The 55,389-nt window shown below is 69.4% G+C and carries 52 protein-coding genes (1 of these 52 only partly in view); 22 read left to right on the plus strand and 30 right to left on the minus strand.

The window, feature by feature from the left end; translation table 11 throughout:
* Positions 1 to 247 precede the first annotated feature (247 nt).
* From FGL94_RS04620 to FGL94_RS04630, 3 genes are all read left to right on the plus strand, one after another.
* On the plus strand, positions 248 to 1,036 hold the full coding sequence (locus FGL94_RS04620; protein WP_144921453.1) for a hypothetical protein: 789 nt from the start codon (positions 248 to 250) through the stop codon (positions 1,034 to 1,036).
* A gap of 187 nt (positions 1,037 to 1,223) precedes the next feature.
* Positions 1,224 to 2,567 (plus strand): hydroxymethylglutaryl-CoA synthase, encoded by a 1,344-nt coding sequence (gene hmgB / locus FGL94_RS04625; protein WP_144921455.1) that lies wholly within the window; start codon positions 1,224 to 1,226, stop codon positions 2,565 to 2,567.
* A gap of 134 nt (positions 2,568 to 2,701) precedes the next feature.
* The gene (locus tag FGL94_RS04630; RefSeq protein WP_144921457.1) at positions 2,702 to 3,157 is read left to right on the plus strand and encodes a 30S ribosomal protein S19e; all 456 of its coding nucleotides are present in this window, start codon (positions 2,702 to 2,704) and stop codon (positions 3,155 to 3,157) included.
* A gap of 309 nt (positions 3,158 to 3,466) precedes the next feature.
* Here the strand turns inward: FGL94_RS04630 and ppc are convergent, their stop codons facing one another.
* Complete coding sequence (gene ppc, locus FGL94_RS04635) at positions 3,467 to 6,169, minus strand: phosphoenolpyruvate carboxylase (protein ID WP_144921459.1); 2,703 nt, start codon at positions 6,167 to 6,169, stop codon at positions 3,467 to 3,469.
* A 147-nt stretch (positions 6,170 to 6,316) separates the two neighbouring features.
* On the opposite strand from ppc, the gene FGL94_RS04640 reads away from it, so the two are divergent.
* Together FGL94_RS04640 and FGL94_RS04645 are read left to right on the plus strand one after the other, a co-directional pair.
* Positions 6,317 to 7,153, plus strand: a complete 837-nt coding sequence (locus FGL94_RS04640; protein WP_144921461.1) for a ubiquinol-cytochrome c reductase iron-sulfur subunit — start codon at positions 6,317 to 6,319, stop codon at positions 7,151 to 7,153.
* Between the two features lie 95 nt (positions 7,154 to 7,248).
* Positions 7,249 to 7,587, plus strand: coding sequence for a hypothetical protein (locus FGL94_RS04645; RefSeq protein ID WP_144921463.1), 339 nt, complete (start codon positions 7,249 to 7,251; stop codon positions 7,585 to 7,587).
* A gap of 23 nt (positions 7,588 to 7,610) precedes the next feature.
* On the opposite strand, the gene FGL94_RS04650 is transcribed toward FGL94_RS04645, so the two are convergent.
* From FGL94_RS04650 to FGL94_RS04660, 3 genes are all read right to left on the minus strand, one after another.
* A complete protein-coding gene (locus FGL94_RS04650; RefSeq protein ID WP_144921464.1) occupies positions 7,611 to 8,072 on the minus strand; it encodes a hypothetical protein in 462 nt (153 codons plus the stop codon).
* A complete protein-coding gene (locus tag FGL94_RS04655) occupies positions 8,069 to 9,094 on the minus strand; it encodes a DUF7490 domain-containing protein (RefSeq protein ID WP_144921466.1) in 1,026 nt (341 codons plus the stop codon). The genes FGL94_RS04650 and FGL94_RS04655 overlap by 4 nt, the downstream gene beginning before the upstream one ends.
* Before the next feature lie 75 nt (positions 9,095 to 9,169).
* A complete protein-coding gene (locus tag FGL94_RS04660) occupies positions 9,170 to 9,700 on the minus strand; it encodes a DUF5817 domain-containing protein (RefSeq protein WP_144921468.1) in 531 nt (176 codons plus the stop codon).
* Between the two features lie 138 nt (positions 9,701 to 9,838).
* On the opposite strand from FGL94_RS04660, the gene trxA reads away from it, so the two are divergent.
* The 3 genes from trxA to FGL94_RS04675 are packed head-to-tail and all read left to right on the plus strand — an operon-like array spanning position 9,839 to position 11,938.
* Positions 9,839 to 10,180 carry a thioredoxin gene (gene trxA, locus FGL94_RS04665; protein ID WP_144921469.1) on the plus strand — a complete coding sequence of 114 codons (342 nt, stop codon included), beginning with the start codon at positions 9,839 to 9,841 and terminating at the stop codon, positions 10,178 to 10,180.
* A complete protein-coding gene (locus tag FGL94_RS04670; RefSeq protein ID WP_144921471.1) occupies positions 10,181 to 11,320 on the plus strand; it encodes an aminotransferase class V-fold PLP-dependent enzyme in 1,140 nt (379 codons plus the stop codon).
* A 45-nt stretch (positions 11,321 to 11,365) separates the two neighbouring features.
* Complete coding sequence (locus tag FGL94_RS04675) at positions 11,366 to 11,938, plus strand: class I SAM-dependent methyltransferase (RefSeq protein ID WP_144921473.1); 573 nt, start codon at positions 11,366 to 11,368, stop codon at positions 11,936 to 11,938.
* A gap of 194 nt (positions 11,939 to 12,132) precedes the next feature.
* On the opposite strand, the gene FGL94_RS04680 is transcribed toward FGL94_RS04675, so the two are convergent.
* A complete protein-coding gene (locus FGL94_RS04680; protein WP_144921475.1) occupies positions 12,133 to 13,014 on the minus strand; it encodes a homoserine kinase in 882 nt (293 codons plus the stop codon).
* Between the two features lie 175 nt (positions 13,015 to 13,189).
* Positions 13,190 to 13,441, minus strand: a complete 252-nt coding sequence (locus tag FGL94_RS04685) for a hypothetical protein (RefSeq protein ID WP_144921477.1) — start codon at positions 13,439 to 13,441, stop codon at positions 13,190 to 13,192.
* A gap of 182 nt (positions 13,442 to 13,623) precedes the next feature.
* Here FGL94_RS04685 and FGL94_RS04690 point away from each other — a divergent pair, with 182 nt between their 5' ends.
* From FGL94_RS04690 to FGL94_RS04700, 3 genes are all read left to right on the plus strand, one after another.
* Positions 13,624 to 14,898: a TIGR00341 family protein gene (locus FGL94_RS04690; protein ID WP_144923682.1), complete on the plus strand. Its 1,275-nt coding sequence runs from the start codon at positions 13,624 to 13,626 to the stop codon at positions 14,896 to 14,898.
* A 199-nt stretch (positions 14,899 to 15,097) separates the two neighbouring features.
* A complete protein-coding gene (locus FGL94_RS04695; protein ID WP_144921479.1) occupies positions 15,098 to 17,350 on the plus strand; it encodes a formate/nitrite transporter family protein in 2,253 nt (750 codons plus the stop codon).
* Positions 17,351 to 17,440: 90 nt separating this feature from the next.
* Positions 17,441 to 18,202 (plus strand): SIMPL domain-containing protein, encoded by a 762-nt coding sequence (locus FGL94_RS04700; RefSeq protein ID WP_144921481.1) that lies wholly within the window; start codon positions 17,441 to 17,443, stop codon positions 18,200 to 18,202.
* A gap of 118 nt (positions 18,203 to 18,320) precedes the next feature.
* Here FGL94_RS04700 and FGL94_RS04705 read toward each other — a convergent pair whose 3' ends face one another.
* Positions 18,321 to 19,307 (minus strand): NOG1 family protein, encoded by a 987-nt coding sequence (locus tag FGL94_RS04705; protein WP_144921483.1) that lies wholly within the window; start codon positions 19,305 to 19,307, stop codon positions 18,321 to 18,323.
* A 193-nt stretch (positions 19,308 to 19,500) separates the two neighbouring features.
* Here FGL94_RS04705 and arcD point away from each other — a divergent pair, with 193 nt between their 5' ends.
* Both arcD and FGL94_RS04715 read left to right on the plus strand, forming a co-directional pair.
* A complete protein-coding gene (arcD, locus tag FGL94_RS04710) occupies positions 19,501 to 20,964 on the plus strand; it encodes an arginine/ornithine antiporter ArcD (protein WP_144921485.1) in 1,464 nt (487 codons plus the stop codon).
* A 502-nt stretch (positions 20,965 to 21,466) separates the two neighbouring features.
* Positions 21,467 to 21,649 carry a hypothetical protein gene (locus tag FGL94_RS04715; RefSeq protein WP_144921487.1) on the plus strand — a complete coding sequence of 61 codons (183 nt, stop codon included), beginning with the start codon at positions 21,467 to 21,469 and terminating at the stop codon, positions 21,647 to 21,649.
* 88 nt (positions 21,650 to 21,737) lie between these two features.
* Here FGL94_RS04715 and FGL94_RS04720 read toward each other — a convergent pair whose 3' ends face one another.
* Complete coding sequence (locus tag FGL94_RS04720; protein WP_144921489.1) at positions 21,738 to 22,499, minus strand: class I SAM-dependent methyltransferase; 762 nt, start codon at positions 22,497 to 22,499, stop codon at positions 21,738 to 21,740.
* 8 nt (positions 22,500 to 22,507) lie between these two features.
* Entirely contained in the window at positions 22,508 to 23,392 is an 885-nt protein-coding gene (locus FGL94_RS04725; protein ID WP_144921491.1) for an aldo/keto reductase, read from the minus strand.
* Between the two features lie 141 nt (positions 23,393 to 23,533).
* On the opposite strand from FGL94_RS04725, the gene FGL94_RS04730 reads away from it, so the two are divergent.
* Both FGL94_RS04730 and FGL94_RS04735 read left to right on the plus strand, forming a co-directional pair.
* Complete coding sequence (locus FGL94_RS04730) at positions 23,534 to 24,052, plus strand: DUF2240 family protein (protein ID WP_144921493.1); 519 nt, start codon at positions 23,534 to 23,536, stop codon at positions 24,050 to 24,052.
* Positions 24,052 to 24,507, plus strand: coding sequence for a hypothetical protein (locus FGL94_RS04735; protein ID WP_144921495.1), 456 nt, complete (start codon positions 24,052 to 24,054; stop codon positions 24,505 to 24,507). Before FGL94_RS04730 ends, FGL94_RS04735 begins: the two co-directional genes overlap by 1 nt.
* Positions 24,508 to 24,523: 16 nt before the next feature.
* On the opposite strand, the gene FGL94_RS04740 is transcribed toward FGL94_RS04735, so the two are convergent.
* Positions 24,524 to 26,464, minus strand: a complete 1,941-nt coding sequence (locus FGL94_RS04740) for a methyl-accepting chemotaxis protein (RefSeq protein ID WP_241659132.1) — start codon at positions 26,462 to 26,464, stop codon at positions 24,524 to 24,526.
* Positions 26,465 to 26,746: 282 nt separating this feature from the next.
* On the opposite strand from FGL94_RS04740, the gene FGL94_RS04745 reads away from it, so the two are divergent.
* Together FGL94_RS04745 and FGL94_RS04750 are read left to right on the plus strand one after the other, a co-directional pair.
* Entirely contained in the window at positions 26,747 to 27,022 is a 276-nt protein-coding gene (locus FGL94_RS04745) for a hypothetical protein (protein WP_144921497.1), read from the plus strand.
* A 57-nt stretch (positions 27,023 to 27,079) separates the two neighbouring features.
* The gene (locus tag FGL94_RS04750) at positions 27,080 to 28,372 is read left to right on the plus strand and encodes a DNA double-strand break repair nuclease NurA (protein WP_144921499.1); all 1,293 of its coding nucleotides are present in this window, start codon (positions 27,080 to 27,082) and stop codon (positions 28,370 to 28,372) included.
* A 24-nt stretch (positions 28,373 to 28,396) separates the two neighbouring features.
* Here the strand turns inward: FGL94_RS04750 and FGL94_RS04755 are convergent, their stop codons facing one another.
* The 3 genes from FGL94_RS04755 to FGL94_RS04765 form a co-directional block, all read right to left on the minus strand.
* A complete protein-coding gene (locus tag FGL94_RS04755; RefSeq protein ID WP_144921501.1) occupies positions 28,397 to 29,122 on the minus strand; it encodes a CPBP family intramembrane glutamic endopeptidase in 726 nt (241 codons plus the stop codon).
* Between the two features lie 125 nt (positions 29,123 to 29,247).
* Entirely contained in the window at positions 29,248 to 30,540 is a 1,293-nt protein-coding gene (locus FGL94_RS04760; protein WP_144921503.1) for a glucose-6-phosphate isomerase, read from the minus strand.
* Positions 30,541 to 30,587: 47 nt separating this feature from the next.
* A complete protein-coding gene (locus FGL94_RS04765; protein WP_144921506.1) occupies positions 30,588 to 31,499 on the minus strand; it encodes an acyltransferase in 912 nt (303 codons plus the stop codon).
* A gap of 265 nt (positions 31,500 to 31,764) precedes the next feature.
* On the opposite strand from FGL94_RS04765, the gene fmdA reads away from it, so the two are divergent.
* From fmdA to FGL94_RS04780, 3 genes are all read left to right on the plus strand, one after another.
* On the plus strand, positions 31,765 to 33,036 hold the full coding sequence (fmdA, locus tag FGL94_RS04770; protein ID WP_144921508.1) for a formamidase: 1,272 nt from the start codon (positions 31,765 to 31,767) through the stop codon (positions 33,034 to 33,036).
* Between the two features lie 136 nt (positions 33,037 to 33,172).
* Positions 33,173 to 34,885, plus strand: a complete 1,713-nt coding sequence (locus FGL94_RS04775; RefSeq protein ID WP_144921511.1) for a TCP-1/cpn60 chaperonin family protein — start codon at positions 33,173 to 33,175, stop codon at positions 34,883 to 34,885.
* A 102-nt stretch (positions 34,886 to 34,987) separates the two neighbouring features.
* Positions 34,988 to 36,061: an aldo/keto reductase gene (locus tag FGL94_RS04780; RefSeq protein ID WP_144921514.1), complete on the plus strand. Its 1,074-nt coding sequence runs from the start codon at positions 34,988 to 34,990 to the stop codon at positions 36,059 to 36,061.
* Positions 36,062 to 36,436: 375 nt separating this feature from the next.
* Here FGL94_RS04780 and FGL94_RS04785 read toward each other — a convergent pair whose 3' ends face one another.
* From FGL94_RS04785 to FGL94_RS04805, 5 genes are all read right to left on the minus strand, one after another.
* A complete protein-coding gene (locus tag FGL94_RS04785; protein ID WP_144921517.1) occupies positions 36,437 to 37,378 on the minus strand; it encodes a TIGR03571 family LLM class oxidoreductase in 942 nt (313 codons plus the stop codon).
* 174 nt (positions 37,379 to 37,552) lie between these two features.
* Complete coding sequence (locus FGL94_RS04790; RefSeq protein ID WP_144921520.1) at positions 37,553 to 38,518, minus strand: DUF7260 family protein; 966 nt, start codon at positions 38,516 to 38,518, stop codon at positions 37,553 to 37,555.
* A gap of 140 nt (positions 38,519 to 38,658) precedes the next feature.
* Entirely contained in the window at positions 38,659 to 39,501 is an 843-nt protein-coding gene (locus tag FGL94_RS04795; RefSeq protein WP_144921524.1) for a translation initiation factor eIF-2B, read from the minus strand.
* 371 nt (positions 39,502 to 39,872) lie between these two features.
* A complete protein-coding gene (locus tag FGL94_RS04800) occupies positions 39,873 to 40,229 on the minus strand; it encodes an RNA polymerase Rpb4 family protein (RefSeq protein WP_144921527.1) in 357 nt (118 codons plus the stop codon).
* A 6-nt stretch (positions 40,230 to 40,235) separates the two neighbouring features.
* Complete coding sequence (locus tag FGL94_RS04805; protein WP_144921530.1) at positions 40,236 to 40,529, minus strand: 50S ribosomal protein L21e; 294 nt, start codon at positions 40,527 to 40,529, stop codon at positions 40,236 to 40,238.
* A 208-nt stretch (positions 40,530 to 40,737) separates the two neighbouring features.
* Here FGL94_RS04805 and mptA point away from each other — a divergent pair, with 208 nt between their 5' ends.
* Entirely contained in the window at positions 40,738 to 41,667 is a 930-nt protein-coding gene (mptA, locus tag FGL94_RS04810) for a GTP cyclohydrolase MptA (RefSeq protein ID WP_144921533.1), read from the plus strand.
* A gap of 34 nt (positions 41,668 to 41,701) precedes the next feature.
* Here the strand turns inward: mptA and FGL94_RS04815 are convergent, their stop codons facing one another.
* The 3 genes from FGL94_RS04815 to FGL94_RS04825 all read right to left on the minus strand — a co-directional run bounded on the left by FGL94_RS04815 (position 41,702) and on the right by FGL94_RS04825 (position 44,687).
* Positions 41,702 to 42,508: a TrmB family transcriptional regulator gene (locus FGL94_RS04815; protein WP_144921536.1), complete on the minus strand. Its 807-nt coding sequence runs from the start codon at positions 42,506 to 42,508 to the stop codon at positions 41,702 to 41,704.
* Positions 42,509 to 42,653: 145 nt separating this feature from the next.
* Positions 42,654 to 44,312 carry a DUF255 domain-containing protein gene (locus tag FGL94_RS04820; protein WP_144921539.1) on the minus strand — a complete coding sequence of 553 codons (1,659 nt, stop codon included), beginning with the start codon at positions 44,310 to 44,312 and terminating at the stop codon, positions 42,654 to 42,656.
* 153 nt (positions 44,313 to 44,465) lie between these two features.
* On the minus strand, positions 44,466 to 44,687 hold the full coding sequence (locus FGL94_RS04825) for a hypothetical protein (RefSeq protein ID WP_144921542.1): 222 nt from the start codon (positions 44,685 to 44,687) through the stop codon (positions 44,466 to 44,468).
* Positions 44,688 to 44,948: 261 nt separating this feature from the next.
* Between FGL94_RS04825 and FGL94_RS04830 the strand changes: the two genes are divergently transcribed.
* Positions 44,949 to 46,127, plus strand: a complete 1,179-nt coding sequence (locus FGL94_RS04830; RefSeq protein WP_144921544.1) for a hypothetical protein — start codon at positions 44,949 to 44,951, stop codon at positions 46,125 to 46,127.
* 48 nt (positions 46,128 to 46,175) lie between these two features.
* On the opposite strand, the gene FGL94_RS04835 is transcribed toward FGL94_RS04830, so the two are convergent.
* The 9 genes from FGL94_RS04835 to cheB all read right to left on the minus strand — a co-directional run.
* Positions 46,176 to 47,264, minus strand: a complete 1,089-nt coding sequence (locus FGL94_RS04835) for a carbohydrate kinase family protein (protein WP_144921546.1) — start codon at positions 47,262 to 47,264, stop codon at positions 46,176 to 46,178.
* On the minus strand, positions 47,261 to 48,232 hold the full coding sequence (locus FGL94_RS04840) for a ribose 1,5-bisphosphate isomerase (RefSeq protein ID WP_144921549.1): 972 nt from the start codon (positions 48,230 to 48,232) through the stop codon (positions 47,261 to 47,263). The genes FGL94_RS04835 and FGL94_RS04840 overlap by 4 nt, the downstream gene beginning before the upstream one ends.
* Before the next feature lie 53 nt (positions 48,233 to 48,285).
* On the minus strand, positions 48,286 to 48,984 hold the full coding sequence (locus tag FGL94_RS04845) for a class II aldolase/adducin family protein (RefSeq protein WP_144921552.1): 699 nt from the start codon (positions 48,982 to 48,984) through the stop codon (positions 48,286 to 48,288).
* Positions 48,981 to 49,694, minus strand: coding sequence for an HAD family hydrolase (locus tag FGL94_RS04850; protein ID WP_144921554.1), 714 nt, complete (start codon positions 49,692 to 49,694; stop codon positions 48,981 to 48,983). Before FGL94_RS04850 ends, FGL94_RS04845 begins: the two co-directional genes overlap by 4 nt.
* A gap of 220 nt (positions 49,695 to 49,914) precedes the next feature.
* Positions 49,915 to 50,787, minus strand: a complete 873-nt coding sequence (locus tag FGL94_RS04855) for a CheF family chemotaxis protein (protein ID WP_144921557.1) — start codon at positions 50,785 to 50,787, stop codon at positions 49,915 to 49,917.
* Complete coding sequence (locus FGL94_RS04860) at positions 50,788 to 51,996, minus strand: HEAT repeat domain-containing protein (RefSeq protein ID WP_144921560.1); 1,209 nt, start codon at positions 51,994 to 51,996, stop codon at positions 50,788 to 50,790.
* Positions 51,996 to 52,805, minus strand: a complete 810-nt coding sequence (locus FGL94_RS04865) for a CheR family methyltransferase (protein ID WP_144921563.1) — start codon at positions 52,803 to 52,805, stop codon at positions 51,996 to 51,998. Before FGL94_RS04865 ends, FGL94_RS04860 begins: the two co-directional genes overlap by 1 nt.
* Positions 52,802 to 55,024: a chemotaxis protein CheA gene (locus FGL94_RS04870; RefSeq protein ID WP_144921566.1), complete on the minus strand. Its 2,223-nt coding sequence runs from the start codon at positions 55,022 to 55,024 to the stop codon at positions 52,802 to 52,804. Before FGL94_RS04870 ends, FGL94_RS04865 begins: the two co-directional genes overlap by 4 nt.
* Positions 55,024 to 55,389, minus strand: the final stretch of a protein-coding gene (gene cheB, locus FGL94_RS04875; protein ID WP_186313331.1) for a chemotaxis-specific protein-glutamate methyltransferase CheB. It continues 747 nt past the right edge of the window; only the last 366 of its 1,113 coding nucleotides appear in the window; its start codon lies beyond the right edge, outside the window; the stop codon is at positions 55,024 to 55,026. Before cheB ends, FGL94_RS04870 begins: the two co-directional genes overlap by 1 nt.

Raw genomic sequence — 55,389 nt, forward strand, 5'->3', positions numbered from 1 at the left:
CATTGCAATCACCAACTACGAGCGAGGAAACGAACCGGGCTGTGAGATGCTATGAGTTGGATTCTATGACACGCTCTTTACGATTAATCCGCCATCGCCAGCGGGAACGATCCAGACGAGTGATTCATATCCGATCGTAATCTCGAATGGAACTCCCGAGGGGACCGTAACTGTCCCAACGAGGTTCCTCCAGTACCGGCCGGGCTACAACGAACTCGATCCGTCGTCGACGTGGTACGACGCTTCCGTGCTCTACGTCGACGCTCGCGATGACGGTGGCGGGATCGCGGTGATCGAAGACCAAGAGCTCGTCACCGACGACGGGGAGGTGAAAATCGTAGCCCTCCAGAACGAGTTCCGCCGGAGCGGGACCGGTCAGGTGACGCTCGAACTCCGCCCGACAGAGAACGTTACTGAGACGCTTCCTGAGGGGGATCTCACCGTCACCCTTCCGACGCGGTTGAGTGGGGATAACTGGAGGGACAAGACCGACCTCCCGACCGATAACGGTATCTACGGCGGCGTTACGGACGACACGAACGACGACGGCGTCTACAACCTGACGCTCAACACGACCGCCGACAACCTGACCGTGGACACGGTTGGCGTGCAAGAAACGCCGGAGGACCCGACTCAGAATGACGACGGGGCAGCCGGAGGAGGTCTAGGTAATGAGGACCCCAATCTTGGGGGACAAGCCCCACCGGAGTTCTCCTCGATCGATGTTAGTTCGAGTGGGGATAGCAATAAAAACAATAAACTCACCTTCACTTACAGTACGACAGATGATGCAACTGGAGTAACTCTGTTTGCCCAAACTGACAAGCAGAATGAGTTAGTTAACGATAACGCGGCGCCGACGGACGGCAGTGCGGGCGAGACATATACGTTCAGTGATATCAACATGAAGTCCAGAGATATAGATATCGAAATGACCGTCCGCAACGCGGAAGGAGATTCTAGAACCTGTACTGGTACGATCACAACTCAAGGGGGTAGTGTTGAAAAGAACGAGATGCAGTGTAGTATTGATTAAAACACACGAATTCTGAGAGTCTGATCTACGGGACGCGTAGCATTCTACGAATTTTACTAAACATAATCTATTCCGGGACCATCCAATCGGCTATGGAGAGTACAGATATTGATTCTCCGATATATTTCCACGATCGACGTAAACGACCATCGACAAAGCCATATGCCGGCCGGATGAACGACCGTGTATGACCGAAGTCGGCATCGACGCCGTCGAAATCTGGACCGGGAAGCTCAAGCTCGACTTGCCGGGCACGTTCGCGCCGGAGAAGGGCGATGACCCGGAGAAGTACACGAAAGGGCTCGGACTCAACAACTCCTCGTTCCCGGACGTGTACGAGGACATCGTCACGATGGGCGCGAACGCCGCGAAGGGGCTGATGGACCGGAAGGGGCTCGAACCGTCGGACATCGGCCGGATCGACGTGGCGACGGAGTCGGCGTTCGACCACTCGAAGCCGGTGTCGACGTACATCGCCGGCTGTCTCGAACAGGTGTACGACGGCGACTTCACCCACGCTAACAAGGGTGAGCGAAAGTTCGCCTGTCTGGCGGGCACGCAAGCCATCGACGACGCGTACAACTGGATCCGAGCGGGGCGGAACCGGGACCGTCCGGCGATCGTCATCACGACGGACACCGCGCTCTACGCCCGCGGCGACCCCGGGGAGGCGACGCAGGGCGCCGGGGCCGTCGCGATGCTGATCGACGAGAACCCCTCGATCGTCGCGCTCTCGACGGATCAGGGGTACGGCTCGAAGGACGAGACGGACTTCCTGAAGCCGAACCAGCAGTTCCCGAGCGTGGACGGGAAACGCTCCGTACAGGTGTATCTCTCTCGGATGCGTGAGGCCTTGGAGGACTACGAGTCCGTCACCGACGACATCGAACTCGACGACTTCGCCTACGCCCCGTTCCACACGCCGTTCCCCGGCATGGTCCGGAAAGCGGCGCTACTGGCGTACCGCCACGTCATCCGCGACACGAAGTACGAAGACCAGCTCGCCGACGAGATCGGCCGGCAGCCCCGCGAGGACGACTACGCGGACCGCGAGGCCTACGAAGAGGCCATTCGCGACTACATGGACGAACTGAAGACGACCGAGCAGTACCAGACGTGGTACGACACCGCCGTGGAGCCGACGCTCGGGCTCTCACGGGAGGTCGGTAACTGGTACACCAGCTCGGTCCACATCGCCCGCGTCAGCGCGCTGCGAGACGCCCTGACCCGCGACCGGTCGTTCGTCGACGACACGCTGCTCGTCGCCTCCTACGGCTCCGGCGCGCAGGCGGAGATCCACGCGGAGACGATCCGCGAGGGGTGGCGCGCGGAGATCGAGGAACTCGACATCGACGACCGGCTCGCCGCGCGCTACGACCTCACGTGGGAGGAGTACGAGGACGTACACGACGTTCACGAGTACGACATGGACGTCGAACGCGAGATCGAGGAGTTCACCCAACCGGAGTCGGAGTTCGTCTTCACCGGCTGGGGCCGGATGAACGAGCGGAAGTACGAGTACGTCGAGTAGCTGTTCTGGGAGTCGACGGCGAGATTGTGCCTTCGCGATTCCGTTTCTGTGACTCCGCTGTCCCGTGAAAACGGGTCACACGACGCTTCTCGAATACGATGGGTTTAAACGACGTTAGGCTGAAATTCACCTCAATGGTAACCATCTACGACGTGCCGGCCGACGCCCTCATCGAGGAGGTCGCCGCACGACTCGAGGACCGGATCGACGAGCCCGACTGGGTCGAGTTCGCCAAGAGCGGCGCCGGCAAGGAACTCCCGCCGGAGCAGGAGGACTTCTGGTACGTGCGTTCCGCCAGCCTCCTCCGGAAGGTCGCCCAGAACGAGCCGATCGGCATCGAGCGGCTCGCCACCGAGTACGGCTCGAAGAAGCGCGGTTCGAACCGCTACTCCGTCCGCCCCGGCGAGCACGAGGGCGGCTCCCGAAAGCTCATCCGCACGTCGCTGCAGGCCCTCGAAGAGGAGGGGCTCGTGACGACCGCCGCCGGCGAGGGCCGTCGCGTCTCCGACGAGGGCGAGGCCTTCCTCTCCGAGGTCGCCGCCGACGTCTTCGAGGACCTCGACCGGCCGGAACTCGAACGCTACGCGTAGATAGCGATTCGTTTTTTACGGCATCGCTCGCTTCTGAGCCGCGGCTCTCGCACCAGATATCCGTCTACTCCCGAAAAGCGGCGTCTGAGAGGCCGCTTCCTCGTGTCGCTGTTCGGTGACGATCGTCTCGCGCCCGCCGATATATATCCGATACCGCTATATCGAATTCGGTAGACGGCCGATCGGCGTCGGATCGATCGTCGGAAGCCCGGTGATCGAATCGTCGGCGTCCCGGTTGTCGATGCGGACGACGAAAAACGGTGTCCGGCGGTGTTTAGACGGGTCGGTTCGAGCGGATCGGCGGTCGAGCTACCCCGTGTTCTTCATCCCGGCGGCGATGCCGTTGACGGTGAGCCGGAGGGTCCGTTCCTCCTCTTCGGTGCGGTGGGTCCGTCCGAGGAGGTTCGCCTGCAGCAGGTTCAGCGGATCGACGTAGGGGTTCCGCCGGTCGAGGCTCTCTTCGAGCCACTCGCGCCGGATCAGGTCGTCGCGGCCGCTGATCTCCAAGACGAGTTCGCGGCCGCGCTCGTACTCGCCGATCAGCTCCGGGAAGAAGCGCTCGCGGAGTTCGTCGTCCGCGAGATCGGCGTACTCGGCGGCGATCTCCGGTTCGGTGCGGGCGAGCGCGAGCGCGGCGTTGTCGAGGGTCGTGCGGAAGAACGGCCACTCCGCGTACATCTCTCGGAGGGTCTCGAGCCCCTCCTCTTCGCCGACCTCGTCGAGGTAGGCGTCGAGCCCGGACGCGAGCGAGTACCAGCCCGGGAGGATGAGCCGGGTCTGGGTCCACGAGAACACCCACGGGATCGCGCGCAGGTCCTCGACGGTGCGCTCGCCGGAGCGCGAGGCGGGCCGCGAGCCGAGGTTGAGGTTCTCGACGACCGAGATCGGCGTCGCCTGCCCGAAGTAGGAGACGAATCCGTCGGTGTTCAGGAGGTCGCGGTACGTCTCGCGGGCCGCGGGCGCCATCGTCTCCATCGCGTCGACCCAGCTCTCGGGCACGTCCTCGGTGGGCTCCTCGTTGGCCTCCTTGCGCGCGCGGATCTGCGCGTCGAGCATCTGTTCGAGCTCTCGCTCGGCGATCCGCGGGTTGGCGTACTTCTCGGCGATCGCCTCGCCCTGCTCGGTGAACTTCACCTGTCCCGTGACGGTCTCGTTGGGGAGCGCGAGCAGCGCCTCGTTCATCGGACCGCCGCCCCGCGAGATGGAGCCGCCGCGACCGTGGAACAGCCGGAGGGTGACGTCCTCCTCGCGACAGAACCGCGCGATCTGACGCTGGTTCTCGTAGAGGTCCCAGTTCGCTGCGAGGAACCCGTTCTCCTTGTTGGAGTCGGAGTAGCCGAGCATCACTTCCTGAATCTCGCCGCGGACCTCGAGGGCCGTCGCGTATGCCTCGTTGTCGAACAGCGTCCCGAGGATGCGCTCGGCGCCGTTGAGCGCGGACTCGGTCTCCAGCAGGGGAACGACGTCGAGCCCGCAGTGGTCCGGCAGCGAGACGACGCCGACCTGATCGGCCAAGAAGAGCACTTCGAGCACGTGGCTCGGCTCCTCCGTCATCGAGATGCAGTAGGTGTCGATCGCCTGCGCGCCGTACTCGTCCTGCCAGTTCGCGAGCTCCTGGAACCGGCGGAGCACCCGCTCGGTGGTGTCGGAGACGTCGCCGGGCTCGTCGGCGTCGACGACCGGGTCCTCTTGGAGGACCGCCTCGGTGAGAAACTCCTGCCGGGCGTCCTCGTCCATCTCGCGGTAGTCGACGCCCTCGGTCGCGACCGCCTCGGCGACGGCCTCGGTGTGGTTCTCGCGGTGGTCGCGGACGTCCAGCGACGCGAGGGTGAACCCGAACGTGTCGACCTGTCGGCGCAGCGGCTCGACGAACGACTCGCGGACCGCGTCCTGCCCGTCGGCCGCCAGCGAGTCGGCGATCACGTCGAGGTCGGCGAGGAACGCGTCGCCGTCGGGGTACTCGCCGGGTCGCACGTCGTCGACGCGGTCGAGCCGCTCGCGCATCAGGCGGAGCTTCTGGCGGTACGGCTCGTCGGGGTAGCGTTCGCGCGCCTCCTCGACGACCGTCGGGAACCGCTCGGCGTCGGCCGCCAGCGACTCGGCGAGCCGGTCGTCGACCGCGTAGCGCTCGCCGTCCTGGCTCAACACGGCCGAGAGCCGTTTACACCGGTCCCGGTACTTCTCGACGGCGACCTCGCGCTGGCGCCCCAGCGTCTCGTCGGTGACTTCCGGCGTGACGAACGGGTTGCCGTCGCGGTCGGAGCCCGCCCACGAGCGGAACTCGAAGAGCTTCGGGCAGTCCACGTCGTCGTACTCCTTCGAGATGGTCTCCTCGAACTCCTCGTAGGCGTCGCCTACGACGTCGAAGAGGGTGTTCTCGAGATACCACTGGACGTTGCGCGCCTCGTCCTCCGGCTCCGGGCTACGCTGGCGCACCTGACGGGTCCCCCAGAGGCTGGTCACCTCGGCGGTGACGTCGCGCCAGATCCCGTTGCGCTCGCGCTCGGTGAGGTTGCGCTCGTCGAGCGCCTCTAGGTGGTTGGCGATCGACCGGAGCTTCGCCTTCACGGTGGCTCGCCGGGCCTCGGTGGGGTGTGCGGTGAACGTCGGCTCGATGAGCACGTCCTGTAACAGCTCCCGGAGCTCGTCGGGCTCGACGCCGGCCTCGGAGAACTCGGCGATCGTCGCGTCGAAGGAGTCGTGGAGCGATCCGTCCTCGTCGGCGTCCCGGATGGCGCGGACTCGCTCGCGCTCTTCGGCGAGGTTGATGAGTTCGAAGTAGGTCGTGAACGCGCGGGCGACGATCTCCTCTCGGCCCGTCGACAGCCCCTCGACCGACTCGTGGAGGGCGTCCCGGCTCGCCGCGTCGCCGCGCCGGTAGTCGATCGCCGCGTTTCGGAGGTCCTCGACGGTCTCGTACGCCTCGGTGGAGGCCTGTGCGGCGAGGACGTCTCCCACGAGCGCGCCGAGCTCGCGCACGTCCGTCCGCACGTCTCGATTGTGCAACACCATACCACAGGTACACCCGTCGTGGTGGGTTAAAAGCGATGTCCGAACGAAAGTTTGCCTCAGTTTCGAGTAAACGTATCGACCGACCGCTCGACACCCTCGGGTGGAGGGTTCGTCACCCTTTTTACCGGCCCAACCCGAACGACGGGTATGAGTCAGTCCGACAAGTATCCGGCCGAGTCCGGTCGGCGCCGCTTCGTCAAGGGCGTCGTCGGCGGCGCGGCCCTCTCGGGGGTCGGTGCGATGGGGTCGGCGACGGTGAACACCCTGACGACCTCGGGCGGCGTCGGCGGCGGGTCGACCGTCGCGATGTCGATCGCCCAGACCGGCGGCCCGGCGCCGCGCGGCCTCCCGCAGATTCCGGTGGAGGTCACCGACGACGGCTACATCCGCGGGATCTGGCCTGAGACGCAGACCGTCACGCAGGAGGGGCAAGAGATCGAGGTCGCACAGGAGCAGCTCGGCGGCCGGACCTACTCCGGCGCGTGGTTCCAGTACTGCGGCGTCGAGTCACAGGAGAACATCGCCCCGAACTTCGAGTCGGACAACCTGTTCCGGGCGGCCCCCGGCAAGTACGAGTGGCAGGACGAGACGTACGAGGACGGCGACCAGATCCACATCGACGACTTCGACGACTACGCCGAGTGGGGCAACGGGATCGGCGACGACGGCGTCGGGAAGCCGGCATCGGTCACGTGGCGCTCCCAGGACGCCGACGCCGACCTCAACGCCATCGTCATCCGCTCGCCGCGGATCGAGGAGGCCGCACAGAACGACGAGTGGGTCTCCGCCTCGACGGACCAGGGGTTCATCGCGTACCTCAACGTCTGTACGCACTTCTGCTGTATCCCCGATTACAAGGTACTCGAAGAGTCCGCCCGGTACGACGCCGCCAACGGGACCTACTGCGTCTGTCACCAGTCGACGTACGACCCGTTCACCCTCGAGGAGTCGCTGTTCATCGCCCGGCCCCGTCCGGACGAGTAACCGACGAAACCGACGAAACCGACGGAACGACGGGATCTTCGGACCCGTCCCCGACGGGCGCCGCGCTTTTCTCCCCGCTTCGCGTAGGCGTTTTCATGAGCGACGACGAGGTTCCCGCAGACGGAGCGACGGCCGACGACGATCCGTTCGCCGCGGAGATCGACCGCGCCCGCGACCTCCTCGACGGTGAAGGGATCGAGGCGGTCCACGTCGGCGTCGTCCGCGACGGCGAGGTCGACACCACCTTCGCCCAGCGGAGCGACGGCGACACGGAGAACGAGGGCCTTCGTGCGCTCGCGCTCTTAGCCGCACACGTCCGACTGGTGTCGAACGAGGCGGGCGCCGACGCCTCCACCGTCGCGGGCGACGCGGCGACGCTCGCGGGGCGGGTCGAGCGGATTCCGGCCAGCACCGACGACCTCCCCGAGGAGTAGGCGCCGTCGGGGGAGCCCGACCGCTACTCGGCCGCGTCGCCGTCCCGCTGCTCGCTCCGGCGGATCCGGTAGAGCTGGTGGGCGACACCGGCGAGCGCGACGAGCAGCACCGCGAGGTTGAACGCCGCGAGGGCGATCGGATGGTACGCCGGGTCGAGCCACGTCCGGATCGCCCGCCCCGCCTGACTGTAGAAGCTCCAGCCGGCGATCAGCGCGAGCAGTATCAGCGCCGCCAGCCCGATCCGGTCGATGAGCCCGCGGAGGTCGTCGGTCGAGAGCCGACCGAAGCGGCCGTCGTCGCCGGTCGCGTCCCCTTCCGTGTCGCTCTCGTGATCGGTCGTACGCGGTGCGCGATTCGTGTCGGAACTGTCGTCGGTGTCGGTGTCGGTCATGGGTCCGGGGGGTGAGTCGGTGGTGTCGCTGTGGTCGGTGTCGTCGAGGCGGTCCGGGTCGTTCCAGTCGCCGCGGTCGCGCTCGTCGGTCACGGTCGCCTCCGCGCGACGAGGGCCGCGGCGACGAGCGCGACGAGCGCGACGAGGGGACCGAAGCCGGGCGTCGAGTCTCCGGCGCCGTCGGCGTCTCGTTCGGGCCTGTCGGCACCGTCGGCACCCTCGCCCGCGTCGTCGCCACCACCTCCTCGCGTGAAGTCCTCGACGGCGAACTCCACCTCTTCGGTCGTCTGGTTCGCGCTGATCGTCTCTCGGGGGTTCAGGTTGGCGACGCCCTGCGTCTCGTCGATGAGCACGTCGTCGCTCCACAGCGCGGCGTCGATGTAGTAGTTGTAGTTCGCGGGCACCTCGACGGTCGTCGTCACGGTGTCGGTCCGGCCGGGTCGGACCTCGCCGACCGTCTCGCTCGCCTCGTCGGCGATCACGTTCGACTCCGACTGCCGGAGCAGCACCCGGAGGTCGAGCGGCTCCGAGACGGCGTCGCCACGGTTCGTCACCGAGAGCGACACCGACAGCGTCGCGGTCTCGTTGTCCGCCTCGCTCACGCTGACCGCGACGGTCGGCCAGACGTTCCCCTCGGTGAAGCCGACGCGCGAGTCGGCGTAGTCGGGAGTGAGCGCGGCGACGCCGCCGACTCGGGTCGTCTGGCTCGCGCGTCGCTCGCCGTCGGCGAAGACGACGGTCTCGATCCGATAGCCGCCAACGCGGTCCACGTCGACGGACCCGTTCACGGTACGCTCGCCGCCGCCGTCGACGTCGCCGACGTCGACCGTCGTCTCGTCGACGAGCAGCCCCGAGTCGGCGCCGATCGCGCGGTGGCGGACCGTGACGTTCTCGACCGTCGAGCCCCGGTGTCGGAGGTCGACTCCGAGCCGGAGCTCCGCGGTCTCGCCGCGCACTTCACCCGGCGAGACGACCGTGTCGACGATGTGTACGTCGCCGGGGCGCTCGTTGGCCTCTCGCGGGTCGGTGATCGCATCCGGCGTGGCGACGGCGCCGATCGCGCCCGCGAGCAGGAGCGCGGCGGCGGCCGCCAGGAGGGCAGTTCGAGTGTCCATACCCGACACGTCTGAACGACAACATAAGTGCTTTGTCAGAGACCGGGGAGCGATTCACCCCGCTGGCGGCCCCCTTCAGAGCACTCGGTAGCGACCGCCCGACTCGGAGAGCTCCCCGCGGCGCGCGAGCCGCGTCAGGATCTCTCGAGCCGCCTCGGTGGGGATACCGTGGTCACCGGCGCGCGCCACGACGTTCTCTTCGGTGGGATCGTCGACGGTCTCCACTGCGTCGCGGACGATCTCGGTCCGGCTCCGCGAGTTCGATCCGCCGCCCTCGGCGCGGACGCCCGCCTCGCCGACGGCGTCGGCGTCGATCCCGGACGCTTCGAGGTACTCGCGGTCGTCGATCCCCGCCTCGTCGACGGCGCGTTCGAGCTCCGAGACGTGGTCGAGTTCGGCGAACGCCGCGCTCTCGTCGCGCTTCTTCGCGAGCAGCGCGGCCCGGGCCTCGCGGGCCGCCTCGCGGTCCTCCGACTCGAAGAACCGTTTGAGCTTCGCCGTCTGATGCGTCTTCCCGCAGCGGGGACACCCCGCGCTGTCACTCGTCCGCGGGTCCGTGAGGAGCCACATCTCCGCGCACTCGTTGCAGCCGACGACCGCGTACATACCGCGCGGTTCGCCGGCCTCGGATTTGAACCCTCGGACCCGCGTCCTCGTATCGGTCGGGACTCGCTCCGATTCGATGCGCGGTATTGTGTCTTCTATCCAAAACCATTATCCGCGTGGAGCGCGTAGGATGAGGTGATGAGTTCAACTAACGCCGTCCCCACGGAACCGATTCAGCTGGCCGCCCCCGACGAGTTCGACGACTACGTCGCCGACCACGACGTCGTCCTCGTCGACTTCTACGCGGACTGGTGCGGCCCGTGTCAGATGATGGAGCCGGCCGTCGAAGCGATCGCGAACGACACCGACGCGGCCGTCCTGAAGGTCGACGTCGACCAGCACCAGGCGCTCGCCAGCGAGTACGGCGTGCAGGGTATCCCGACGCTGCTCGTATTCGCCGGCGGCGAGCTCGCGGAACGGATGGTCGGGGCGCAGACGGAAGCGGCGCTCACCGGTGCGATCGAGGAGCACACCGCCTGAATGACGGTGTCCGAGGCCGACTCTAGGATGACTCCGCGCGAGCTGCGCGCGGACGTGCCCGCGCTCGGCGAGGCCGCGTACTTCAACTTCGGCGCGCACGGGCCGAGCCCCGAGTACGTCGTCGAAGCCGCGTCGGACTACCTCGCTGACCACGAGTACGGCTCGGCGACGACGGACCCGTACGGCCGCGCCTTCGAGACGTACGAGACGGTGCGAGAACGCGTCGCCGACTTCGTCGGCGCCGAGCCCGCCGAGATCGCCCTGACCGAGAGCACGACCGACGGGATCAACCGGATCGCGGGTGCGATCGACTGGGAGCCGGACGACGTGGTCGTCCGAACCGACCTGGAACACCCCGCCGGTATCCTCCCGTGGAAGCGGCTCGAACGCGAGGGCGTCGAGGTGCGCGTCGTCGAGACCGAGGGCGGTCGGATCGACCGCGAGGCGTACGCGGAGGCCGTGGCGGACGCGCGGCTCGTCTGCTTCAGCGCGATCACGTGGACCCACGGGACGCGACTCCCGGTCGCCGATCTCGTCGAGATCGCGGACGAGGCGGGCGCGTTCACGCTCGTCGACGCGGTCCAGTCGCCCGGGCAGGTCGCGATGGACGTGTCGGCGTGGGGCGCCGACGCCGTGGCGGCGGCGGGCCACAAGTGGTTGCTCGGCCCGTGGGGGGCCGGGTTCCTCTACGTCGACCGCGAGGCCGCGGCCGAGCTGGCGCCGCGCGCGGTCGGCTACCGTAGCGTCGAGGACCCGAACGGCGACGAGATCGAGTTCAAACCGGGCGCGAAGCGGTTCGAGGTCGGGTCGACGACCCCGGCCGCACACGTCGGGCTGATCGAGGCGCTCGACGCGATCGACGCGGTCGGGATCTCGACGATCGAAGACCGGGTCGCGTCGCTCACGGACCGGCTCAAGGACGGCGTCCCCGACGACCGCCTGCTGAGCCCGCGCGAGTACGAGTCCGGGCTCGTCACGGTCGACGTCGACGACCCCGAGGCGACGGTCGAGCGGCTCGCCGACGAGGGGATCGTCGTCCGTTCGCTGCCCCACCCCGACGGGGTCCGGGCGTCGGTCCACGCCGTCTCCACCGAGGCCGAGATCGATCGGTTGGTCGATGCGCTCGCCGCCGAGTGGTGAGCGCTCGATCGGACGCGTTTTAGTGCTCCACGTGCAAGACCGCGTATGGGATATCACACGTTCGACGCCGACAAGGCGGAGCGACTGGAGCGTCCCGAGGTCCGGTATCGCTGGGTCTCCGCCGAGGAGATCATCGGCGCGCTGACGGCCGAGCGCGCCGATCGCGCCGCGGCCACCGTCGCCGACCTCGGAAGCGGAACCGGCTTCTACACCGACGCGGTCGCCGCTCACGTCGAGGGCGTCTACGGCGTCGACGTGCAGGCCGAGATGCACGCGTTCTACCGCGAGAAGGGCGTCCCCGAGAACGTCGACCTCGTCGAGAGCGACGTGGCGACGCTCCCGTTCGACGACGGCGAGCTCGACGCCGCGTTCTCGACGATGACGTACCACGAGTTCGCGAGCGACGCCGCCATCCAGGAACTGGCCCGCGTGATCCGGTCCGACGGCCGGCTCGCGCTCTTCGACTGGTCGGCCGGGGGCGACGGCGAACACGGACCCCCGACCGACGAGCGATTCGACGCGAGCGACGCGGTCGAGGCGCTGGAGGCGGCGGGGTTCGAGGTCCTCTCCGCCTCGGAGCGCACCGAGACGTTCGCCGTCGTCGCTCGGGCTCCGTAGACGACTTATAAACCCGAACCGGAATTCGTTCTCGAAGGTCCGACGTCGTCGATTCGTTCTCAATCAGTTATAGGTGAGCAGCCGGAGCCTTGGAGCCCACCGGTGATAATCGGCCGTCGACGACTTATAAATAAACGACCGAATCACGTCATCGCCGACTCGAACTCTCCCCCGAACTCCCCGCCCTCATCGCCTCACTCCTCGAGTACCGTCGATCCCCGTCCGATTCGGGTCTGGTAGGCGCGGGCGTCGATGTCGGCGTCGGAGAAGGCGTCGAGCATCGCGGCGGCGACCCCCCGTCGCCGTCCGTCGCGGCAGACCGCGAGGATCGCGGGACCGGCCCCGCTGACGGTGACCCCCGTCGCGCCGGCGTCGAAGGCGGCCGCGCGCACGTCGTCGTAGCCCGTGATCAGGCGGGCGCGTTCGGGGGTGACGACGGGGTCGCTCATGCCGGCGCCCACGAGGGTGGGGTCGGAACGGCACATCCCGACCGCGAGGGTGGCGGCGTTGCCGACCGTCTCGACGAGGTCTTCCATCGAGGCCGTCTCGGGGACGACCCGGCGCGCGTCTCGCGTGGAGACGGCGATGTCAGGGAGGCACACCACGAGGGGGATCGAGGCGTCGACGGCGTGGGTCCCGTCGCTCGTCGTTACCGTGAACCCGCCGAGGATCGAGGGGGCGACGTTGTCCGAGTGGGCGACGCCGGAGACGACCGCCTCGCCCTCGGCGGCGATCGGGACCAGCTCCGAGCGGGAGAGCCCGCGGTCGTACAGCCGGTTGAGCGCGACCGCGGCGCCGGCGGCGCTGGCGGCCGAGGAGCCGAGCCCGGACGCCGGGCGGACCCCCTTGTCGATGTGGATCCGCGCGGGCGCGTCGAGCGCCTCCACGACGGCGCCGACCGTGTTCTTCTCGGGGTCCTCGGGGATGTACTGGGCCCCGACGCCGGTGACCTCGATCGTCGTCTCCGCCGCTTTCTCGACGGTGACGACGTCCGCCGGCCGTGTGAGGGCCGCTCCGAACACGTCGAACCCGCTACCGAGATTCGCGCTTGTAGCGGGTGCCCGTACCGTGACCATGGCGGGGAGTGTCGCCCGGAGTGCAAAAAGAGGCGGGATCGAACAACGGCACGGCGAGGCGAAACGGCGGTGCGGAGAGACGGAGCGCCGGCGCTATCGGGAAGGGAAGGGGCGGAAGAGGGCAGAAACGGGGCGGGAGACCGCGAGAAAACGGGAGTCGGAACCGCGAACCGCCTCAGCTCCCGGCCATCGTCCACAGCAGTGCGCCGATCAGGATCATCGGAATGCCCGCGAGGACGTACGTCTGCGGCATCGTCGTGTACGGGGCGACCAGGAAGATCGTCCCGAAGCCGGCGACGACGGACGCAATTACCTTCTGGGACTTCAGGGGCACGGTCGCCAGGAGCGAGACGATGAACCCGAGCAGTATGACGTGCCCGAGGTGATAATCGAGCAGGAACGTGTCGATGAACAGCGGCGAGAGCATTCTTGTCTGAACGTGCGAGGGATTCGCGCATTAAAGTTCCGTTTCGCGCGGGGCGGACGAGGGTCTCACCCCCCGGTCGACCGATCGCCCGCCCCGACACTCCCGCCGAAATCGCCGCTCGCGGCCACCGTCCCTTATAAGTCGCGCCGGCGAGACGGTCGATCGTGCGACTCGTTCAGGTCATGATCCCGGCGGGGAAGCGCGCCGCCGTGATCCGCGCGCTCGACGACGAGGGCGTCGACTACGTCGTCACCGACGAGACGAGCGGCCGCGAGTACACCGCGGTCGCGACGTTCCCGCTTCCGACCGCCGCCGTCGAGCCGGTGCTCGAACGGCTCCGGGAGGCGGGGATCGACGAGAGCACCTACACCGTCATCATCGCGGCCGAGACGGTTATCTCCCGGCGGTTCGAGGCGCTCGAAGACGAGTACGAGGAGGAGGCCGATCACGCGGGCAACTACATCTCTCGGGAGGAGCTGCAGGCGAAGGCCGACGACCTCGCGTCGGGGCTCCGGACGTACGTGCTGATGACCGTCATCTCCGCCGTGATCGCGACCGCCGGGCTCCTGCTCGACTCCCCGGCGACCGTGGTCGGCTCGATGGTGATCGCTCCCCTGATCGGCCCGGCGATGTCGGCCGCGATCGGAACCGTCGTGGACGACGAGGAGATGTTCCGGCGCGGGGTGCGGATGCAGGTTCTCGGCGTCGCGGTCGCGATCGCGGCCGCGACGCTGTTCGCGTTCGTCTTGCGAACGCTCGCGTTGGTGCCGCCGGGGACCGACCCGCTCGCGCTCGCCGAGGTGTCCGAACGGCTCGCCCCGAACGTCCTGGTGCTCGTCGTGGCGATCGGCGCCGGCGTCGCCGGGATCCTCTCGCTGATGACCGGCGTCTCCGCGACGCTGGTCGGCGTGATGATCGCGGTGGCGCTCATTCCGCCCGCGGCCGCCGTCGGCATCGGGATCGCCTTTCGGATCCCGCGGCTCGTGGTCGGCGCGGGCGTGATCGTCGCGGTGAACGTCCTCTCGATCAACCTCTCCGCGCTGGTGATGCTGTGGTACGAGGAGTACCGACCCCAGCGGTGGTTTCGCGAGGACAACGCGCGCGCGGCCTTCGTGAAGCGCGTCGCGGTCCTCGTCGCCGCCATCGCCGTGCTGTCGGTGTTCCTCGGCGGTGTCACCTACGATTCGTACGTCGCCTCGACCACCGAGGCCGACATCCGGACGGCCGCCGGCGACGAGCTCGCCGCGCTCGACTCCGAGTTCGAACTGCTGGAGCTGGAGGTCGAACGCAGCGGGACGGTCCCGCCCCTCTCCACCGAGCGCGTGATCGTCACCGTGGGGGCGCCGCCCGGCGGCGGCGTCGAGGGCGTGGCCGACGCGCTCGACCGCCGGATCGAGGCGACGATCGGGACCGACGTGCGCGTCGAGGTGCGTCTCGTGACGATCGACCGGGCCTGAGACGCGATCGACCGAGTCGGAGACGCGATCGACTGACCCCGAGACGCCGCTTCGAGGGAGCGACGTGACGGACGTTGCGATCTGCTCCGGTCTTTTCGACGTGTGGTCCGGTTTCCGCGAAATCCCTGTGGTAGCCGGTTTTTCTGACCCACATGCCGAAAGAGGAACTACTTTTTACCGCGCCGACAGTGATCCGGCAGTGACCGACTCACAGCGACCCGACGACGATTCGATGCGCGAAGTCGTCGAGCGCTCCCGCAGCGGCGCCCCGGCGGTCGGCGAGGCCGTCCGGGACCGCTTCTCGTCCGACGAGGTGTTCCAGCGGATCATCGCGGCCGCGGACGAGGAGGTGACCTCCGGGAGCCGCGAACTCTTCTTCAGCGGGCTCGCGGCGGGGCTGGCGATCACGATCACCTTCATGCTGTACGCCTCCCTGACCGCCGCGACCGACTCCCATCCGATCTTGAGCGTGCTCCTCTACCCGCTCGGGTTCATCTACATCATCATCGGGGGCTACCAGCTGTACACCGAGAACACGCTGCCGCCGGTCGCGCTGACCTTGGAGCGGCTCGCGAGCCTCCCCACGCTCCTCCGTCACTGGAGTATCGTGCTCACGGGCAACTTCGTCGGCGGGGGGTTCGGCGCGCTCGTGCTCTCGTACGGCGGCGTCTTCACGGGGGACACCGTCGACGCGGCGCGGTACATCTCCGAGGGCGGGTTCGGCGTCGGCGCCGTCCCGCTGTTCTTCAAGGCCGCGATGGCGGGGCTGATCGTCGCCGGCGTCGTCTGGGTCGGCTTCGCCTCCACCGACTCCGTGAGCCGGATGCTCGTCGTCTACCTCGCGTTCCTCGCGATCCCGCTCGGCGACCTGTTCCACGTGGTCGTCTCCTTCACCGAGGTCCTCTACCTGTTCTTCGAGTACAACATCCCGCTGTACGGCGCGGAGATCAGCCTCTACTCCGGGGTCGTCGGATTCGTGATCCCCGTGCTGCTCGGGAACACCATCGGCGGGGTGGTCCTAGTCACGCTGGTGAACTACTTCCAGACCAGCGAGGAGCGCTTGGAGGAGGCGCGCTTCGAGGGGATGACCCGCCGGCTGACGGTGCCGGAGTGGGTGCTCGGCCGCGCCGCGGGGCGCTCGTACGTCCCGATCCTCGACGCCACGGAGGCGACGCTGTTCGCCAACGAGGGCCACCGGATCATGGTCCCGATCACGAACCCCCGAACCGACGGCCCCGTCGTCGAGCTCGCGAGCCGGCTCGCCAGCGACCACGAGGACGGGCTCGTCCACATCGTCCACGTCGTGCAGGCGCCGGAGCGGATGTCGCTGTCGGCGGGCGCCGGGCGGATCGCCGACGTCTCCGAGGAGGGAATGGCCGGGCTCCGCGAGACCGCCGAGGAGTACGACATCGACGTCTCCACCTCCACGGTCGTCTCGCACCGCTCCTTCGAGGAGGTGTTCAACATGGCCCGTCGGACCCGCCCCGACGCCGTGTTGATGGGATGGGGCGAAGACCAGCTCTGGAGCGCGGCGCGCGCCGAGCGGCCGATCGACGAGCTGACCAACCAGCTCCCCTGCGACTTCCTCATCCTGAGCGAGAGCGACCTCGACACCTCGCGGGTCCTGCTCCCGACCTCGGGCGGTCCGGACTCGGCGCTGGGCGCGGAGGTCGCGAGCGTGCTCTCCCGGACCGCGGGCGCCGAGGTGAGCCTGCTCCACGTCGTCGACGGTCCCGAGAACCGCGCCGAGGGTGAGGGGTTCCTCACCGCCTGGGCCGCGGAGAACGGGCTCTCGGACGCCGAGCGGATCGTCGACGACTCCGGCGACGTGGAGGGGGCCATCGCCCGGGAGGCCGCGGACAGCACCCTCGTCATCATCGGCGCGACGGAGAAGGGGCTGCTCTCGCGGCTCGTCTCGGACTCCCTCCACCTCGACGTGGTCCACGACGTGGACTGCTCGCTGCTGCTCGCCGAGCGCCCCAGCCGCCGCTCGTTCCGCGAGCGGCTCTTCGGCTCCGGGCGGCGGGTGTCCGGACCGCCCGACGGCGGTGTCGAGCGCGACCCGGAGGCGTCGACCGGGGCGGAGATCGGCGAGTCTCGCCCGGGGGACGACGAGGGGTCCGATATCGACGCTCTCGCGTCGGAAGACGGCGATGGCGGCGACGGGCGGAACGCCGGCGGTGCTGGCAGCGTCGACGATATCGGTGGGGACGGCGACGGGGACCGCGACGAGAGCGACGGCGACGCGGATCGGACGGTGATCACGGATCACGAGGACCCCGACGGGGAGGACGAAGGCGAGGAAGCTGACGACGACCGCTCGCCGGAGCCCGCGGTGATCACGGATCACGACGAATCGGACGACGACGGGGACGAGAGCGGGGCGAAGGACGGCGGCGAGACTGACGAGGAGGAAGCGGACGGGACGGACGACGAGACCGGCTCCGCCTGATCGCGGCCGTCGGATCGCCCCGTCCGATAGCGCAAACGGCTCTTTGTCCTTTCGGCGACTTATTTGACGGCTCCCGACGACGGGTCGGGTATGAACAGGAAACTGGTGACCGCAATCGGCGTCATGCTGCTCGTCGGGCTCGCGGGCTGTTCGGGGCTCGTCGGCTCGACCGGAAGCGCGGGCGTCGACGCGGGAGACGAATCGGCGCTCGACAGGAACATCGAGGTGACCGCGGACGGGGAGGCCACGGCCGAGCCCGACCGCGCGACGATCAGCGTCGCGGTGACCGCGACCGGCAACGACTCCGCGGCCGTCCGCGACGAGCTCGCGGCCGGCGGCGAGGATCTCGAAGCCGCGCTCACCGACTGGGGGCTCAGCGAGGACGACATCCGGACCGAGCGGTACGACGTGCGCGAGTCCTACGAGACGCGCGAGAACCCCGATCGGACGCGGTATCAGGGCGTCCACCGCTACACGATCGCGCTCGACGACGTGGACGCGGTCGGCGAGGTCATCGACGTCGCGGTCGACGCCGGCGCCGACGAGGTCCAGCGGATCGAGTTCGGGCTGAGCGAGGAGCGCGAGGCCGAGGTCCGCGAGACCGCCATCGAGAACGCGATGGCGAACGCCGAGGACGACGCCACCGTGCTCGCGGACTCCAGCGGGCTGGAGATCACCGGTGCCTACAGGGTCTCCACCGCGAACGCGGGCGTGACGCCGTACCGCGTGTCCGACGCCGCCATGATGGCCGAGAGCGACGGCGCGGACGCCGGCGCCGCCACCGGCGTCGAGACCGGTGACGTGAGCGTACAGGTCAGCGTCAACGTCGTCTACGCCGCCGAGCAGATCTGACGCGGCGACTTCTCGGAACGTTCCTGAACGGCGAGCCGGTCGTCGAGCCGCGCCGCTGGCCCTTATAACTGTCCACCTTCACCTTATAAACGACCGCTCACGGCTTATAACTGACCGCTCACTCCTCGCCGTCGCGGGTCGGGAGATCGGGCTCGAACGCGGCCGCCTCGACGGCCATGTCGAGCACGCGCTCGACGTTCTCGTCGTCGGTGACGCTCATCGTCGCGTCGACGGACTCCGCCTGCACCGCGTCGAAGCGGTCGTGTTTGTTCGCCACCGTGAGGAACGGGACCTCCTCGCCGAACAGCGCCCGGACCTCCTCGCGGAGTTCGAGCTGGACATTGAGGGGGTACCCGCAGTCGCCGGAGGGATCGAGCACGAACACGACCACGTCCGCGAGGTGTTCGAGGGCGCCGACCGCCTGCCGCTCGATGTCGTTGCGCTCGTCGGCCGGGCGATCGAGCAGGCCGGGAGTGTCGACGATCTGGTACCGGACGTGGTCGCGCTCGAAGTGGCCGATCTGGACGCCCTTCGTGGTGAACGGGTACTCCGCGATCTGGTTCGAGGCGCGGGTGACCCGGTTGACGAACGACGACTTGCCGACGTTGGGGTAGCCGGCGATCACGATGGCGGGCTCGTCCGGTTTGACGTCCGGCAGCACCTTCAGCTGGTCCCGCGAGTCGCCGACGTACCGCAGGTCGTCTTCGATCTGGTCCATCACGTCGGCCATGCGCGCGAACGCCTGCTTCCGGTGTTTCCGCGCGGTGTCGACGTCCGAGTTGCGGATCTTCGTCGTGTACTCGTCGCGGAGGTCCTCGATCTGCCGGCTGGCCCACATCACCTGCGAGAGCGCCTGCCGGAGCCGGTCGACGTCGACGATGGCGTCGGCCATCTCGTAGTAGAACGGCTCCACGTCGAAGCCGAAGTCGGGCCACGACACCACGACGTTCTCGAGGTTGTCCGAGAGCACGTTGCCGGCCGTCCGCAGCATCGACTCCTGCGCCTCGTGCCCGTGTTTGGCGCGCCCCGCGCGCGCCGCCCGCGAGAACGCCTTGTCGACGAGTTCCTCCGAGCGGGGGGTCGTCGGGAGGCCCTCAAATATCATGTTGCCCCGACTTGGCCGCCGACCCGTATAAGACCGTCCGTTCGGCGACCCCCGCGACACGGCGGCACACGGCCGGAGGCGCGCCACATCTCCGGAGGGCGTCGCCGCTCCACGGGAAACGGCGATGAACGATCGTTATACTTTTCGCTCATATTCCGAGATATATTTATGCTTCAAAGGAATATACCCGGTCATGGCACGCTCGTTCACGCCCACGACCTACGAGGACCTCGATCCGGACCGTCGCCCGAGCCTGGCGCTGGCGCTGATCCCGGTTCTCGCCGTCGTGGCGTTCCTCGGCGTCGGCTCGGCCGTCCTCGGTCTCGATCCACACCCGCCGCTCCTCTGGAGCATCGCCTTCGTCGGGGGATTCGGCCTGTGGCTCGGCTACGACTGGGAGGAGCTGTTCGACGGGATCGCGAACGGCCTCGTGATGGGGCTCCAGGCGCTCCTCATCATCTTCACCATCTACGGCCTGATCGCGACGTGGGTCAGCGCCGGCACGATTCCCGGACTGATGTACTACGGCCTCGAGATCCTCTCGCCGACGACGTTCCTCCCGGCGGCCGCGGTCGTCGCCGCCGTCGTCGCGTTCGCCATCGGCTCCTCGTGGACCACGGTGGGGACGCTCGGCGTCGCCTTCGTCGGCATCGGGGCGGGGCTCGGCGTCCCCGCCCCGATGACGGTCGGGGCCGTCCTCTCGGGCGCGTACGCCGGCGACAAGCAGTCGCCGCTCTCGGACACGACCAACCTCGCCGCCGGCGTCACCAACACCGACCTGTACGCGCACATCCGCCGGATGCGGACCGGCACCGCCGTCGCCTTCGGGCTCGCGGTGCTCGGCTTCGCCGCGCTCGGCCTCCGCGCGAGCGGCGAGATCCCGACGGGCCGGATCGCCGAGATCCAGGGCGCGCTCGGCGAGACGTACGCGATCACGCTGCTCGCCTTCGTTCCGCTCGTCGTCACCTTCGGGCTGGCGCTGCGCGGGTACGCCGCGCTCCCGACCCTCGTCGCCGGGGTGTTCGCGGGCGTGGCCACGACGCTTCTCGTACAGGGGGTCGGCTTCGTCCCCGCGTGGGAGACGTTCATGTACGGCACCGCGCCGGAGTCGGGCTCCGATCTGGTAAACGAACTGCTCGCGACGGGCGGGCTCACCGGCTCCGCGTGGACGATCACGGTCGTCGTCGCCGCGCTCGCGCTCGGCGGTATCTTAGAGCGCACGGGCGTCCTCGCGGTGATCGCCCACGCGTTCACGTCGTCCGTGAAGAGCCCGGGCGTGCTCGTCGCCGGGACCGGCGTCTCGGCGATTGTCATCAACGCGCTCACCGCCCAGCAGTACATGAGCATCGTCCTCCCGAGCGTCACGCTCCGGAACACCTACGACGAGTTCGGGCTCGACACCGACCAGCTCTCTCGCGCCGTCGAGGCCGCCGGGACGCCGACGGGCGCGCTGTTCCCGTGGCACGCGGGCGCCGTCTACATGGCGGGCGTCACCGGCGTCCCGACGCTGGAGTACGCGCCGTACTACCTGTTCGCGTTCCTGTCGCCGCTCGTGCTGTTCGCCATGGCCGCGACCGGCTACTCGCTGAACGTGACGCCGGCGCCGGCCGACGCGCCCGCCGCGGCCGACGCGGCCGCGCCGACCGACGACGACTGACGGGCCGACGCGGTTTCGGCAAGTCCATTCGGTGAACCACCCAGTCGGAGACGGGGTTCAGAGACTGCCACGGAACCCGATCGACGAGTGTCGGATGAAAGCAACGGCGGCCGAGTGACGGTCCAGATTCCGAGGACTTCAACGGACACCGGGGTATGACGGGACAACATCATCCGCGATAGACATTTTTGTGTCCGTTGTGTGGCTCCGCTATGTCCTCATGCGATAACTGCGGTAGCGATCCAAGTGAGACTGTTGCTGTTGGTCTCCAGTCAAGGACGATAATCAATATCTCTCATCTACTTCCGATGATTGTCGGCGGAGTCGTCGCTTGGAAAATGTAAGCGGGTCGCTATCGAACTCCTCACCCAAGATAGGTTTCAGCGGCCGTACCGAATGCGACGCGTGGATTCATCACGACGCGAGATCGCGGGACCCGATCGGAGTGAGGCGGACGTGTCGTCGGGGAAAGAATTAATCCGACTTCTGTCGAGTTCCCCCTATGGACATCCGCCGCGACCTCTACATCGCCGCGTTCGTCGGGGCGTCGTTATCCTACATTTTCAACGTCCTCGCCTTCACGGGGACGTTCGACGTCTTCCGGTGGTTCGTGTTCGCCGCTATCTTCCTCGGATTCACATACGGGTTCGAGAAACTCATCGGGTGGCAAACCGGCTCGGTCTGATTCCCTCTGCCGCCGACGTCCTCGATATCCTGCACGGCTCTTCTCTCAGCCACGTGGGAGTTCGACTGAGCCGGCGTTCTCGGTGTCGTCACTCCGGAAACCGGAACGCGAGCCCGTACATCCGCCCGACGGACTCCGACCCGATATCGGTCGCCAGCCGGCGAGCGGTCGCCGCCAGCGCGTCGCACGGTTCACCGGGATGCTCCTTGGCCATGGAGACCGCTCGGTCGCCGTGTGCGGAGACGTGGCTCTCGGTCCAGGGGACCGGCTCCAGCAGCGTCCGCTCCCGCTCGAACTCCCAGCCGTGGCCCGCGAAGAACCGCCGCAGAAACGCCGCCGGGTAGAAGGTGAGCGCCGGGCGGCCGCGGGCCAGCTCCGACGCGGCGTTCTCGACGGCGAACAGCCCGCCGATCGCGGCGCCGTCGGGCAGCGGGTCGTAGTCGTCGACGACGAGCTGCGCGCCGGGGGACGCGACCCGCGAGAACTCCTCGGCGACCGCAGAGAGCGACGCGGGATCGAGGACGTTACAGAGCCCGTGCGCGGTTATCACGCCGACGGAGTCGTCGGGAAGCGGGACCGCTCGGAGGTCCGCTTCCAGCACCGCCAGTCGGTCGCCGTCGCTCTCGTCGACTCCGTCGTCGCCGTCGCTGCCGTCCCCGTCGTCGCGGCCGACCCGCCGACGTGTCGTCCGTGCGTGGTCCCGGTCGTTCGTCACGGCGTACACCCGGGCGGCGCCGTTCGCGAGCAGTCCGGCGGTCGCGTTCCCGGCGCCCGCGCCGGCCTCCAGACAGCGCCTCCCGGCCACCGGTCGATCGTCGAGCGCGACCGTGACGGTCTGCGGAACGTCCATCCGCTCTCTCAGTGGTGCAGCTGTTCGGGAACCGGGCTGTCGTCGTGGCGCACCCGTTCGATCAGCGACCGCTGCGCGGCCTCGTCCATCCCGTCGTAGTCGGCGGCGGCCTCGAGGATCATGGTGACGAGCTTCGGGTCGCCGGCGCTGACGACGCTGGTGAGTCCCTGTGCCGCGGCGAAGTCGAACCGCTCGCGGACCTCGTCCGGCGCGGTGACCGGTCGGTACCAGTTCGCGAACGGTCGGTCGGACTCGGGGAGCTCGTCGGTCGGCGGCCACGACCCGCCGGCGAACGCCTTGATCCCCAGCGTGCCGACGTTCTTTTCGTCGGCGCGAGCGAGCACCGCCTCGTAGTCGTACTCGTCGTCGTCCTTCCCGGCGACGACGGGATTCAGGGGGAACATCAGCGACTCGAGGTCGTCGACGCGGTCGAGCGCGTCGAGGATGAGCCCCGGGTCGCCGTGGCTCGTCAGGCCGATGTGGTCGATCAGTCCCTGCTCTTTCGCCTCGCGGAACGCCGCGAGCGCCCCGTCGTCGCCCGTGATCGCGTCCAGTTCCTCGTCGTACTCGAGCCCGTGCACCTGATACAGGTCGATCGCGTCGACACCCAGGCGGTTCAGCGATCGCTCGAGCTTGCGCCACGCGCCCTCGTAGGTCCGCTCTTGGGTCTTACAGCCGAGGAAGATCTCCTCGCGGTGCTGGCGGAGCTTCGGGCCGAGCTTCAGCTCCGCGTCGCCGTACTCCGGTGCCACGTCGAAGTGGTTGACCCCGTAGTCGAGGACGTGTTCGACCAGCTGGTTCGCGCCCTCCTGTTCGAGCCAGTTGAGCGCGATCGCCCCGAACGTCATGACGGTGCTGTCGTGACCGGTGTCGCCGAGCGGGCGGGTCTGCATACGTACGCCATCGCGCCGGCGCGGCATAACGGTTGGCGGCCGCGAACCGCAGTCGTCGACCGCGGTCCGGGCCTCGCGACCGTCCCGGATCCGGCTCCCACTCCGGTAGGTTTACCGCCGTCGACGCCCCCCGGTTCGCACATGAGCCTCGAGGTCGCCGTCGCCGTGCCCTTCAGACAGCGAGCGACGGAGCGGTTGGGCGAGGGGGAGTTCGTCGTCGCGCTGTCGCTCGATCGGGACTGGTTCTCTCCGGATCAGGCGAAGCGGCTCGTCGACGTCGCGGTCGGGCGCGGGCTGGTCGCCGAGGAGGACGGCGACCTCGTCGCCCGGTTCGACCCGGCCGACGTGACCGTCCCGGAAGGGTTCGCGCCCGACGAGTCGATCCTCCGCGAGCAGTCCACCTTCGAGACGGCGCTCGACGCGATCGTCGCCGCCGGCGTCGAGAAGCAGCGCGCGGTCGCCGGTATCAACGAGCGACAGCGCTCGCTCGCGATCAGCATCGAGGCGGCCGCGGTCCTCGTCGCGAAGGAACACGGCGCCGCCGTCGACCACCTCGCTGCGGACGTTCGCGAGGGGCTGGCCGCCGCCGGCGACGCGGACGGAGAGGGCGACGGAGACGCGGGGGCCGGCGCGGCGACCGACGCCACGGAGGCCGAGTGATGGTCGACGAGCGTCTGACCGACGGCGTCCGGATCGGCCAGCTGCTCGCCTCGGAGATCTCCGGCGACGAGGGCCGCCTGCGGGACCTCACGCTGAGCGACGCCGACCCCGACGTCGAGCCGACCGCCGACGGCGCGCTCGCGTACGGGGTGGTTCGCGGCGGCGAGGGAAGCGAGGCGGAGGACAGGGGACCCGAGGACCTCGTCGCCGAGGTCTACGTCCAGCCGGACCGAGTCCGGATCGAGTTCGTCGCGGGATCCGGGGAGGCCGACGCGGACGGCGCCTCCGACCGCCCGAAAAACGCCGCCGACGCCGCCGACGACGCGGGTCTCCGCGTCAGGCCGAAGGCGGTCAGCCCGCCGCGGACGCTGGTGTTCGTCGAGGACGGCGCGCAGGTGAAGCGAGCGCTCTCGGCCTTCGAAGCCGTCGTCGACGCGATCGGAAAAAGCGAGTAGCCCGCGGATCGCCGCCTCAGTTCGTTCGTCCGCCGTCGCCCACGGCGACGTTGCGCGCTCCCGACGCCGGCGGGTCGTCGATCGACTCCCCGCGGACCTCGAACTTCCGGAGCAGCGACCGGAGCCGCTCGGCCTGCTCGGCGAGCGACCCGGCCTCGTCGGTCGCCTGCGACATCGCGGCGAGCTGCTCGTCGGCCGCCGCGCCGACCGCGTCGGCCTCGTCGGCGGTCGACCGGCTGATCCCCGCGACCTCCTCCACCATCGACACCGTCTCCTCCGTGCTCGCGGCCTGATCGTCGGTCGCCTTGCTGATCTCGCGGATCCCGTCGTCGGTCTCCCCGGCGTTGGCCGCCACCTCGGCGAACGCGTCGGCGGCGTCCCCGACGGCGTCGGCCCCCTCCTGCATGTGCTCTTCGGCGGTCCGGACCTCCTCGACGGTCGCCTGCGTCTGCGCCTGCGTGCCGGCGATGAGCTCCTCGATCTCTCCGGCCGCCTCCTGCGTCTCCTCGGCCAGTTGCTTGACCTCGTCGGCGACGACCGCGAACCCGTCGCTCCCGCCGCCAGCGCCGCCGGCCCGCGCGGCCTCGATGTTGGCGTTCAATGCGAGCAGGTTCGTCTGCTCGGCGATGTCGCCGATGAGGTCGACGATCTCGCCGATGTCCTCCATCCGCTCGTCGAGGACCCGCACCTTCTCCGCCGTCTCGCCGATCGCGTCCCGCGACTCCCGGACGCTGTCGATCGCCTCGCTCGCGGTGTCCTGTCCCTCGTCGGCGATCGACGCCGTCTCCTGGGCCGCGTCGGCGACGGTCTCCGTCGAGGAGGCGACCTCCTCGATCGTCGCCGAGAGGTTGTTCATCTCGCCGGAGACCTGTTCCAGCATCTCGCGCTGGTCGTCGGCGCCCTCGGCGATCTCCTCGATGGACCGGCGCACGTCCTCGCTGCGCGCCTCGGCGGCGTCGACGCCCTCGACCGTCTTCCCGCCGGCCGCGGACACCTCGCCGGCGAACGACTGCACGTCCCGCATCGTCGCCTCCATCTCGTCCATCATCTCGTTGAACGCGGCGCCGATCTGCTCCATCGCCTCGCTCTCGCTGTCGGCGTCCAGCCGGACCGTGAGGTCGCCGTCGGCCGCGCGGTCCATCGTCGCGCTGTAGTCGTCGGCCTTCGTCTCGAGGTGTCGGTTCAGCCGTTCGACCTCCTCGCGGCGCCGTTCGACCTCCGCCTTCGCCGCCTCGACGTCTTGGATCTCCGCCTTCTGCTCGGCGACGAGGTCGAGCTGACGCTGCGCCTCCTCGCGGGACTTCTCGATGGAGTACCAGTTGACCATCAGCGCCGCCGCGAGCGCCGTGATGAAGACCGCGTGGATCCCGCCCCAGACGATCGGGTTCGCGATCGCGGCGGGGTGGTTGTAGACGAGGCTGGAGTCGATCAGGCTGAACGCGCCGTGTCCGATCGCCACGTACAGCATCCCCACGGCGAACGGGAGCCAGTCCTCGTACAGGGCGAGGACGGCGACGAACACGAAGAAGTGGAAGTGCGCCTCGATGTAGCCGCCGGAGAGCTTGACGAGCGCCATCGACACCGTCATCGCGCTGAACGCCGCCAGTACCGTCCGCTGGCGACGGCCGAGCCGAGACCAGTTCGCCAGCGCCGCGGTGCCGAGGACGAGGGCAGTGAACCCGCCGAGCATCCACGCCGGCGCCGCGGGGATCTCCGCGCCCGTGAACGGTTCGGTCCCCTCGTACAGCCCAAGCGCGATCAACAGCGGCACCTGCACCGCGATCGCGATCAGGACGTTTCGGTGTCGACCGCCCCACATCTCCTCCGGCATCGACGTCCCGTCCGGCACGTATCTGAGTACCTCTCGAACCTTCTCTATCGGTCCCGACGGACCGCTCCGCTCCGCTTTCGACGGGTCGTAGTTCCCTCCGCTCGACCCGACCGTTGACTCGGCCATGGTCGGGGATCGTCGTACCATTTAATAGATTACACCCTCCGAATATTACGCCTGATACCGTCGCTCGGCGCTCGAACGGTCCCGGAGACGCGAATGGGCGTTCTTGCGTCGGGTCCCCTCGGAATGGCGCCGATCTCCGGTGACCGTTCTCCGAACGGAACTCCGGACGCGGTCACGCTCGCGAGCCGTAGATAGTTAAAAACCGTACAGTCACACAAAAAGTACATTCTCTATACGATGAAAATAATTTATGTACCATCACGGAGTACCCGGGTTAAGGTGATGATAACCGTCACGTTGCTGAGACTGATTCGCGACACCGACGAAGATCTACTTAACCAGCTCACCGGTCTCACGGGGCTCGGATGGACCACGTCGGTGCTGGGGTATCTGAGTACCGTGATCGGCTACGGGAACGGTCTGATAAGCCGGCTCGTCGCCGAGCCGCAGTCGCTCCTGTACGTCGGCGGTAGCTTCTTCCTTCTCACGCTCGGACTCGACCGATTGCAGAGTAGAACCGTGGCCGACCAGGGCAGCGAGGAGGGCGGGGGCGAGTAGCGCCGCGCGCTCGCCTGAGCCGACGTATTTTATATCCCTCCGAACCGCGGTACGGCCGTGACGCTCGATCCGATCCACGTCGAGAACATCGCACAGCTCGCGTACGACATTGCGGGCGACGTGGACACGACCGATCACGACGACCTCGCGGGGCGAGTGTGGCGCGACTGGCTCCCCGAGCTCCGACGGGACGGCCGGGTCGTGATCGAACCCGTCGACGAGCACGAGCGCCGGCGGGCTCCCATCGACGACGCCGCCCTCACCGACCGCCCGTTCGAGACGGTCCACGGACTCGACTCGGGCACGATCAATCCGACCACTTTTAAGAACGGGCTCGTCGTCGACGTGGCTCACGCCGCGATGGCGAGCACGCCGAGCGACCTCGATCTCCACCGCGACCGGACGATCGTCGCGACCGTTCACGCCGGCGACTCGACCGCGAGCTTCGGCGGCGAGTGGCGCGAGCGCGACGGCGGTCACACCCGTCAGCGGGTGCTCCACGCCCCCCGAGTGAACCGGTACGCGGAGGGGGTCGTCCACGCGCTCGCCTTATACCTCGCCGAGGGGACTCACGCGCTCGACCACGCCGACGAGGTCGACGACCTGCTCGTACTCGACGGGCCGATCTACCCGAAGGAGCTGTTCACGTGGGACGACCGCAACCCCGAACTCGGCGCGCTCGCCCGCGAGGCGAAGCCCCGCGCCGTGGTCGAGAAATACGTCCGGCTGGTCGAGCGGTTCGTCGAGCGCGACGTGCCGCTCGCCGGCTTCGTGAAGAACCCCTCCAGCGGGACGATCGTCCGCGCGCTGGCCCGGAAGGGCGTCGAGCCGCCGTGGCCCGACGACACGGCGCTTTTCACCCGGCTCCTGGAGCGGCGCGAGGGCGACGGCCCGGCCGGTGGCGGCGCTCGCGGCGGCAACGCTTCCGCCGGTCGAGACGACCGCGTCGACGACGAGCTCACCTTCACCACGTGGTTCCGCAGTCGGGGCGGCGCCGACGCGACGATGGCCGCCGACGGCGACGCGCTCGGGATCGACCGCGCGCTCGACCCGGAGCTGTACGAGCCGGCGTTCATGGTCGTGTACGACCCCCGGACCGACGTGACCTACAAGCTGGAGGCGCCGTACGCGTTCGCCCGCGACCCGTCGGTCCGCGACCGACTCACCCGACAGGTCCTCGCCGACGTGGCGACGACGCGGGGGCCGCCGGAGGCGGTCGGCAAGGCCGACGAGCTGGCGCGGATCGCGGCGACGGAAAAAGCGGCGCTCCGCCGGAAGTTCGAGGAGCGCTTCGACAGCGACCAGCAGGCGACCTACGACGACCGACGGTGGGGGAAGGAGCCGTATTAAGCGGGGGCTCCGCTCAGCGAGGGGTCACAGCGCGCCCCACAGGAACCCCGCGAAGATGATCGCGTTGTACAGCCCGTGTGCGAACGCCGGGACCAGCACGTTCTCGGTCCACTCGTAGAGCGCGCCGAGGATCGAACCGAGGACCACCGTCACGCCCATGTACGCGGCTTGTTCGACGGCGGTGCCCTCGACGTTCCCGTGGAGCATTCCGAACATGAGGGCCGCGATGAGGATCGCCGGGGCGGCGTCGAACGAACGTCGGAGGCCGCCCTGGACGACGCCGCGGAGTAACAGCTCTTCTGCGGGCCCCACGACCAAAATCGAGACGGCGATCATCGCGGCGTAGTAGACCGCCGGGTCGCCAGCGGCGACCGTCGCCGGGTTCTGTCCGGTCCCGAACCCGAACTCGCGGAGCGTGAGGAGGAGCCCGATCTGGAGCCCGTAGAGGGCGACCGCGGACCCCACGATGAGCCCGACTTCCCGGAGCGACGGGAGCGAGACCGAGACGAGATCCCGTTGGTCGGTGATCAGGAGGTAGCCGACCACGGCCGGGAGGAAGCCGACGAAGCTGGCGACGGTCCGGAGGATCGTGAACGCGTTCGTGTCGGGCGCGACGACGCCGACGCCGACCGCGGCCGAGGTGGCCAGCTGGGCGATCAGGCTGGCGACGACGAGCGAGAAAACAAGTGCGAAAACGGCGCTCGCGGCGTGGGTCAGTCGATCGACCGGGACCGGGAGGTCGTCTGTCATCGGCGACAGTTGGGCGTACGGTGTGTTAGGCGCTCCGGAAGCGCACGGTGAGGGTGCCGGCCGAACGCCCCACTCAGGAGCCGGATCGAACGACCCCACTCAGGAGCCGGATCGAACGACCCCACTCAGGAGCCGTCGATCCGCAGCTCGCGCTTGTCCGCCACGGCGTCCGCCTCGGGGAAGTCCCCGCCGCCGAGCAGCCCGCGCGCCGCCTTCTTCCCCCACTCGACCGCGGGCTGGGTGAACGTCGAGACGCTCGCGAGCTCGCCGTACAGCACGCAGGCGGCCTCCATCTCGTACAGCAGCTCGCCGAGGTTCCGTTCGTCGACGCGGTCGATCTCGACCCGGAGGTTCGGGACGTCGGCCGCCGCGAGGCTCGCCTCGGTCGCCTCGAACTCGGCGTCGAGCAGGTCGCCGAGCGACGAGCCGCCGAGGTACGCCAGCCCGTCGAGGTCGGTCTCCGGAATCCCGGTGTCGGCGCGCTCGGTCGGCCTGATCAGCGAGACGAGCTTGTCCGGCGGGCCGGCGCGGTACAGCTGGAGCTGGGAGTGCTGGTCGGTCGCGCCGAGCGCGCGGGCGGGGGTCTGGCCGAGCCCGTCCTTCCCGAGGCTCTCGGCCCACAGCTGGGCGAACCACTCGGCGAACGTCTCCAGCGACTCCGCGTACGGCATCACGGCGTTGGTGAGCGCGCCGCGCTCGGCGAGCGCGTACGTCGCCGCGCCGTAGGCGTACGCGGGCGTCTCGAACAGCGACCCCGACAGGCTCTCCGTCCCGTCGCGTCCGCCCGCGAGGATCGCCTCGATGTCGTGGCCCTGCAGCGCCGGCACCGCGAGCCCGACCGTCGAGAGCGCGGAGAAGCGCCCCGGAACCCCGTCGGGCACGTCGAGCGCGGGGAGGTCGTGGGCGTCGGCGAGCGCGCGGAGGTTCCCCTCCTCGCCGGTCGTCACGAGGGTGCGCTCGGTCCAGTCGACGCCCGCCTCCTCCATCGCCTCGCGGACGACGAGGAAGTTCGCGAGCGTCTCCGCGGTCGTCCCGGACTTCGAGACGACGTTGACGACGGTGTCGTCGAGGGGGAGGCCGTCGAGCAGCGCGTCGACCGCGTCCGGATCGACGTTGTCGAGGAAGTACGCGTCCACGCCGCTTTCGAGGGCGTTCGCGAGCGTCGCCGCGCCGAGCGCGCTCCCGCCGATGCCGACCGTGAGGACCGCATCGGGGCGGTCGAACCGGTCGGTCGCCGCGCGGATCGCGTCCGGATCGGCCGTCTCCGGGAGGTTCAGGGCGGCGTAGCCGAACTCGTCGTCGGCCATGCCGCTCGCGATTCGCTCGTGCGCGTCCGCGACTCGGTCGTCGAGTCGCTCTAAGGTCTCCTCCGTGAGTCCCGGTGTGGTCTCCAAGGCGTTGCCGAGGTCGACGTGCATACCGGACGTGGGGACGACCGGAACTTAAGAATAGGTTTCTGAGGGATTCACTGCGGCGGCTCCGGCGGCCGCAGGTCGCGCTGGAACTCGTCGAACTGGTCGAGGTCGTCGGGAAGTTCGTACTCGATCTCGCGTTCGTCCTGTCGGTCGGGGAGACGGCCGTCCTCCAGCTCGTCGGCGGCCTCCTCCCACCCCGGCTTCACCCGGACGCTCCGGGCGGGGGAGCCGACGACGACGTGGTGGTCGGGAACGTCGCCCTGCACGACCGAGCGCGCGCCGACGACGCTGTTCTCGCCGACCCGACAGCCGGCGCGGACCATGGCGTCGTAGGTGACGCGGGCGTCGTCCTCGACGATCGTGTGGAAGTTCCGGACCTCGGTCTGGTCGACGAGGTCGTGGTCGTGGCTGTAGAGGTGGACGCCGTCGGAGACGGACGCGCGGTCGCCGATCGTCAGCTTTCCGCGGTCGTCGAGGTGGACGTCGTCGTGGATCACGACGTTGTCGCCGATCTCGATGTTGTGGCCGTAGGTGACGGAGATCCCCTTGAAGAAGCGGCAGTCGTCGCCGCACTCGGCGAACAGGTGGTTGCCGAGCATCTGGCGGAACCGGAGCGCGAACTCGACGTTGTCGGCCATCGGCGTGGCGTCGAACTGCCGCCAGAGCCACTGGAGGTACTTCGACTGTTGGAACCGGTCCTCGTCCTTCTCGGCGTAATACTCCGACTCCAGCGTGGCGTTACACGGGTCGTACCCCTGCAGGCGCACGCGCTCGGCCTTCGACACCGACTCGCCGTCCTGCCACGCCTCCCAGCTCTCGCGGTCGCCGTGGAGGTCGATCAGCGTGTCTCGAACGACCTCACAGGTGTCCTCCTCCGAGGAGAGCCGCTCATCCACCTCATCGATGAACCCTCGGACCCCGGCCTCCGCGCCGTCGGGCAGGGAGACGTGTCGCTTTGTCATCGTCACACCTTCGTCGCCATCATTCAAAGGGATTCGGTTGTACGACGTGTGCGTGCTTGGGCCGACCGTCGGGCGTGTCACCCGCGTCGCCGACGGTCACACCCGCGTCGCCGACGAATGCGACATCGAATCAGTTCCAGAGGGAAAGACACGCGAGTAATACGCAATTCGCGCGGGAGTGCCGTCTGACGTCCGGACTACTCACCGCACTTGTTATTGCACCAATATTTTTGTAACCGTTCGCTGTATTGACACGCGGTACCATATGCCAGAAGTAAAATTCGAGGTCGACGTCGACAGGCCGCCGGACGAGCAGCCGACAGCCAAACCGTTCAACCGGTGGCACCCCGACATTCCGGCCGTCGTGGAGGCGGAACCCGGGGAAACGATTCGGCTCGAAGCGCTGGACTGGACGGGTGGACAGATCTCGGACAACGACGATCCGAACGAGGTCAGAGACGTGGACCTCACGCAGGTGCATTACCTCGCCGGTCCCGTCCGTGTCGAGGGGGCGGAGCCCGGCGACCTGCTGAAAGTCGAGTTTCACGACATGGGGCCGCTGAACGACCGCTCCGAATTCGGCTTCACCGGAACGTTCTCCCAGCAGAACGGCGGCGGCTTCCTCACCGACCACTTCCCGGACGCCGCGAAGTCGATCTGGGAGATCGACGGGTACACCGTCTCCTCGCGGCACGTCCCAGACGTCCGATACGAGGGGAAGATCCATCCCGGACTCGCGGGCTGTGCGCCGAGCCAGGAGCTCTTAGAGGAGTGGAACGAGCGGGAGCAGGAGCTGATCGACAAACACGAGGCGGACCCGAGTTCGATACCGAACCACCCGACCGGAGAGGCGGAGCCGGGCGTCGCGAACCCGCCGACCACGGAGGGAGCACAGATGGGCGAGATGGACCCGGAGGAGGCGGAGGCGGCGGCCGAGGAGGCCGCGAGGACGGTGCCGCCGCGCGAACACGGCGGAAATCACGACATCAAGGACCTCTCTATCGGCTCGACGGTGTACTTCCCCGTCTACGTCGAGGGGGCGAACTTCGCGCTCGGCGACTTCCACGCCTCGCAGGGCGACGGCGAGATCACGTTCTGCGGCGCGATCGAGATGGCGGGCTACGCGGACGTGGAGTTCGACCTGATCAAGAACGGCATGGAGGAACACGGCGTCGACCATCCGATCTTCGAGCCGGGCCACCGCGGTCCCAACTTCGAGGACTACATCACGTTCTGCGGCTACTCCGTCACCGAGGACGGCGAGCAGCGATACATCGACTCGCACACCGCCTACCGCCGGGCGTGTCTGCAGGCGATCGACTACCTCAAGAAGTTCGGCTACACGGGCCAGCAGGCGCTCCACATCCTCGGGACGGTCCCGGCGGAAGGGCGCCAGAGCGGCGTCGTCGACGTCCCGAACGCGTGTTCGACGCTCGCGGTGCCGAAGGGCGTCTTCGAGTTCGACATCTCCCCCGGAAACCTGGACAACCGGGCTGACCGCGGCGACCTCGTCGTCACCGACGATCCGCTCGGGTGATCGGTGACGGCGGCGGACGTTCGTTCCGGGGGAATAGGAAGGGCCCGCTCGGGGCGGAGAGCGGGACCGACTTCGAGAGGCGCGCCGCGATCGACGCGATACGATCCGCGCCGCGATCGACGCGACACGATACGACATGGCATTCACGACCGACACGACAGAGGCATCGAGTAGCGAAGAGCGACCCGACGATCTGCTCGGCCCGGGAACGGCGATCGCGGCGACGCTCCGGAGTACGCTCGGACCGAACGGGCTGGACAAGATGGTGATCGACCGGAGCGGAAGCGTCGTCGTGACGAACACCGGCGCGACCGTTCTCGACGGGTTGGAGATCGACGCCCCGATCGGACGCGTGATCCGGAACGCGATTCAGGCGCACGCGCGACACGTCGGCGACGGGACCACCACGACGGCCCTGCTCGTCGGCGAACTCCTCGACGCGGCCGACGGGCTCGCCGAGCGAGGGCTCCACCCGACGTCTATCGTCGACGGGTACGCCAGCGCGGTCTCACACGCCCGCGACGCCCTCGACGAGCTCAGCGTCCCGGTCGATCCGGACGACGAGCGGCTCGGCGAAGTCGCGTCGACGGCGGTCACCGGCCGCTGGGACGCGGCCGCGACCGAGCGGTTCGCCGACATCACCGTCGACGCCCTGCGCGCGGTCGACTGCGACGCCGCCCGACTCACGATTCACGCGTACGCCGGCGGCGGACTGGCCGACTCCGAGCGGGTGAACGGGATCCTCGTCGACGTCGACAGCTCGTCGACGACGATCGACGGGTTCGGGACCGACGACCGCCGGGCGCTCGCCGATCCGACGGTCGCGCTCGTCGACGCCGAAGTGACGCCACCTCCTTCCGAGGCGTCGGGGACGGTGACGGTCCGGAACCCCGACGACCTCGCGGCCGTCAGGGAGCACGAACGGGCGGCCGGCGACAGGCTGATCCGATCGGTCGCGGACCGCGACGTCGACGTGCTCGTGTGTCAGAAGTCGATCGACGACGCGGTGAAGACCGACCTCGCGCGCGCCGGCGTGCTCCCCGTCGAGCGGACCAGACGCGACGAGTTCGACGCGATCGCTCGCGCCGCAGGCGCGACCGCGGTCGCCGCGGTCGCCGACCTCGATCGGGACGCGCTCGGGACGGTCGGATCGGTTCGCCGCCGGTCGGTCGGCGGCGGCGCCGTGATCGAGTTCTCCGGACTCCCGGGCGAGTCGCACGAGTCGCTGCTCCTGCGCGGCGGGACGCCGCACGTCGCCGCGGAGACGAAGCGGATCGTCGAGGACGGTCTCGCGGTCGCGCGCCACGCCGCCAGCGGCGGCGGCGTCGTTCCGGGCGGCGGCGCCGGTATGATGGCCGTCTCTCGCGCCGTGGCTGACCGCGCATCGAGCGTCGATGACCGGTCGGCGCTCGCGCTCGAGGCGTTCGCCGACGCGGTGACCGTGGTCCCGCGAACGCTCGCGAGGAACGCGGGCGCGGATCCGATCGACGCGCTGGTCGCGCTCCGCAACCGCCGCCACGACGGGGAGACGGCGGCCGGCGTCGCGCGCTCCGGCGCGGTCCGCGACATGTTCGACGCGGGCGTAGTCGAGCCGGTCGCGGTCCCCGCGCGCTGTCTCGAGACCGCGGTCCGGACCGCGGGGCTCGTGTTGCGAATCGACGAGACGCTGGACGCGGAGCCGATCGACGGATCCGAGGTCGACGGCGACGGACGCCGCGGACACGCTCACGGCGGTGACGACGGCCACGGTCACCGAGGCGGCCACACCCACGGAAGCGGCCACACCCACGGCGGCGAACACGGAGGCGGCGGCCACGACGGGGGGTACCCGTGGGCGCTGAGCCACTGACCGGGCCGCATCACGCTCACGGACGGCCTTATAAATCCCTCCGCGATCCCGCCGCGTGAGGGAGACCGCACCCGCTAAGTGTCCCGATCCCGAAGGCCGGGTATGCAACACCGCGAACTCGGGAACTCCGGCGTCGAGGTCTCGGAGATCGGTTTCGGCGCGTGGGTCGTCGGCACCGACTGGTGGGGCGACCGGTCGGACGAACAGGCGGTCGGGATGGTCGAGGACGCGCTCGACGCGGGCGTCACCTACGTCGACACCGGCGACGTGTACGGCCACGGCGACAGCGAGGAGATCATCGGGAAAGCGATCGACAGTCGCCGCGACGAGGTAACGCTCGCGACGAAGATCGGTTACGACTTCTACAACAACCCGCAGGCCGGTCACGGGGAGCTCCCGAAGGAGCTCGACCGCGAGTACCTCGAGACCGCGTTCGAGCGCTCGCTCGACCGGCTCGACACCGATTACGTCGACCTGCTCCAGCTTCACAACGCCAACGTCGACGACGTCACGCCCGAGGTCCGGGACCTCCTCGCCGAGTGGAAGGATTCGGGACGCGTCCGCGCGCTCGGCTGGGCGCTCGGCCCCTCCATCGGTTGGCTCGCGGAGGGCGACGCCGCCGTCGAGTACGAGGAGTTCGACGCGGTCCAGACCGTCTTCAACCTCTTCGAGCAGCAGCCCGGCCGCCACTTCGTCGACGCCATCCGCGAGTCCGGCTCCGACACCTCGGTGATCGCCCGCGTTCCGCACTCCTCGGGCCTGCTCAACGAGCAGGTGACGCCGGACACGGTCCTCGAGGACGGCGACCACCGATCGCATCGACCCAAAGAGTGGTACGAGACCGGCTGGGAGAAGCTCGAAGCGATCCGCTTCCTCGAAGACCCCGACGGCGTCGAGGGGACCCGAACGATGGCGCAGGCCGCGATCCGCTGGCTGCTCGCGCACGACGAGGTCGCCTCCGTGACGCCGACGTTCCGCGACGGCGACGACATCGCCGAGTGGAGCGCGGCGAGCGACGTACCGTCCCTCTCTGACGCGGAGTACGACCGCGTCCAGGAGCTGTACGCGCGTAACTTCGACATCGACCGCGACGACGGGATGGACGCGCTCCGGACCTCCGTCGACGGCGAGGACATCGAGGCCGCCGGCCTCGACAAGCGCGCCGCGTCGTACTGAACGACCGACCCCCCCCCGTTTCCCGTCGAGACCGCCGGACTGCGAACCCTCTGTGGCAGCACTGTCCACTTTCACCGTACTCTGTCACACGTTACCATAGCTCGCCGGTTTCACCCGGCTCGTCGGCGTCACCACAGCCCGACCCACGCACGACTGCCGTCGGTGCCGCGATGCTCGGGGACGGGGAGCGCCGCCGCTCGCGGTCTCAGAAGTGGTGGCTCGGTGGAAAACCCTCGTCACAAGGGGCTCAGTGGGGGTAACACGTCGTCATGGCCACCGTCTGCAGCGTGGCAGTCGTCGGGTATAAACCTCCCGCGATGGACCGGCGTGGCTCGGATCGGCTCGGTCCACGGGACGGCGGCTCAAAGCCGGGGTTCAAAGCGGCGCGACGACCTCGTCCGCGAACGTCTCCATCGCCGCCTCCGGATCGTCGCCGCGCAGGCCGACGACGACGTGATCGACCCCGAACTCGTCGAGCCGCCGGAAGTAGTCGCGGAACCACTCGACGCCGGCGCGGTAGCCGAGGTGGAGGTGTTCGGGCTCTGCGGTCGGGTCGTCGTCGAACTCGACGCCGACGGCGATGGCGAACGGCTTCGCGCCGGCCAGCTCGCGCCACTCCGCGACGTAGCTCCGGAGCGTCTCGTCCGGGAGGTGATAGAACAGCCAGCCGTCGCCGTGGTCGGCGATCCACTCGGTCGACTGCCGCGCGTTGCCCGTCGGCAACACCGGGAGCGTCTCCGTCGTCGGCTTCGGGAGCACGTCGAGGTCGCCGTCGAGCTCGCCCCACTCGCCGTCGATCTCGGGGAACTCCTCCCGCCAGCACGCGCGCATCGCCGCGATCCGGTCGCGGACCATCTCCCCCCGTCGCTCGGGGTCGACGCCGAACGCCGGGTACTCGGGGTCGCGGTCGCCGGAGGCGACTCCCAACACGACCCGTCCGTCGGAGAGTCGGTCGACGGTCGCGGCGGATTTCGCGAGGTGGATCGGGTGCCGGAGCGGGAGGACGACGCTCGACGTGCCGAGCGCGATCTCGTCGGTGTGAGCGGCGGCGTGCGAGAGCAGCGCCCACGGGTCGAACGCCCCGCCGGCGTCGCCGAACTTCGGCCAGTAGGTCGGCACGTCCCGCGCCCACAGCCCGTCGAAGCCGAGACCCTCGGCGCGCTCCGCGAGCCGGACCTCTTCGGCGGGGTCCGGCGTGCCGCGCCGCTCGCCAGTCAGTGGAAATCCGAGTCCGAACGTGAGTTCGGAGCGGCCGAACAGCCGCCGGAAGCCGGCGTTGGCGTGGTCGGGACGCTCCCGCGCGTCGGGGTCGGTCATTGCCCCGTTTCCTCGCCGGAGCCGTATCGGTGTTCTGCTCGGCGCGTCGCTCGTCGTCGCGCTCGCGCGGCGATCGACGCGCCGCCGAACGCCGCCCCTGCGAGCCCCCCGCGAACAGCCAGCTTCCACCCATGACGTTCGCCACGCAGGGGGTGACAGATGAAAGCGCGGGACTCAGTCGCCGCCGGCGATCCGGCTCGCGACCCGGTCGCGGTCGGTCCGGATCCGTCCGGCGATCTCCGCGATCTGGGCTAACACGGGGTAGCGCGGCCCTTCGGTCGGCCCGTACAGGTACTCGTGGAACGACCGGCGGTCCGCCTCTTCGCCCGGGGGGGCAACGTCCATCGGCGGGTCGTCGAGCGTGCGCTGACGCTCACCGGCGATCTCGTCGCAGTCGTCTTCGAGCCCGTCGAGACGCCGCCAGATGTCGATCGCGGCGTCTGTCCCGTCCCCCCTCACGCCGTCAAGGTGTTCGAGGAGCCGGCGTCGGCGCCGGTCCACGAGGGTCAGATCGGTCTCGTACCCGGACAGCGCGTCGATCTCCGTGTCGATCGCGTCCGCCAGCGACGAGCGGGCGTCGGCCGCTTGCCGGCTCCGTCGCACCAGCGCCGACTGCGCCCCGGTCGAGAGGGTCCCGTTGGAGGCCAGCGCGGCGGCCGTATCCGGCCCCAGTTCGGCGGCGAGGCTCTCGGGGATCGTCTCGTCGTACTCCTCCCTGTAGTGGGGGAGCGACATCACCGTGTCGCGGTACGCCGCGAGCACGCGCCGGAGCCTGACGTCGTCGACCCCGTTCCCGCCGTCGACCGCGGAGACCGTGCGGACCGCGGCCGCCGGTCCGTCGAGCGACGGCGCGGTCGACGAGGCGGGCGCGGGGTCAAGCCCGGAGACGCGGTCGGCGAACTCCTCGAAAGCGTCTTGTTCGTCACGGACCCGCCGTTGTTCGTCGCGGCAGCTCGCCTTGGCATCGCGGATGTACGCCAGCGCGACGAACGCGACGACGCCCGCGAAGACCAGTGCCGTGACGGCGCCGGGCTCGCTCGCGATCGCGGCGAGATCACAGGAGAGGCTGGTACACTCCATCGCCGCCGGATCCGCGCTCTGGATCCGAAAGATCCCCGCTGCCCCCTGTCTCACGCTCATTGTATGGAGCTAACACGGCACACGTACAAAGCGCTTGTGGCGGATCTCGGGACCTGACACGAAGGTTTCCGGAATCGGGGGATGGCGGGACGTCGGGTGCGGTCCGAGGCCCGAGATCCCGGGACGGAACGGGGTTCCGACTACTCGACGACGCCGTCGTCGGTGACCACGGTGTCGATCATGCCGATCGGGGTCGCGTCGTAGCTCGGGTTCTCGATCGTCACGTCTTCGACGGGTTCGCGCATCACCTCGACGGCGTCGCGGAACTCGTTCTCGAAGCGGAACTCCTCGATCTGCTTCGCGCCCGAGCCGACCGCGGTCACCGGCACGCCCAGTTCGCGGGCGGTGACGACGAGCGGGAACGTCCCGACGCGGTTGTAGTACGTGCCGCCGGTCATGCACGTGATCCCGAGGAGGACGCGGTCGCAGTCGCGGAGGGCGTACCCCATCGCGCTGTCGACCACCATCCGGGTGTCGACCCGCGAGATGCCGGCGAGCACGCGGGCCGTCTTTCGACCGAGGGTGCGCGGGCGCGCCTCGGTGACGTACACCGTCAAGTGGGCGCCGTCGCGGGCCGCGTTCTCGATCGACTCCAGCACCGTCGTCGAGTAGTCGTGGACCAGCAGGGTGTCGCCGTCCTCGATGCGCTCGGCCGCGTTGGCGGCGGCCTCCCCCTTCGCCGTCTCGATGTCGTCGACGACGCGGGCGATGGTCTCTTCGAGCCGCTGTTTGCCGTGCTCGACGCTCGTCGCCTCGCCGACGATGGAGCGCTCGACATCGCGCATCGCGTTGTGGAGCGCGGCGTGGGAGGGGTTCGACCGCCGCAACACTCCGGCGTTGTGTTCGAGGTCGCGCTCGAACTCGTCGACTGTCACGTACTCACGGTCGAGCAGCTCCGCGAGCGACCGCGTCGCCTTCACGGCCACCGCCGACGTGCTGTGGGTCCGCATCGCCCGGATCTCGGCGACCGTCTCGTCGATCATACCCGTAGAGTCGTCGCCCCAATTCAAAGGGGTTCCGGGGTCCCGCCGGAGCGTTGGAATGATGGCGAAATCGACCGAAGAACGCCGTGGCACACTCATCTGCGGTGGCGTGCGCCCGTAAGCGGCGAAGGGTGCGAGTAGGGAGAGACCGAAGGTCCCTCTGCCAGCTGGCGGCGAAGCCGCCGGCGAGTGCGCGTGCGAGCTCGCCGGCGCGCAGCGCCGGTGATGGGGCTGTGGAGGTGTCTATCGGCGTTTCCCTGTCACGATTTATAAGCCGATGAGATCGAAGGCGACTCGACGAACTAGGGCGTCGACGACGCGGCCAAGCGGAACCGGAAGACACGCGACCGAAAAAGCCGACTACCGCTTCCTCAGGCGTACTTCGCGACGACGTTGAGCACGTCGTCGAGCTCGTCGCCGTCGAGCGAGTAGCGCTCCTGGGCGAACACCGAGCGCAGCTCGGTGCGGTCCTCGGGCAGGAGGTCCGCGATCTTCACCGCGGTCGGCAGGTCGATCTGGTCGAGCTCGGTCAGCTCCTCGACCAGCTCCCGGGACTCCTCGGCGTCGAGGTGGGCGAAGCGGTTGACGTGCTCGATCGCGCGGGCGAGTTCGTAGCGCAGGTCGCGGTCCTCGTCGTCCGCGCGCTCCGCTTCGATCTCCACGAGGATCTCCTTCGCTTCGGAGGTGGTGACGTACTCCTCGTCGAGCTTCTCTTTAAATATCGTCATCTCGGTTCAGTTCTGCTGTGCGCTCATGTGGGCGGCGGTGACGATGAGCGTCTTCGTCTTGCCGCCGTCCGGGATCTCGACTTTGAACGCGGCGCCCTGCTTGCCCACCACTGTACCGGTGCGGCCGTCGAAGCGCGGGTGGAAGCGACCCTTCTGGACGCTCGGGTCGATCTTGAGGTGGACCTGCGACCCCTCGTCGAACTCCTGGATCGCTCGCTGCGGCGGCGACGTGCCGCGGTCGCGGGGTTTGTTCGAGAGCTTGTCGCGGGTCGCCTTCTGGGGCCCATTGGAACTCGGCATGGTCTTGGGCGTTCTTCCGCTGCCGCGGTTATAAATGGTGCGTTACGGCCCTCGAACGGGAGCCGGTACCACGATCGTTCGCGAGTCGACGCCGCGCGGGGACCCGTCCACACCGCATGGCGTTCCGGACGCGATCGGCGGCCGAGACAACCCCACGTGAATCCCCCTTCCGAAAGGGCTAATCCCCTGACTGCCCACCGTGTTCGTAATGAGTCACCAGCTGCCGGACGTCCAGGCGTCGGCGCCCGACGTCTCAGTCGGGCTCTCGCAGGTCGGCGTCACCGGCGTCGAGAAGCTCGTCAAGATCGCTCGGGGCGACAAGCGTCCCATCGTCCTCATGGCGGAGTTCGAGGTGTTCGTCGACCTCCCGAGCGGCCGCAAGGGGATCGATATGTCGCGGAACCTCGCGACGATCGACGAGATCTTAGAGGAGATCACCCGCGAGGAGGCGTACCGCGTCGAGGAGGTCTGCGGCGACGCCGCGGAGCGACTCCTCGAGAAGCACGACTACACCACCACCGCCGAGGTGTCGATGTCGGCGGAGCTCGTCACCCGCGAGGACACGCCCGCGTCCGGGATCGAGACGCAGAGCACGGCGACGATCGTCGCCGGCGCCATCGCGACCGAGGAGGGGACCCGCGAGGAGATCGGCGCCGAAGTCACCGGCATGACGGTCTGCCCCTGCTCGCAGGGGATGAGCGAGTCCCGCGCCCGCGACAAGCTCGCCGAGCTCGGCGTCGACGAGGAGACGACCGAGGAGTTCTTAGACGCCGTCCCGCAGCCGGGGCACTCACAGCGCGGCCACGCCACGCTCACCGTCACCACCGACGGACACCCCGAGATCGACCTCCGGGACGTGATCGACGTCGCCCGCGACTCGATGAGCGCCCGGATCTACAACATGGCGAAGCGGCCGGACGAGGACCACATGACCTACGAGGCCCACGCCGACGCGAAGTTCGTCGAGGACTGCGTCCGCGCGCTCGCCGAGGGCACCGTCGACGAGTTCGACCACCTCTCCGACGACGCCGTGATCCACATGAAACAGTCGAACGACGAGTCGATCCACCAGCACAACGCCCACGCCGAGCGAGAGGTCACGATGGGCGACCTGCGGGACGAGCTGGACGCGACGTAAGCGCGCTCAACTCACGCCCGCTGAACGGTTCCCCTCATCCGAACGTCAGCGGCTCCGCCTCCCCCCACTGCGGCTCGAACTGGTCTTTCACGCTCGCCGCGAACTCCGCGTCCTTCACGTCGATCATGGCGAACGGCTCGTCGCCGGAGAGCGGGTGCGGCACCTCGATACACACCTCGATCCCGTCGAAGACGGAGAAGGTCCCGTCGACGCCGGGGGCCGTGCGTACCTCGAACCCCTCCATGTCCGAGAGGTCGGCGGTGTACCGCCGACCGACGCTTCGCGGTAGCACGTCCACCGTCTCCGGCGACAGCAACACGCGGATCTCCACGCCCCGGTCTAACGCCGACTCCAGCTCGTCGGTCACCCGCTCGCCGATCGTCCCGAGGTCGAAGCCGGTCGCGGGCGCGCCGGCGACGACGACCATCCGGCGCTCGGCGGCCGCGATCCGCTCTAAGAGGAGGTCGGTCGCATCTTCCGCGCCGACGGCCGCGGTCCAGAACTGCCCGTCGACCGGCTCGCCCGCGTCGAGCTCCGTCGAGAGGTCGTCGACGACCTCCTCGTACTGTTCCGCCTGCGTCTCCAGCTCTTGCTTCTTCTCCTCTAAGAGCCGGTCGAGTGCGGCGTCCGGTTCCACCGCCGCGTACTTCTTCGGGCGGCTGGCCGCCTGACTCCGGACCAGGTTGTGCTGTTCCAGGCTGTTGAGCACGTCGTAGACCCGCCCCATCGGGACCTCGCTGGCCCGCGAGAGATCCTTCGCCGTCGTCGGCCCGGTGCGCAGAAGCGCGCGGTACGCGCGGGCCTCGTACTCGGAGAGTCCCAGATCGCGAAGAGATGCCATACCGTCCGATCCGTCGGGATCCGTATAAACACGTCGCCGGTTTACACGGGATGGTGGTGGTCGTCACTCGGGCTCGTCCGGTCGGATTTGACACGGATACCGATCCGAAATGCTCCGGCTAGAGAGCCACGGCGCGGCCGGATCGCTACTCGACCGTTTCGGCGACCTCTGTCATCAACTCGTCCGGTGTTTCCGCCGGCTCGGACGCGGCGTCTCCCGCGATCACGACCGCCGACCCCGCCGGGACCGACCGCGGGGCGGGCGCGTCCTCTCGGTGCGCGTTCGGGACGACGACCTTCTCGTGGTCGGCGACCCGCCACGCGGCGCGGTGGAGGTCGCTTCCGGGCTCGTCGCCGACCGCGACGACGGTGGTGCCGCGGAGGAGCCGCCCCGCGAGGCTGCCGTACCCGGCGACCTGCACGCTCAGCCGCTCGGTCGCGCCGGCGAACGCCTCGGCCGTCTCGCGTGCGACCGTCTCGTAGCGCTCCTCGCCCGTCAGCGCCGACAGATCGAGCAGGGCGGTCGCCATCTCCACGTTGCCGTCGAGCGGGCGGAACGGGCGGTCGAGCAGCCCCGCGCCCGACCGCGGCCCGTCGACGAAGGAGCCGTCGACGCGGAGCCGATCTATCGCTCGGTCCGCGACCGCACGGGCGATAGGGGCGCCCGCGCCGAGCACGCCGGCGGCGCGCGTGTACGCGCTCACGACGCGGGCGGCGTCGGCGAGCAGGTCCGTCTCGCCGACCTCGTCGCTCCCGCGGTAGTGGGTCACCGCTCCGGAGTCGGCGTCGATCAGGTCGCGCCCGAGCCCGTCGAGGATCCGCTCGGCGTACTCGCGAGCGCGCTCGTCGTCGGTGTAGGCGGCGATCGCGAGCAGCGCGTCGGCCGCGAGCGCGTTCCCGCCCGCGAAGACGGTCAGGTCTCGGCGGGGTGAGTCCAGATCCTCGCGGTCCGCGGCGGAGGCCGCGTAGTAGGCGCGCCCGAGCCCCGGGCCGACGCTCCCGCCGACGCCGTAGCCGGTCCAGAGGTCGTCGGTGAGGAATTTCATCGCGTCGGTCGCCGGCGCGAGGTACGCCTCGTCGCCGGTGTAGAGATAGGCGTTCGCGAACGCTCGGGTGACGGCCGCGTTCGTGTCGATCGGCTTCTCGTAGGCCACGTCGCCCCAGTCTGACGTCCCCGCGAACCGGAAGAAGCCGCCGGCCACGTCGTCGGCGAGGTGGTCGCGCACCGCGTCGAGCGTCCGGAGGGCGCGGTCGCGGTCGCGCTTCAGCGCGAACTCGACGGTTCGGGGAAGCGGGAACTTCGCGTCCGACCCCCAGCCGGCGTACTCCTCGTCGTACTTCGCCTCGATCTGGCCGGCGAGGTGGCTCTCGATCGCGTCCGTCACCTCCCCGCTCGGCGGGAGATCGGCGTCGAGCGCGCGGGGGATCCGACCCGCGTCTCGCCCCTTGTCGGCCCACATCTGCCGGACCGATTCGAGCACCTGCCGCATCCCGTCCACGTCGAGGTAGCCCGCGCCGGTGAGCAGTTCTCCCTCGGGCGTGAGGAAGGCTGTCGTCGGGAACCCGCCCATGTTGTACCGCTCGCGCACCCGCGGGTGGCGGTCCACGTCGACGCGGACCGGGACGAACCCCTCGTTGACGTTGGCGGCGATCCGCGGCTCCGCGTAGGTGATCGCGTCCATCTCGTGACAGCCCTCACACCACGTGGCGGAGAGCGAAAGCAGGACCGGGCGGTCCCGCTCGTCGGCCTCGGCGAAGGCCTCGGCGCTCCAGTCGCGCCACTCGACGTGCGTCTCGTCGGTCATACCGACAGTCGGAGCGGGCGGTGGGTAAGCGCTTCGAGAGCGGTAAGCGGTGGCTACTCGTTCGAGGAAGGAGGTAGAGGAGGGGGAGGAGGGCGATCTCGGAGGGCGACTGTCGGTCGTCGGTGGCGATGCGATTCGGCGGGCGCGGCGGCCTCAGCGCTTGTAGTCGTGGCCGAGCGCGAGCGCGAGCGCGTTCGCGAACAGCAGGCCGACGAACAGCACCCCGGTGCCGCCGTCGAGCCCCATGTAGAGGAGCACGGGGTACGTGGCGGGGATGGCGATCGCCGCCCAGAAGGCGGCGGCCTTCATCGTGCCGGTCATCAGTCCGGCCACCTGTTGGCCGGAGGCGAGGCGCGTGGGAGCGGGGATGGACATGGACACCTCTCTCTACGACGGGTGACCCCATATACCCCGCAGAGGGTTCGGACGATTTCATCACGTTTCTCGCGTCTCGGCGACGTTTCAAAACGCCCGCAGAATCGGTCTAACTCTTTATCGACGCTTCTCACCCTTTTACGGCGGACCGACGACGATCGTCGATACGGCGGTTCGATCGGCGGCGAGGCCGGCATAACACAGAGAGGCGTTTGCGCCTACGGGAAGCCCTTATGTGGGGGCGTCGTAGCGACGCCCGTCATGACCGAACTCACGCGTCGAACGGCGATATACGGCATCGGGACGGGAGGCGTCGCCGCACTCGCCGGCTGTACCGACGGGGGCGATCCCGGCGCGGGGAGCGGCGGAGACGGGGACGACGGGAGCGACGGCGGAACCGGTGACGGCGAGGACGGCGGCGACGGCGCCACCGACACGGCGGTCCAGCAGGCCGGCGGCGCGTTCTCCGGTCCCGCGTGGGACCGCGAGTCGCGCCGCGGCTTCTGTGTGCTGTTCACCGAAGAGGGCGAGACCCGGTGGCTGTTCGACGACGCCCCCGCGGAGGTGAGGGAGTTCGTCGAGGCGACCGACTTCTCGTCGTCCGTACTCGCGTACGTCGAGTCGGTCGGACCGACCACCTGTCACAGCCGGATCGCGTTCGACGACGTCGGCGTCGAGGGCGGTACGCTCGTCGCGAGCGCGACCGTCGAGAACACCGCCGCGGACGACGAGGCCTGCGGCGAGGCGATCACCTTTTCCGGCGCGCTGCTCCGGGTCACCGCCGACCCGCTGCCGGACGCGCTCCGGCTGTCGGTGACGAACGGCTGGGGCGAGACCGCGGAGCTGACCGGTGAAGACGGGCTCCTCGACCTCGACGCGCTGCCCGGCGGCGTCCGCCCCGACGGTGATCCCCCGAACGTCCCCGCTTCGTTCGACTGCGAGACGGAAGAGTTCGAGCGGCATCCCCAGGTCTACGAGAGCGGGGTCAACTGGGGCGGCGGAGGAGGCGCCGGCAGCGACGCGGGCGGCGACGGACCGCTCGCGCTCCGAGCCGTGATCCCCGGGGACGACGACGCCGGGTCGGAGGAGCTCGCGATCGCCCGCGGAACCCGCTTCAGGATCGAGCTGACGAACGTCTCGGGCCGCGAGGTCTACATCGGCAATCAGGGGAAGTACAATCTCGAACTGCGCACGGAGTCGGGGTGGACCGAGATCCGCGGGGCCGACGGCGACGCCACGTTCGGATACACCGACGAGGCGCTCGCCGTCCGACCGGGCGAGACGCTCGACTGGGAGTTCGAGATGACCGAGGCGGGGCTCGTCGAGAACGGCCCGCACGCTGACGCGCTCCGCGTCTGTCCCGACCTCGTACCCGGACGCTACCGGTTCGTCTTCTGGGGCGCCGCCGACCTCGCGGTGGCGTTCGACTACGTCGGATAGGCGTCGGGCCCGGCGCCGCCGGACGCTCGCGCCAGGCGCCCGACGCGCTCACACCCGGATCTCGATCAGCAGGTCCGACTCGGGCGACTCGCCCATCACCGAGCGGACGCGCTCCCACGACAGCTCCGCGCGGGCGGTCACCGTCTCGGCGGCGATCGCGCCGCAGGCGTTGCCGACGAGCAGCGGCACCTGGTAGTCGCGCGGGTCGTGCGAGAACCCGCCGCCGGTGATATCGGGATCGCGGAGGGCGGCGCCGAGGAAGCCGGCCGCGAACGCGTCGCCGGCGCCGACGGTGTCGACCGCGTCGACGTCGAACCCCGGATGCGACACGTCGCCGTGGGGGGTCCGGACCGTCGCGCCCTCCTCGCCGAGCTTGATCGCGACGACGCGGTCGTCGGGCTCCCACGGGTCGATGTCGGTCGAGTCGGCGAGCGCGTCGGCCTCCGGAGCGTTGAGGAAGAGCAGGTCCGTGGCGTGGAGCGCGGCCTCGAACTCGCGGTCGCCGACGCGGCGCCCCGGATCGAAGCTCCGGGTCGTTCCGGCCTCGGCCGCGGCGGTCGCGAGCGCGGCCGCGGTCCCCGGCTGCTGGCCCGTGAGGTGGAGGTGGTCGGCCGCCGAAAGCGTGTCGCGGTCGAGCTCGGCCGCGGTGAACGACTCGTTGGCGCCGTCGTTGGCCAGCATGAGGAGCTCTCCGCTCCCATCAACGATCGCGTACTTCACCGAGGTCGGCTCGTCCGCGGCGACGAGCACCTGTCCGGGATCGACGCCGGCGCTCGCCAGTTCGCGGAGCGCCAGCGCGCCCGACTCGTCGCCGCCGACGCTCCCGTAGACGACCGACTGGCCGCCGAGGCCGACGAGCCCGACCGCGACGTTCGCGGCGCTGCCGCCGCCGGACTGTTCGAGCAGGTCGATCCGGGTCTCCCCGTCCGGCTCCGGAAGCCGGTCGACGTGGATCGTCACGTCCCAGTTGATGTGGCCCGCCGAGACCACTTTCGGAACGCGGTCGGCGGCGTCCGGCTCGAGGTCGGGATCGCCGTCTCCCTCGTCGGCCTCCCACTCGGAGACCTCCTCGTCCCACTCCGCGATCTCCTCCTCCCAGTCGTCGGTCCCGTCGCGTCCCGGGCCGTCCCCGCTCATGGTTCGGCCCACGGCTCCGCGGCGCCCTCGCCGAACAGCTCCCGCATCAGCGTCACGATGCTCTCTGGCGGGAACTGCCCCTGTTCGGTGACGATCGCGTCCATGTACCGCGGCGGCGTCACGTCGAACGCCGGGTTCCGAACGTCGATCTCGCCGATTTCATCGCGAGTCTCGGGCCCGACCACCTCGTTCTCGTCCCGCATCTCGATCTCGACGGTGTGGCCCGTCAGCGTCTCCGGGTGGAGCTTGATCGTCTGGGCGGCGGTCATGATCGGGACGCCGCGCTCGCGGGCGTTGACCGCGAGCCCCGACGTACCGATCTTGTTGATGACACCGCCGTCCGCGGCGATCGAGTCGGCGCCGACGACGACGTGGTCGACCTCGTCGAGGTACCGGCGCGCCGCCGAGTCGACGATCAGGGTGACGGGGACGCCGGCGTCGCGGAGCTGTTCGGCGGTGATGTGGCCCTGCTGGCGCGGGCGCGTCTCCTTGACGACCGCCGAGATCGACTTCCCCTGCTCGACGGCCGCCTCGATGCAGGCGAGCGCGTCGGTGGAGTGGCAGTGGGTCATCACCGTGTCGCCGTCGGCGAGGCGGTTCGCGCCGACCCGCCCGAGGTCCTCCTGCGCGCGGTCGAGCTGGCGGACGAACGCGTCGCTCGCGTCGACGACGCTGCGGCGCAGGTCGCCGACCGTCTCGCCCTCCATCCGCTGGAGGACGTAGCGGAGGGCGTTCGGCAGCGACACGGCGGTCGGACGGGTCTCGCGGAGGGTCCGCGCCGCGGCGCGCATCGACGCCCGGAAGGCGGCGGGATCGCTCGCGGTCTCGCCGCCCGCGGTCGCCGCCTCCGCCTGCTCGGCGAGCGCCTCCGCGGCCGCGGACGCGATGGTCGCCGCGCCTCGGATCTCCATCGTCGCGATCGATTCGGCGGTCTCCCGGACCGGGGCCGCCGGCTCCGTGTCGGTCATACCGATCCAGTAGCCGCCTCGGTATTTATAAAACCGGGCGAGAAGTTATCTGACTACGAGCCGTCGCCGTCCGGCTGCTGGCCGTAGCTCTCGAACCGCTCCTCGACGGTCGCCATCTGCTCGTCGGAGAGGACGTGCGGCTCGTCGACCGCCGACGCCCGGAGGTAGAGCCGGCAGAGGTCCTCGACGTGGTGGGTGTTCTCGACCGCCGTCTCGACGTCGGGACCGGTGACGACGAGCCCGTGGTTCGCGAGGATCGCGGCGTCGGACTCGGCCTCGGCCATCGCGGCCACCACGTTCGCGGCCAGCTCCTCGGTGCCGTACGGCGCGTAGTCGGCCAGCGGGACCTCCCGCCCCACGGCGGCGATCATGTAGTGAACGGGGGGGAGCTTCCGGTGGAGCGTCGCCATCGTCGTCGCCCACGGCGAGTGGGTGTGGACGATCGCGCCCGGCCGGTCGTGCTTATAAATGCCCGTGTGCATCGGCACCTCGCTCGACGGTGCCATCCGACCCGCCAGCCGCTCGCCCTCCAGCGAGACCACCGGCACGTCGGCCGCGTCGAAGGAGTCGTACGGGACGCCGGTGGGCGTCACCGCGACCGCGTCGCCGTCGCGGACGCTCAGGTTCCCGGTCCGGCCGGGCGTCAGGTCCGCGAGCGCCGGCGCGTACTCCACGACGGCCTCGCGGGCGTCGCGCAGGAGGTCGGGGTCGGCGTTGTCGTCGGCGCCGGAATCGTCTCTCTCCCGGCTCATGCCGCCACCTCCGTCAGATCGGCGAACGCGTCGAGCCGGTGGTCCGGGCGCCGGTCGCCGTCGAGCTCGTCGACGGCGGGCGTCTCGCCGTCGGCGACGAACAGCGCCGTGTCCATCCCGACCGCGTTCGCGCCGGCCACGTCGGCGCCGACGTTGTCGCCGACCATGAGCGCCTCGCTCGGTCGGCGGTCGAACGCCGCGAGCGCGGTCGTGAAGGGGATCGCGCTCGGCTTCTCGCGGCCGACCTCCTCGGAGGTGACGAGTCGGTCGATCCGGTCGTCGATCGAGAGCCGCGAGAGCTTCCGCAGCTGAACGCGGGTAGTGAGGTTGGTCACGACGGCGATCTCCGTCCCCGCCTCGGTGAGGGCGTCGAAGACGCGCTCGACCCCGTCGCAGAGCTCCATCTCGCTCGCGTACCCCTCCCAGTACGCGTCGCCGAGCGCCAGCGCGTCGGCGGCGTCGTGCTCGCCGGCGTGGAGTCGCAGCGCGCGCTTGAAGTAGATGTGTCGGTCGTGAGAGGCGGCGGTCTCGCGGGTCTCGCGTTTCGCCTCCCGCCGCGCGGTCGCGTACAGCTCGTCGAACGTCTCGCGGTGCATCTCGTACCCGCGCTCGCGAAACGTCTCGAGGGCGGCCCGCTTGCCCGCCTCGTTGCAGGGGGCGTACGGGTACAGGGTGTTGTCGAGGTCGAAGAACACCGCCTCGTAGCTCATGGACTCCCTCGGTCGGGCTGCGACTTAAGAGTGATTCGACGGCCGCGACGCGGCGTGCCTCTCGACGGTCCCGTCCCTTATCAACGATACCGCGGCCACCGCGCCCGTGACGTGAGCGACGCCCGCGGCGGCCGAGGCGGGAGCCCGGCGCACCGTCGCGGGGACGCGATCGCGCCGGCTGTTCGCCACCTCACAGCTGCGAATAGCTGTGACGACGCGCTTACTGCTCGTTCATCGCCTCGCTGGCGATGTTGCGGCCGCGGGAGTTCAGCGCCACCTCGCGGCGCACCCGCACCTCCTCGACCACTTCGAGGTCGACGAGCCGCTCGAACGTCTCCTCGACCGCGTCGACGTCCATCCCGAGGAACGACGGGATCTCGAACGGCGAGACGCCGGAGTACAGCGCCATCAACACCTCCCGGTCGCGGCTGGAGAGGTCGACGTTCGTCGACGAGCGCTCCTCGCCCTTCCGGAGCCACGCCTCGACGAACCGCATCCGGCTGGGGTCGCCGGCGATGTGTGTCTCGATGCTGGTGCCCTCGTCGTCGGTGTGCGACACCTCGATCACGGGCTTCTTCTCGCCGTTGACGGTGCGTTTCGCGGCGTCGAGACCGCTGATGTCGTCGAGGTCGAACTGTATGAACGCGCCGCTCTCCAGGGCCGCGTTGAGCCCGTTCTCGTCGATCTTCACCCGCGCCTGTTCCCACTCGGTCTCCTGAACGACGCCGCCCTCGATCGCGGGGTGTTTCGCGGTCACCGTTCGCTGGTCGAGCAGCGCCCGGTACACGTCGCGCTCGAACGACTCGTGGTCCGAGGCGGTGACGAGCAACACCCGATCGCCGAGGTCGAAGCTGACGTAGTTGGAGACCCGCGCGACCGACTGGTTTGCGTCGTGGCGCCCGCCGAGCCCCTCGAGATCCGAGAGCGCGACCGTGCGCTTCCCGTCGTTGCCGGCCAATATCAGCCGGCGGTTCGAGAGGAGCACGCGCCCCGGCGTCCACGAGACGTCGCTCACCTTCCGCCCGTCGCGGACGGCGACCGCGAACCGCGCCTGGGTGTCGGCGACCTTGTACTCGCCGCTCCCGCCCGACATTTACCGACCCCCCGCCCGGAGCTTCGAGACCGCCGAGAACACCCGCTTCCGGACCGCGGGGCTCTCGTCGTCGGTGAACTCTTCGAGCCGGTTGAGCGTCTCCTGACCGCCGACCTGCCCGAGCACGAACACCGCCTTCGCGCGGGCGTCCTCGGGGTGTTCGGTACCGAGCCGGTCGAGGAGCCGATCCTCGACGATCGGCCCGCCGAGGCTCTTGAGGCTGGTGGCCGCGAACTGCGCGGTCTGCGCGTCCTCGTCGGCGAGCGCCTCGGCGAGCGCCTCGACCGCGACCGCCGACTCCGGCTCCGCGACGCGGCCGAGGATCCACGCCGCGTTCCGTCGCTGACGGCTCTGCTGGCCGTCGGTGAGGATCTCGACGAGCGGCTCGACGACGGTCGCGTCGTCGGCCTGTTTCAGCTCGGAGACGACCCGATCGCGGACGGCGTGGCTCTGTTGGGTCGGCACGTTCGAGAGCAGTTCGATGACCGAGTACACCGCGGCGTTGCGCACCACCGCGCTCTCGTCGCCGAGCGCGCGCGCCAGCGGCTCGACCGGCTCCGGGTTGTTCGCCTTCCCGAGCGCGCCGGCGGCGATGCGCCGGAGCGACTCGTCGGAGTCGTCGAGCAGGTCGAGCAGCGGCGCGAGCGCCCGATCGGTGCCGATGTTGCCGAGCGCGTTCGCGGCGGCCCGTCGGACCCGCGGCTCGTCGTCGAGCCGCTCCGTCAGCCCGGGGACCGCACGCGGGTCGGCGAAGGTCCCGCAGGCCTGACACGCCCGGAGCCTGACGCGGGGGTCCTCGTCGTCGAGCGCCTCGACGAGGTGTTGGAGGCCGCTGCCGTCGTCGAGCCGACCGAGCGCGTTGGCGGCGGCCATCCGAAGCTCGGGCCGATCGGCCTGCAGCGCGCGGGCGAACTTCCGGGCGGTGACCCACTCCGCCTCGGAGCCCTTGGTGCCGGTGAGCTCCGAGAGGAGCTGTTCGAGCGCTGCCTCGCCGATCTCGTCGAGCGCGTCGACCGCGGCCCCGCGGACCTGCGCGTCCCCGTCGCCCGTCGCGGCGCGCAGGAGCACGTCGATGGACGGCTGGTCGTCGCGATCTGCGACCTCGCCGAGGAACTCGGACGCCCGCTTCCGGACCGCGGCGCTGTCGCTGCCCATGGCGTCTCTGAGCCGCTCGGCGTTTCCGTCTCGTGCGTGCTGGTACAGCGACATCAGTCCCTCCGGAACACCCGTCGGCGCTTGTCGATCGATTCGTACCTGTCCGAGCGGTCCGGGGGGACGCTCTCGGTCATCCCGAGCACGAGCACGCCGTCGTCCGCGAGCGACGCCTCCAGCGTGTCGAACAGCGCCCCCTTGTGGTCCACGTCGATGTAGATCAGCAGGTTGCGGCACAACACCACGTCGAAGGGGTCGCGCGCGCCGTCGCGGATCAGGTCGTGCGTCTCGAAGTCGACGAGCCGCTTTACCGCCGAGCGCACCCGGAATGCGTCTTCGTCGCGCTCGACGTAGCGGTCGGGATCCGAGAGCGGTTCGAGCTCCGCCGCGATGTCGGTCGTGCGGGTGGTGTGGTAGACGCCCTCTCGGGCGTTGTCGAGCGCCTCCTCGCTGATGTCCGAGCCGAGCACCTCGACGCGCGACTCGTCGATCTCGGGGTCGTCGCAGGCCAACATCGCGACCGAGTACGGTTCCCGGCCGTCGGCGGAGGGAGCCGACCAGACGCGGACCCGGCGCTGCTCGCTCGTCCGCTCGCGGAGCACGCCGCGGAGCACGTCCCACATCTCCGGGTTGCGGAAGAACTCCGTCACGTTGATCGTGAGCGCGTCCATCAGCGCCTCGCGCTCGCCGTCGTCCTCCCGGAGCAGCCGCTCGTACTCGGCGTGCGACTCGGTGTCGCGCCGGCGCATCCGGGCGGTGATCCGGCGGTCGAGGTACGACTCGTTGTAGTAGCCGGGCTCGAACGGCACCGTGTCGTTGATCTGTCGGAGCACGCCCTCGAACTCCGTCTCGCTCTCGCCGCTCATAGGCTCACCACGTCGAGGACGGCCACGACGTCGCCGTCGCCGAGGACCGCCGTCCCGCTGAGGCCCGGCGTCCCCGACAGCGGCCCGTCGAGGGGTTTCACGACCACTTCCTCCTGATCGAGCACGGCGTCGCAGTGGAGCGCGACCTGTCGAGTCTCCTCGCGGATCCGCACGAGCATCCCCTCGTCCGTCACGCCGCCGTCGGTCGTCGCGGGGGCGGTCTCGCCTCCGGTGGTGTCGGTTTCCGTGGAGTCGCCGACTCCCGACCCGGCCGCCGCAGCGCCGCTGTCTGCGAGGCGCTCCTGCAGCCGGATCACGGGGTACAGGTCGTCCTCGTGGCGGACGATCTCGTCGCCGTGGACCTCCTCCACGTCGTCCGCGCGGGCGACCTCGGCGATCGACTTGATCGGGATCCCGTACTCCGTGCCGCCCACGTCGACGAACATCACCTTCACGATGGCGACGGTGACGGGGAGCCGGAACCGGACCGTGGTCCCCTCGCCCGGTTCGCTCTCGACCGAGACGGAGCCGTCGAGGTCGCGGGCGGTCGTCCGGACCACGTCCATCCCGACGCCGCGCCCGGAGACGTCGGTCACCTCCTCCGCGGTGGAGAAGCCGGGGTGGAACACGAGGTCGTAGGCCTCGCCGTCCTCCATCGCTTCGACCGCCTCACGACTCTTGACGCCCTCGTCGACCGCCTTCTCGCGGAGCTGGTCGGGATCGAGCCCGCCGCCGTCGTCGGCCACCTCGATGATGACGTGGTCGCGCTCGCGCTCGGCCGTGAGCTTGACGTGCCCGGTCGGGGCCTTGCCGGCGGCCTCGCGCTCCTCGGGGGGCTCGATCCCGTGGTCGACCGCGTTCCGCAGGACGTGGACGAGCGGGTCGCGCATCTCCGTGAGGATGGTACGATCGAGCTCCACGTCGGCGCCCTCGATCTCGAAGTCGATCCGCTTGTCGAGGTCCCGAGAGATGTCGCGCACGAGCCGCGGGAACGAGTCCGACACCTGCGAGAACGGGATGAGGCGCATGTCCATCGCCGTGTCCTGCAGGCTGGACGCGAGCTTGTCGAGCTCGTCTAACGCGTCCGACTGCGCGTTCAGCTCCTCCAACTCCCGGCGGAGCTTGATCCGGCTCGTCACCAGCTGCTCGACGAGCCCGTACAGCTCGTCGACCTGGTCGACGTCGACCCGGATGGACTTGATCTCGTCGCCGGACTTGGAGTCGGATTTGGAGTCGGACGAGTCGTCCTCAGCGTCTTTGGTTCCTTCGTCGTTCGCGTCCGCCGTGTGGTCGGTGTCGCCATCGGTGTCCGCGTCGGCGGCGTCTGCGGTCGCTTCGGCGGCCGCCTCGGCAGTCGCGTCGCCGTCGCTCTCGACCGCGGCGTTCTCCTCGCCCGCTTCGCCGTCTCCCACGAGGGTCGTCGCGATCGACTCGACCTGCGTGAGCGCGCCGATCCCCTCGGCGACGACCGCGGGGTCGGCGTCGGCGACGAAGGCGTCGAACCGCTCCTCGTACTCCCCGTCCTCCAGCGCCTCGGGGCCGGGCGCCGTGACGTACTCGCCGAACTGGTCGTCGAGCGCCTGCAACACGAGCGCCGCGTCGACCCCCGCCATCGCGGCCTCGCCGACCGTCACGTCCGCGTACACGACCGGGTCGTCGAGGGCGGTCGCCGAGTCGGGGAGTTCGGGGACGGAGACGTCGTCTGTGCCGCCCTCGGCGTCCACATCGTCCGCGTCGTCCTCGGTATCAACCCCCTCCTCGGCGTCGGAGCCGGCGCCATCGTCGAGCCCCGATTCGTCGGAGTCGTTGTCGGCGGTGTCGCCGGCGTCTCCGCCGCCGACGGTCCCGTGTTCCTCCATCTCGCGGAGGCGACTCTCCAGGTCGGAGGGGTCGGTCGACACGTCTCCCGTGTCGGCGATCTCCGAGACCATCGCTTCGACGGTGTCGACCCCCTCGAAGAGCAGGTCCATCAGCTCGGGCGTCACCTCGCGGTCGCCCTGTCGAACCGCGTCGAGGAGGTCTTCGAGGGCGTGCCCGAAGTCGGAGACGTCCTCGTACCCCATCGCCGCGGCGTTCCCCTTCAGCGTGTGGGCGACGCGGAACACGTCGTCCATCGCCTCGGTGTCCTCGGGGTCGGCCTCCAGCGCGAGCAGGGCGTTGTTCAGGTCCGTGATTCCGTCTTCGGCCTCGGCGACGAACGCGGCGCGGTGGGAGTCCATCAGGCCTCACCTCCCACGATCGCGCCGGCGACGTCGTCGAGGTCGCAGACCTCGTCGACGCCGCCCGTCTCGACGGCGCGCCTCGGCATCCCGTAGATCACGCAGGTGTCCTCGCTCTGCGCGATGGTCCGCGCGCCCGCGTCCGCCATCGCCCGGATCCCCTCCGAGGCGTCCGACCCCATCCCGGTCAATACGACGCCCACGAGCGGGTCACCGACGACCTCGGCCGCCGAGCGCATCGTCACGTCGGCGGCGGGCGTGACCGACTGCGAGTCGTCCTCGTCGAGCTTGACGCGGAGCCGCCCCGACCGGTAGCTGTCGATCCGGGTGTGGCTCCCGCCGCGGGCGACGAGCGCCTCGCCGGA

This window comes from Halorubrum salsamenti (assembly GCF_007671685.1).
In the GTDB taxonomy this organism is placed as follows: Archaea; Halobacteriota; Halobacteria; order Halobacteriales; family Haloferacaceae; genus Halorubrum; species Halorubrum salsamenti.

What these genes read in the sequence shown, in the direction of transcription:
- hmgB (WP_144921455.1), top strand. Translation starts at nt 1,224, where the DNA reads ATGACCGAAGTCGGCATCGACGCCGTCGAAATCTGGACCGGGAAGCTC.
- FGL94_RS04630 (WP_144921457.1), top strand. Translation starts at nt 2,702, where the DNA reads ATGGTAACCATCTACGACGTGCCGGCCGACGCCCTCATCGAGGAGGTC.
- ppc (WP_144921459.1), bottom strand. Translation starts at nt 6,169, where the DNA reads ATGGTGTTGCACAATCGAGACGTGCGGACGGACGTGCGCGAGCTCGGC.
- FGL94_RS04640 (WP_144921461.1), top strand. Translation starts at nt 6,317, where the DNA reads ATGAGTCAGTCCGACAAGTATCCGGCCGAGTCCGGTCGGCGCCGCTTC.
- FGL94_RS04645 (WP_144921463.1), top strand. Translation starts at nt 7,249, where the DNA reads ATGAGCGACGACGAGGTTCCCGCAGACGGAGCGACGGCCGACGACGAT.
- FGL94_RS04655 (WP_144921466.1), bottom strand. Translation starts at nt 9,094, where the DNA reads ATGGACACTCGAACTGCCCTCCTGGCGGCCGCCGCCGCGCTCCTGCTC.
- FGL94_RS04660 (WP_144921468.1), bottom strand. Translation starts at nt 9,700, where the DNA reads ATGTACGCGGTCGTCGGCTGCAACGAGTGCGCGGAGATGTGGCTCCTC.
- trxA (WP_144921469.1), top strand. Translation starts at nt 9,839, where the DNA reads ATGAGTTCAACTAACGCCGTCCCCACGGAACCGATTCAGCTGGCCGCC.
- FGL94_RS04670 (WP_144921471.1), top strand. Translation starts at nt 10,181, where the DNA reads ATGACGGTGTCCGAGGCCGACTCTAGGATGACTCCGCGCGAGCTGCGC.
- FGL94_RS04675 (WP_144921473.1), top strand. Translation starts at nt 11,366, where the DNA reads ATGGGATATCACACGTTCGACGCCGACAAGGCGGAGCGACTGGAGCGT.
- FGL94_RS04680 (WP_144921475.1), bottom strand. Translation starts at nt 13,014, where the DNA reads ATGGTCACGGTACGGGCACCCGCTACAAGCGCGAATCTCGGTAGCGGG.
- FGL94_RS04685 (WP_144921477.1), bottom strand. Translation starts at nt 13,441, where the DNA reads ATGCTCTCGCCGCTGTTCATCGACACGTTCCTGCTCGATTATCACCTC.
- FGL94_RS04690 (WP_144923682.1), top strand. Translation starts at nt 13,624, where the DNA reads ATGATCCCGGCGGGGAAGCGCGCCGCCGTGATCCGCGCGCTCGACGAC.
- FGL94_RS04700 (WP_144921481.1), top strand. Translation starts at nt 17,441, where the DNA reads ATGAACAGGAAACTGGTGACCGCAATCGGCGTCATGCTGCTCGTCGGG.
- FGL94_RS04705 (WP_144921483.1), bottom strand. Translation starts at nt 19,307, where the DNA reads ATGATATTTGAGGGCCTCCCGACGACCCCCCGCTCGGAGGAACTCGTC.
- arcD (WP_144921485.1), top strand. Translation starts at nt 19,501, where the DNA reads ATGGCACGCTCGTTCACGCCCACGACCTACGAGGACCTCGATCCGGAC.
- FGL94_RS04715 (WP_144921487.1), top strand. Translation starts at nt 21,467, where the DNA reads ATGGACATCCGCCGCGACCTCTACATCGCCGCGTTCGTCGGGGCGTCG.
- FGL94_RS04720 (WP_144921489.1), bottom strand. Translation starts at nt 22,499, where the DNA reads ATGGACGTTCCGCAGACCGTCACGGTCGCGCTCGACGATCGACCGGTG.
- FGL94_RS04725 (WP_144921491.1), bottom strand. Translation starts at nt 23,392, where the DNA reads ATGCAGACCCGCCCGCTCGGCGACACCGGTCACGACAGCACCGTCATG.
- FGL94_RS04730 (WP_144921493.1), top strand. Translation starts at nt 23,534, where the DNA reads ATGAGCCTCGAGGTCGCCGTCGCCGTGCCCTTCAGACAGCGAGCGACG.
- FGL94_RS04735 (WP_144921495.1), top strand. Translation starts at nt 24,052, where the DNA reads ATGGTCGACGAGCGTCTGACCGACGGCGTCCGGATCGGCCAGCTGCTC.
- FGL94_RS04740 (WP_241659132.1), bottom strand. Translation starts at nt 26,464, where the DNA reads ATGGCCGAGTCAACGGTCGGGTCGAGCGGAGGGAACTACGACCCGTCG.
- FGL94_RS04745 (WP_144921497.1), top strand. Translation starts at nt 26,747, where the DNA reads ATGATAACCGTCACGTTGCTGAGACTGATTCGCGACACCGACGAAGAT.
- FGL94_RS04755 (WP_144921501.1), bottom strand. Translation starts at nt 29,122, where the DNA reads ATGACAGACGACCTCCCGGTCCCGGTCGATCGACTGACCCACGCCGCG.
- FGL94_RS04760 (WP_144921503.1), bottom strand. Translation starts at nt 30,540, where the DNA reads ATGCACGTCGACCTCGGCAACGCCTTGGAGACCACACCGGGACTCACG.
- FGL94_RS04765 (WP_144921506.1), bottom strand. Translation starts at nt 31,499, where the DNA reads ATGACAAAGCGACACGTCTCCCTGCCCGACGGCGCGGAGGCCGGGGTC.
- fmdA (WP_144921508.1), top strand. Translation starts at nt 31,765, where the DNA reads ATGCCAGAAGTAAAATTCGAGGTCGACGTCGACAGGCCGCCGGACGAG.
- FGL94_RS04775 (WP_144921511.1), top strand. Translation starts at nt 33,173, where the DNA reads ATGGCATTCACGACCGACACGACAGAGGCATCGAGTAGCGAAGAGCGA.
- FGL94_RS04780 (WP_144921514.1), top strand. Translation starts at nt 34,988, where the DNA reads ATGCAACACCGCGAACTCGGGAACTCCGGCGTCGAGGTCTCGGAGATC.
- FGL94_RS04785 (WP_144921517.1), bottom strand. Translation starts at nt 37,378, where the DNA reads ATGACCGACCCCGACGCGCGGGAGCGTCCCGACCACGCCAACGCCGGC.
- FGL94_RS04790 (WP_144921520.1), bottom strand. Translation starts at nt 38,518, where the DNA reads ATGAGCGTGAGACAGGGGGCAGCGGGGATCTTTCGGATCCAGAGCGCG.
- FGL94_RS04795 (WP_144921524.1), bottom strand. Translation starts at nt 39,501, where the DNA reads ATGATCGACGAGACGGTCGCCGAGATCCGGGCGATGCGGACCCACAGC.
- FGL94_RS04800 (WP_144921527.1), bottom strand. Translation starts at nt 40,229, where the DNA reads ATGACGATATTTAAAGAGAAGCTCGACGAGGAGTACGTCACCACCTCC.
- FGL94_RS04805 (WP_144921530.1), bottom strand. Translation starts at nt 40,529, where the DNA reads ATGCCGAGTTCCAATGGGCCCCAGAAGGCGACCCGCGACAAGCTCTCG.
- mptA (WP_144921533.1), top strand. Translation starts at nt 40,738, where the DNA reads ATGAGTCACCAGCTGCCGGACGTCCAGGCGTCGGCGCCCGACGTCTCA.
- FGL94_RS04815 (WP_144921536.1), bottom strand. Translation starts at nt 42,508, where the DNA reads ATGGCATCTCTTCGCGATCTGGGACTCTCCGAGTACGAGGCCCGCGCG.
- FGL94_RS04820 (WP_144921539.1), bottom strand. Translation starts at nt 44,312, where the DNA reads ATGACCGACGAGACGCACGTCGAGTGGCGCGACTGGAGCGCCGAGGCC.
- FGL94_RS04825 (WP_144921542.1), bottom strand. Translation starts at nt 44,687, where the DNA reads ATGTCCATCCCCGCTCCCACGCGCCTCGCCTCCGGCCAACAGGTGGCC.
- FGL94_RS04830 (WP_144921544.1), top strand. Translation starts at nt 44,949, where the DNA reads ATGACCGAACTCACGCGTCGAACGGCGATATACGGCATCGGGACGGGA.
- FGL94_RS04835 (WP_144921546.1), bottom strand. Translation starts at nt 47,264, where the DNA reads ATGAGCGGGGACGGCCCGGGACGCGACGGGACCGACGACTGGGAGGAG.
- FGL94_RS04840 (WP_144921549.1), bottom strand. Translation starts at nt 48,232, where the DNA reads ATGACCGACACGGAGCCGGCGGCCCCGGTCCGGGAGACCGCCGAATCG.
- FGL94_RS04845 (WP_144921552.1), bottom strand. Translation starts at nt 48,984, where the DNA reads ATGAGCCGGGAGAGAGACGATTCCGGCGCCGACGACAACGCCGACCCC.
- FGL94_RS04850 (WP_144921554.1), bottom strand. Translation starts at nt 49,694, where the DNA reads ATGAGCTACGAGGCGGTGTTCTTCGACCTCGACAACACCCTGTACCCG.
- FGL94_RS04855 (WP_144921557.1), bottom strand. Translation starts at nt 50,787, where the DNA reads ATGTCGGGCGGGAGCGGCGAGTACAAGGTCGCCGACACCCAGGCGCGG.
- FGL94_RS04860 (WP_144921560.1), bottom strand. Translation starts at nt 51,996, where the DNA reads ATGTCGCTGTACCAGCACGCACGAGACGGAAACGCCGAGCGGCTCAGA.
- FGL94_RS04865 (WP_144921563.1), bottom strand. Translation starts at nt 52,805, where the DNA reads ATGAGCGGCGAGAGCGAGACGGAGTTCGAGGGCGTGCTCCGACAGATC.
- FGL94_RS04870 (WP_144921566.1), bottom strand. Translation starts at nt 55,024, where the DNA reads ATGGACTCCCACCGCGCCGCGTTCGTCGCCGAGGCCGAAGACGGAATC.